32 protein-coding genes are annotated in these 55,644 nt (G+C 61.9%); 9 read left to right on the top strand and 23 right to left on the bottom strand.

Annotated features, from left to right (window positions below; translation table 11 throughout):
- Positions 1-506 precede the first annotated feature (506 nt).
- Positions 507-866 (top strand): DUF6124 family protein, encoded by a 360-nt coding sequence (locus AC1RQB_RS20575; RefSeq protein ID WP_063341008.1) that lies wholly within the window; start codon positions 507-509, stop codon positions 864-866.
- Positions 867-1,014: 148 nt separating this feature from the next.
- On the opposite strand, the gene AC1RQB_RS20570 is transcribed toward AC1RQB_RS20575, so the two are convergent.
- From AC1RQB_RS20570 to AC1RQB_RS20540, 7 genes are all read right to left on the bottom strand, one after another.
- A complete protein-coding gene (locus AC1RQB_RS20570) occupies positions 1,015-1,971 on the bottom strand; it encodes an alpha/beta hydrolase (protein WP_063341009.1) in 957 nt (318 codons plus the stop codon).
- Between the two features lie 73 nt (positions 1,972-2,044).
- Positions 2,045-15,703 (bottom strand): non-ribosomal peptide synthase/polyketide synthase, encoded by a 13,659-nt coding sequence (locus AC1RQB_RS20565; protein WP_063341010.1) that lies wholly within the window; start codon positions 15,701-15,703, stop codon positions 2,045-2,047.
- 12 nt (positions 15,704-15,715) lie between these two features.
- Complete coding sequence (locus AC1RQB_RS20560; RefSeq protein WP_207267289.1) at positions 15,716-23,545, bottom strand: non-ribosomal peptide synthetase; 7,830 nt, start codon at positions 23,543-23,545, stop codon at positions 15,716-15,718.
- On the bottom strand, positions 23,542-26,964 hold the full coding sequence (locus AC1RQB_RS20555; RefSeq protein ID WP_063341011.1) for a non-ribosomal peptide synthetase: 3,423 nt from the start codon (positions 26,962-26,964) through the stop codon (positions 23,542-23,544). Before AC1RQB_RS20555 ends, AC1RQB_RS20560 begins: the two co-directional genes overlap by 4 nt.
- Positions 26,965-27,268: 304 nt before the next feature.
- Positions 27,269-28,252, bottom strand: a complete 984-nt coding sequence (locus AC1RQB_RS20550; RefSeq protein ID WP_063341012.1) for a TauD/TfdA family dioxygenase — start codon at positions 28,250-28,252, stop codon at positions 27,269-27,271.
- Positions 28,253-28,294: 42 nt separating this feature from the next.
- Positions 28,295-29,035 (bottom strand): thioesterase II family protein, encoded by a 741-nt coding sequence (locus tag AC1RQB_RS20545; protein WP_063341013.1) that lies wholly within the window; start codon positions 29,033-29,035, stop codon positions 28,295-28,297.
- 274 nt (positions 29,036-29,309) lie between these two features.
- Entirely contained in the window at positions 29,310-30,482 is a 1,173-nt protein-coding gene (locus AC1RQB_RS20540) for an MFS transporter (RefSeq protein WP_063341014.1), read from the bottom strand.
- A gap of 162 nt (positions 30,483-30,644) precedes the next feature.
- Between AC1RQB_RS20540 and AC1RQB_RS20535 the strand changes: the two genes are divergently transcribed.
- Positions 30,645-32,468 (top strand): glycoside hydrolase family 15 protein, encoded by a 1,824-nt coding sequence (locus tag AC1RQB_RS20535; protein ID WP_063341015.1) that lies wholly within the window; start codon positions 30,645-30,647, stop codon positions 32,466-32,468.
- A gap of 139 nt (positions 32,469-32,607) precedes the next feature.
- Here AC1RQB_RS20535 and AC1RQB_RS20530 read toward each other — a convergent pair whose 3' ends face one another.
- The gene (locus AC1RQB_RS20530) at positions 32,608-32,982 is read right to left on the bottom strand and encodes a DUF6124 family protein (RefSeq protein WP_063341016.1); all 375 of its coding nucleotides are present in this window, start codon (positions 32,980-32,982) and stop codon (positions 32,608-32,610) included.
- A 674-nt stretch (positions 32,983-33,656) separates the two neighbouring features.
- On the opposite strand from AC1RQB_RS20530, the gene AC1RQB_RS20525 reads away from it, so the two are divergent.
- A complete protein-coding gene (locus AC1RQB_RS20525; RefSeq protein WP_063341017.1) occupies positions 33,657-34,046 on the top strand; it encodes a hypothetical protein in 390 nt (129 codons plus the stop codon).
- Positions 34,047-34,141: 95 nt separating this feature from the next.
- Here AC1RQB_RS20525 and AC1RQB_RS20520 read toward each other — a convergent pair whose 3' ends face one another.
- Positions 34,142-35,134 (bottom strand): GlxA family transcriptional regulator, encoded by a 993-nt coding sequence (locus tag AC1RQB_RS20520; protein ID WP_063341018.1) that lies wholly within the window; start codon positions 35,132-35,134, stop codon positions 34,142-34,144.
- A gap of 91 nt (positions 35,135-35,225) precedes the next feature.
- Between AC1RQB_RS20520 and inhA the strand changes: the two genes are divergently transcribed.
- On the top strand, positions 35,226-35,912 hold the full coding sequence (inhA, locus tag AC1RQB_RS20515; protein WP_008067359.1) for an isonitrile hydratase: 687 nt from the start codon (positions 35,226-35,228) through the stop codon (positions 35,910-35,912).
- Between the two features lie 37 nt (positions 35,913-35,949).
- Here inhA and AC1RQB_RS20510 read toward each other — a convergent pair whose 3' ends face one another.
- Together AC1RQB_RS20510 and AC1RQB_RS20505 are read right to left on the bottom strand one after the other, a co-directional pair.
- On the bottom strand, positions 35,950-36,279 hold the full coding sequence (locus AC1RQB_RS20510; protein WP_008013488.1) for an antibiotic biosynthesis monooxygenase family protein: 330 nt from the start codon (positions 36,277-36,279) through the stop codon (positions 35,950-35,952).
- A gap of 26 nt (positions 36,280-36,305) precedes the next feature.
- Entirely contained in the window at positions 36,306-36,935 is a 630-nt protein-coding gene (locus tag AC1RQB_RS20505) for a LysE family translocator (RefSeq protein ID WP_063341019.1), read from the bottom strand.
- An 89-nt stretch (positions 36,936-37,024) separates the two neighbouring features.
- Between AC1RQB_RS20505 and AC1RQB_RS20500 the strand changes: the two genes are divergently transcribed.
- Positions 37,025-38,350 carry an aminotransferase-like domain-containing protein gene (locus tag AC1RQB_RS20500; RefSeq protein WP_008067354.1) on the top strand — a complete coding sequence of 442 codons (1,326 nt, stop codon included), beginning with the start codon at positions 37,025-37,027 and terminating at the stop codon, positions 38,348-38,350.
- Positions 38,351-38,395: 45 nt separating this feature from the next.
- On the opposite strand, the gene AC1RQB_RS20495 is transcribed toward AC1RQB_RS20500, so the two are convergent.
- Both AC1RQB_RS20495 and AC1RQB_RS20490 read right to left on the bottom strand, forming a co-directional pair.
- Positions 38,396-38,665 (bottom strand): hypothetical protein, encoded by a 270-nt coding sequence (locus AC1RQB_RS20495; protein ID WP_063341020.1) that lies wholly within the window; start codon positions 38,663-38,665, stop codon positions 38,396-38,398.
- Positions 38,666-38,848: 183 nt separating this feature from the next.
- Positions 38,849-39,337, bottom strand: coding sequence for an SRPBCC family protein (locus AC1RQB_RS20490; RefSeq protein ID WP_008067351.1), 489 nt, complete (start codon positions 39,335-39,337; stop codon positions 38,849-38,851).
- Positions 39,338-39,535: 198 nt separating this feature from the next.
- Here AC1RQB_RS20490 and AC1RQB_RS20485 point away from each other — a divergent pair, with 198 nt between their 5' ends.
- The 3 genes from AC1RQB_RS20485 (at position 39,536) to AC1RQB_RS20475 (ending at position 41,379) form a co-directional block, all read left to right on the top strand.
- Positions 39,536-40,480 carry an ADP-ribosylglycohydrolase family protein gene (locus AC1RQB_RS20485; RefSeq protein ID WP_063341021.1) on the top strand — a complete coding sequence of 315 codons (945 nt, stop codon included), beginning with the start codon at positions 39,536-39,538 and terminating at the stop codon, positions 40,478-40,480.
- Positions 40,477-40,875 carry a GFA family protein gene (locus tag AC1RQB_RS20480; RefSeq protein WP_063341022.1) on the top strand — a complete coding sequence of 133 codons (399 nt, stop codon included), beginning with the start codon at positions 40,477-40,479 and terminating at the stop codon, positions 40,873-40,875. The genes AC1RQB_RS20485 and AC1RQB_RS20480 overlap by 4 nt, the downstream gene beginning before the upstream one ends.
- A gap of 102 nt (positions 40,876-40,977) precedes the next feature.
- On the top strand, positions 40,978-41,379 hold the full coding sequence (locus AC1RQB_RS20475; protein ID WP_207267290.1) for a lysozyme inhibitor LprI family protein: 402 nt from the start codon (positions 40,978-40,980) through the stop codon (positions 41,377-41,379).
- A 139-nt stretch (positions 41,380-41,518) separates the two neighbouring features.
- Here the strand turns inward: AC1RQB_RS20475 and peaD are convergent, their stop codons facing one another.
- The 5 genes from peaD to AC1RQB_RS20450 all read right to left on the bottom strand — a co-directional run bounded on the left by peaD (position 41,519) and on the right by AC1RQB_RS20450 (position 46,759).
- Complete coding sequence (peaD, locus tag AC1RQB_RS20470) at positions 41,519-42,637, bottom strand: quinohemoprotein amine dehydrogenase subunit beta (protein ID WP_063341024.1); 1,119 nt, start codon at positions 42,635-42,637, stop codon at positions 41,519-41,521.
- A 24-nt stretch (positions 42,638-42,661) separates the two neighbouring features.
- Positions 42,662-42,985 carry a quinohemoprotein amine dehydrogenase subunit gamma gene (gene qhpC, locus AC1RQB_RS20465; protein WP_046032633.1) on the bottom strand — a complete coding sequence of 108 codons (324 nt, stop codon included), beginning with the start codon at positions 42,983-42,985 and terminating at the stop codon, positions 42,662-42,664.
- A gap of 1 nt (position 42,986) precedes the next feature.
- Entirely contained in the window at positions 42,987-44,417 is a 1,431-nt protein-coding gene (gene peaB, locus AC1RQB_RS20460) for a quinohemoprotein amine dehydrogenase maturation protein (protein ID WP_063341025.1), read from the bottom strand.
- 80 nt (positions 44,418-44,497) lie between these two features.
- Entirely contained in the window at positions 44,498-46,078 is a 1,581-nt protein-coding gene (peaA, locus tag AC1RQB_RS20455; protein WP_063341026.1) for a quinohemoprotein amine dehydrogenase subunit alpha, read from the bottom strand.
- A gap of 426 nt (positions 46,079-46,504) precedes the next feature.
- The gene (locus AC1RQB_RS20450; protein ID WP_063341027.1) at positions 46,505-46,759 is read right to left on the bottom strand and encodes a DUF1652 domain-containing protein; all 255 of its coding nucleotides are present in this window, start codon (positions 46,757-46,759) and stop codon (positions 46,505-46,507) included.
- A 275-nt stretch (positions 46,760-47,034) separates the two neighbouring features.
- On the opposite strand from AC1RQB_RS20450, the gene AC1RQB_RS20445 reads away from it, so the two are divergent.
- A complete protein-coding gene (locus AC1RQB_RS20445; RefSeq protein ID WP_063341028.1) occupies positions 47,035-48,525 on the top strand; it encodes an aldehyde dehydrogenase family protein in 1,491 nt (496 codons plus the stop codon).
- A 139-nt stretch (positions 48,526-48,664) separates the two neighbouring features.
- Here the strand turns inward: AC1RQB_RS20445 and qhpG are convergent, their stop codons facing one another.
- From qhpG to AC1RQB_RS20420, 5 genes are all read right to left on the bottom strand, one after another.
- A complete protein-coding gene (gene qhpG / locus AC1RQB_RS20440) occupies positions 48,665-49,960 on the bottom strand; it encodes a flavin-dependent monooxygenase QhpG (protein WP_063341029.1) in 1,296 nt (431 codons plus the stop codon).
- Entirely contained in the window at positions 49,957-50,634 is a 678-nt protein-coding gene (qhpE, locus tag AC1RQB_RS20435; RefSeq protein WP_063341030.1) for a subtilisin-like serine protease QhpE, read from the bottom strand. The genes qhpG and qhpE overlap by 4 nt, the downstream gene beginning before the upstream one ends.
- Positions 50,624-52,342, bottom strand: coding sequence for an ABC transporter ATP-binding protein (locus AC1RQB_RS20430; RefSeq protein WP_063341031.1), 1,719 nt, complete (start codon positions 52,340-52,342; stop codon positions 50,624-50,626). Before AC1RQB_RS20430 ends, qhpE begins: the two co-directional genes overlap by 11 nt.
- Positions 52,342-54,246, bottom strand: a complete 1,905-nt coding sequence (locus AC1RQB_RS20425) for a sigma-54-dependent Fis family transcriptional regulator (RefSeq protein WP_063341032.1) — start codon at positions 54,244-54,246, stop codon at positions 52,342-52,344. Before AC1RQB_RS20425 ends, AC1RQB_RS20430 begins: the two co-directional genes overlap by 1 nt.
- Positions 54,247-54,493: 247 nt before the next feature.
- Positions 54,494-55,519 carry a histone deacetylase family protein gene (locus AC1RQB_RS20420; protein WP_063341033.1) on the bottom strand — a complete coding sequence of 342 codons (1,026 nt, stop codon included), beginning with the start codon at positions 55,517-55,519 and terminating at the stop codon, positions 54,494-54,496.
- Positions 55,520-55,644: the final 125 nt, after the last annotated feature.

Genomic DNA, 55,644 nt, shown 5'->3' with positions numbered 1-55,644 from the left:
GCGGGCCTCTTCGCGAGCAAGCCCGCTCCCACATTTGATCTCAGGCGTACACAAATAGTGTGTTCACCGAAGATCCCCTGTGGGAGCGGGCTTGCTCGCGAAGGGGCCGGTACAGCCACCACAAGGCTCAGTGTCAGATCGCTAAACAAGCACTGTTTAAACGACACTTCCAGATACTCACTCAGGCTACACATTCTTGCGCCGCTGCCTACGACTACGCCAGAATCCGCCGGCTTGTGCGCCTTGAGGCCGGGCTCTATCGTTTCCGGGTCGCTGACGAATCAGCGATCGGGTTTGGTAGCCCGGGTTAATCAAGGCGCACAACGCCGACGTTTCAAGCAGTTGACGCTTTTTTTCGTCTGCTGTTTTGTTATGGCGGTTGTGCGCAGGGCGCCCTCGGACGCGCTGGGTTCCCTTGATGCCCGGTCTACCAACCTGCGTACTGCCGCCACCCTAATGTTTGGTAGCAATAGGTCTGCGGCTCCATTTATCAAGGAGTTCCATCTATGTTCAAACCGACGCCTAATCCACCGGAAACCGATCCGGCATCCCCGTACGAATCCCTCGATTCGAAAAAACTCAACGAAGCCGCCGATCGCGCCCTCGATTACTACCTCAAACCGGACATTCCCAAAGACACCAAGCGAAAGCCCAGCACCATTTACCATGTCGGCACCGAAGTCGATAACGAAACCCTGCTGGTCAACGCCTGCGAAACCCTGGCGTCAGCGAGCATGATGCTCAGTGAGTTCGCCGGGTTGATGGACATGCCACATCGCAACATGATGTTGGGGATTCAATCGGTGGTCATGCTCGGGGAGCTGGCGGTGAATCGGGTGCTGGATAACTTCGATCCGCGAGGCTAGCGAGGATGATCGTTCCCACGCTCTGCGTGGGAATGCCTCAACGGACGCTCTGCGTTCGGCTCTGGAAGGGACGCGGAGCGTCCCGGGCTGCATTCCCACGCGGAGCGTGGGAACGATCACAGATCGCACTATCCCGCAGTTTCCATGCTCAACCCAAATGCCGACTCAGCGCCCGACTCAAGCTTTCATGTACACCCAACACATCCGGCATGACCGAAGCCAATCTGAGCAAGTCATGGGTCAGCCCCGGGCAATGTTCGAGTTCGACACTCACCCCCTGCGCACGCAGTTTATCGACGTAGGCCTGACCTTCATCGAGCAACGGATCGAACTCGGCCAGCAACACAATCGCCGGCGCCACCCCGCGCAATTCCTCAGCCAGCAACGGTGAGAAGCGCCAGTCCAGCAGGTCTTCGGGGCTGCGGGCGTAGTGCTGGTAAAACCAGTCCAGCGTGTCGTTCTCCAGCAAATACCCCTCACTGAACAACAAACGCGAATCGTGGGTGCGCGACGCATCAGTGACCGGATAACACAGCAACTGCACCTTGGGGGCGATGGCCACAGTGTGTGGCTGAACCACTGCTTGCAAGGCCAGCACCGTCGCCAGCGTGGCACCGGCACTGTCACCGCCGAACGCGACGCGACCGGCATCCAGCCCCAGGGCCAGCGCCTGTTCCGCCAGCCAGGACAAGGCGTCTTCACCGTCCTCCAGCGCGGTCGGGAAACGATGCTCCGGCGCCAGCCGATAGCCAACCGACAACACCGCGCACGGCGTACGCCGGCAGAATTCGCGGCAGACACCGTCATGGGAGTCCAGGCTGCCCACTACAAAACCACCGCCATGGAAATACACCAGCACCGGCATCGGCGCCGTCGCCGCTCTCGGGCGATATAAACGCAACGCCAACGGCGCACCGTCCCGGGCCGTGGTGTTGACCTCAAGCACGTCAAGATCCTGAGGGGCATCCCAACGCAATTGCCCGGTGGTTTGTTCGAAGATCGCCCGCGCCTCGACCGGCGTCAGTTGATGCAGCGCTGGCTGGCCTGCGTCCTGGCCGTCTTGCGCCAGGTCGAGGAAGGCTTCCAGATCAGGGTGTAACGACATCGAAAGAATCCTTATGTCCGTAAAAAAGGGGCGCGCCTGAGCAACGCCCCCCAGCAATGATTAAACCCCCGGCTCAGCCCACCCGCGCCATGCAATGCTCGATCAACGCTTCTAGCTCGCGCTGATAATCCTGCATCAACAACTCCATGGTGCTGGCCCGATAACGCTGGCTGCTGTAGATGCAACGCAGCGCCAACTGGCCGTCGTACACCTGGCCGACAATCTCCAGCCAGTTGCCCAGATTGGCCTGCAGGCTGTAGTTGTCGCCGGTTTCTTCCAGCGCCGGCACCAGCAAGGCCTGCTCGTCGAAGCTCTGGTCGAACTGGCCCAGATAGTTGAACGTCACCCGTGCCTGCGGCAGGTCAGCCAATTGGCGAGCCAGTTGCGGGCCGGCCAGGTGGCGCAACACGCCATAGCCGATGCCCTTCTGCGGGATGGCCGCCAACTGCGTTTGCACGTTGACGATCGACGCGCCGATGTCCGCGCTGTCGGGGGTGAGCCGGACCGGGAACATGCTGGTGAACCAGCCCAGGCTGCGACTCAGGTCGATGTTCTCGAACAGGTCCTCGCGGCCGTGCCCTTCCAGCAGAATCAGCGCCGACGACTGTTCGCTCCAGCGGCACAACGCCCGGCTCAGGGCCGACAGCAGCAAATCGTTGATCTGCGTGCGATAGACCGCTGGCGCCTGCTTGAGCAACTGTTCGGTGTGCTCGCGGGACAACTTGAGCCGCGCCTGAGCCTGGTGACGCACCTGATTCTTGCCGCGACGGTTGTCGCACGGCAGGTCGATACCCGGCTGATCCAGTTGCTCCAGCCAGTAGCCCAATTCCTGTTCGGCAATCACCGGCGCCTGCGCCTGCAACGCTTCGGCAAATGCGCGATAGCTGCTGGTGCGGATCGGCAATTGCGGTTCGATGCCCATCACACAGGCTTCATAGGCCACCTTCAAGTCGTCGAGCAGAATCCGCCACGACACGGTGTCGACCACCAGATGGTGGATAACCATCAACAGCCGCGCCTGGCCGTCCGGCAAGGCGATGTGCACCACACGCCAGGCCGGTCCATCGTCGAGTTTGAGGCTGCGCTGAGTCAGGTTGGCCAAGGCTTCGACCTGCTCACTGTTCTCGACCTCGCGGCGCCACAACACCGGCTCGCGGCGCTCGGTCGGTGCGGCGTAGCGCTGCAACCAGCGCCCGCCTTCCTGACAGAAGCGCAGGCGCAAGGTGTCGTGGTGGTTTTCGATCCAGCCCAGTGCCTGTTCCAGGGCATCCAGATCCAGCGTCTGACGCGCACTCAGCAAAAACGACTGGTTGTAGTGATGAGACTCGGCCATGCCCTCGGCAAAGAACCACTCCTGAATCGGCAGCAGATTGAACAGCCCCTCGCTGGCCACATGGGTGAGGTCCACCGCCGGTTGCGCGGTGCTCGCCTTGACCACGTCCTGTTCGACGATGCCGGCGATGGTCTGGTAGCGCATCAGATCGCGCAGCTTGAGGTCCATCTGCAGGGTCGGGTGGTTCCTGACCCGGGAAATCACTTGCAGGCTCAGGATCGAGTCGCCGCCCAGTTCGAAGAAGTTGTCGCTGATACCGACCTGCTCCACCTGCAACACCTGCGCCCAGATGTCCACCAGCAGTTGTTCCTGCTGATTGCGCGGGGCAACGTATTCCTCGCTTTTGAACTCCGGCTCGGGCAATGCCTTGCGGTCGAGCTTGCCGTTGGGGGTGATCGGGAAGGCACTGAGGCAAATGATCTGCGCCGGCACCATGTATTCAGGCAAAGTGCTGCGCAGACCGGCCTTGAGTTCATCACCCAGCTGCTGGCCAGCATCAGTGACGACGTAACCGATCAGTTGCTTGCCGGAGGCATTGTCCCGGGCGATCACCAGGGCGTCGCTGACCCGCGCCAGTTGCCGCAGGCTGGCCTCGACTTCACCCAGCTCGATGCGGAACCCGCGCACTTTGACCTGATGGTCGATGCGGCCGACGTAATCGACCACGCCGTCCTGGCGCAAGCGCACCAGGTCGCCGGTGCGGTACAACCGCTCGCCGCTGGCAAACGGATTGGGCACGAAGCGCTCGCAGGTCAGGTCTGGCCGACCGTGATAACCACGGGCAACCCCGTAGCCACCGATGTACAACTCGCCAGCAAAACCGGGCGGCAGCGGATTCAGTTCTTCATCCAGCACATACAGGGAACGTGCCCCCACTGCCCGGCCGATCGGCGCATAGGCCGCTTCACACTGCTGGCTCACCGGCACTTTCCACAGCATCGGCGTGACCACGGTTTCCGTCGGGCCGTAGCCGTTGGTGAAGTACTCGGGACGCAGCGCCGCCTTGACCTGTTCGAAGGTCTGGTCCGGCACCGCATCGCCACCGAAGCAGTAGATACGCACCGGCGGCGGTGCGATACCGCTGGCCGCGGCGTACTCGGCCAGTTGCTTGAGGTAGGCCGGCGGGAAGCAGGCGATGGTCACGCCGTACTCGTGCAGCGCCTGATAAGTCTGCTCCGGCGTCCACAGGCAACCGTCCCGCACCACCAGCCGGCCGCCGCTGTACAGCGTACTCAACCAGCGCTCATGAGCACCGTCGAAGGCGAACGACATGAAATGCAGCTCGCAACTGCGGGTGTCCATTTCATACAGTGTGGCGATGGCCTGACAGTGCATGCTCAGCGGCCCTTGGGTGACCGCCACGCCTTTTGGCCGGCCGGTGGAACCCGAGGTGTAAACCAGATAAGCCAGCCCTTGCTCCAGCACGCGACACACCGGCGCCTCATCGGCATAACGGGACTCGTCGAGCTGATCCAGCTCAAGGCGCAACAGGCCCTCAGGCGCCGGTAACGTTGCCCGCAGGCTGCTCTGGGTCAGCAGCAACGCCATGCCGGAATCTTCGATCATGTACGCCAGACGCTCCGGCGGATAATCAATGTCCAGCGGCACATACGCCGCGCCGCTTTTAAGCACGGCGAGGAAGCTGACGACCATTTCCAGCGAACGCGGCAGCGCCACGCCGATCACCACCTCCGGCCCCGCGCCATGTTCGATCAGGCAATGGGCCAGACGATTGGCCCGTCGCTCCAGTTCGCCGTAGCTCAGGCTCAGCCCGGCGCATTGCACCGCAATGGCCTCGGGCTGACTCAGCGCGTGTCGGCTGATCAGCTCCGGCAATAGCTGTGGCTGATGATCCGCTGGCGGTTCGGCGCTCCAGGTTTGCATCGCCTGCCATTGCTCGAGCGACAGGCGCTGCAGGTTACCCAGGCGTTCATCAGGCGCGCGCATCATCGCCTCAAGGGTGTTTTCCAGCGTCAGACGAATACCCTCCACCGCCTCGGCACTGAAGTGGCTGCGCAGGTACAGGTATTCAATCGACAATTCGTCGCCGAGCGTCACCGCCAGGTCCATCGGCACGTTCGTCACGTCATGGCCGATGGATTTGCCGAAGCTCAAGCCGCTATCGTTGTCCTCTTGCAGGCGGTCGTCGATCGGGTAGTTCTCGAACACGATGATGCTGTCGAACAGCGCCTGCCCGCCCAGGCCGGACCAGCGTTGCACGTCCGCCAACGGAGCCTGGGAATGGTCGCGGATATCCAGGTTGTAAGCCTGGATCCGGTTCAGCCAGTCTGCCAGAGGCTGATCCGGTTCCAGCGTCTGAATGATCGGCAAGGTGTTGATGAACAGACCCAGCATGTTGCCGACATTGGGCAAACTCTCGGGACGCCCGGACACCGTGGCACCAAAGGTCACGGTGTTTTTCCCGGTGTAACGCTGCAACAGCAGCAACCATGCGCCCTGGATCAACGTGTTCGGGGTAATCCGCAGATCGCGGCAGAACTGCAGCAGACGACCAGTCTGTTGCGCGTCCCAATGGGAGTAAATGGCGTTGTGGCCGGGTTCATCGGACACATGCCGCGGATGGATGGCCTGGCTCAACGCCGTCGCCTCGTTGACCGGGGCCAGCCGGGCTTTCCAGAACAGCTCCCGGGCGTCCTGGTCCTGGGCTTGCAACCAGGCAATGAAGTCGCGGTAGCGGCCGTTTTCAGCGCTGATTTCACCCTTGGCGTAGTGCTGGATCACCTCACCAAACAGTCGCGAGCTGCTCCAGCCGTCCATCAGGATGTGGTGACTGGTCCAGACCATCTGGTACTGATCTTCAGTGCTGCGAATCAACAACACTCGCTGCAGTGGCGCATGGGTCAGCTCGAAGCCTCGCGCGCGATCCTCGGCGGCCCGCGCGGCGATGTCCGCCTCGCTGGCGTCGCGATCGCGCCAGTCGAGCACCTGCAAATCGAGCGTCGCCTGACGCTGGACAATTTGCAGCGGTTTGGCCAAGCCATCGTGCCAATGGAAACTGGTGCGCAGGATGGCCTGACGCTCGATGACCGCCTCCCAGGCCTTGCGGAAACGCTCAACATCCAGACCGCCCACCGGCAAACTGATCTGATTGACGTACAGGCTCGAACCATTGTCCGACAAGGTATGGAACAGCATGCCCTCTTGCATCGGCGACAGCGGATAAATGTCTTCGATCCGGGACGGGGCTATCGGCAAGGCGTCCAGTCGGGACTGATCCAGATGCGCCAACGGGAAGTCCGACGGCGTGACGCCGTGGCTGTCCGGCTGGCAGCAATGCTCGATCAGCAGTTCCAGCTCCCGGGTGTACTCCTCGGTCAGGCGTTCGATGGTCGAGGCGTTGAACATCTGCGTGCTGAACGACCAGCCGACACTCAACTCGCCACCGTACACTTGGCCATTGAGCGTCAGCCAGTTACCCAACAGCGCATCGTGACTGTGCTCTGCGCCCTTGACCTCATCGGACGGCACAAACAAGGCACCGCTCTGGCTATCGAAGCTACCGTCGAACTGGCCCAGGTAGTTGAAGGTGATACGCGGTGTCGGCAGGGTTCGCAGTGACGCCTGGCAAGCCTCGTCCCCCAGATAACGCAGCACACCGTAACCAATGCCACGATCCGGAATCGCGCGCAGTTGCTCCTTGATTTGCTTGATCGAGCCGGCCAGCTCCTGGGTCGGGGTCAATTTGACCGGGAACAGGCTGGTGAACCAGCCGACTGTGCGGGTCAGATCGAGGCCGTCGAACAAATCTTCACGACCATGGCCTTCGAGCTGAATCAGCACCGACGACTGTTCGCTCCAACGAGCGATCACCCGTGCCAGCGCCGTCAGCAACAGGTCGTTGACCTGTGTGCGGTAAGCCGCCGGGGTCTGTTGCAGCAGTCGTCGGGTCAAGGTCGGGTTCAGGCGACTGTAAAGCGTCAAGGCATGGAGGCTCTGCAGGCTGCCCTGGGGGTTATCTTGCGGCAGCGGCGCGCCGTCCGGGCGCTGCGCCTGCCAGTAAGGCAGTTGTCCCAGCAGCGATTCACTGCGGGCATGAGTTTGCAACTGCTCCGCCCAATGCTTGAAGGACGTGGTCTTGGCCGCCAATGCCAACGGTTCGCCGGCCAGTAACTGGCGGTAGCTGCCCTGCAAATCCTCCAACAGGATCCGCCACGACACCCCATCGACCACCAGGTGATGAACGATCAACAACAAGCGCTGTTCGCCCTCAGGCAACTCGAACAACACCGCGCGCAACAACGGGCCTTGTTGCAGATCCAGGCTGCGTTGGGCTTGTTCGGCGACGCGTTCCAGGTGGGCGGCATCACTGACCGATTCCAGCCACAACGGCGACAGGCGCTGGTGTTCCACAGCCCGATAGCTCGCCGACCAGCCGCCCGGGGTTTGGGTAAAGCCCAGGCGCAGGCCGTCGTGATGATCGATCAGCGCGTGCAGTGCCTGCTCAAGCGTCGCGGCCAGCAGAGGGTTCAACGGTTTGAGCAGCACCGACTGATTCCAGTGATGACGCTGCGGCAAGGCTTGTTCGAAGAACCATTGTTGAATCGGCAGCAACGGTGTCTCACCTGTCACCGGGCCTTGATCGGTTGGCGCCAGGGCTTTGCCGAGCTGCGCGACAGTGGCCAGCCCCTGGACCGTCTGCTGCTGGAACAGATCCTTGGGCGTGAAGCTGATGCCCTGCTGACGCGCCCGGCTCACCACCTGGATGGAGATGATCGAATCGCCGCCCAGGGTGAAGAAGTTGTCGGTCACGCCGACCCGCTCGAGTTTCAGAATGTCTTGCCAGATCCCGGCAATCTGCTGCTCCAGTGCAGTGCGCGGTGCCACGTAATCGCGTTGCAGCTGGTTGGCGTCCGGAGTCGGCAAGGCCTTGCGGTCGAGTTTGCCGTTGGGGGTCAGCGGCAATTGTTCAATGAACAGCCATTGCGCCGGCACCATGTAATCCGGCAGATGCGCCTTGAGTCCGGCCTTGAGCGCCTCGCTCAGATCGTCCTGCTCTCGCGGGCTCAGGTCCGACTGCGTCGGCACCACGTAGGCCACCAGTTGCTGGCCGCTATGGCCTTCCACCGCCAGCACCACGCCTTCGCGCACGCTGTCGTGAGCCAGCAGGCGCGCTTCGATTTCACCCAGTTCGATACGGAACCCACGCACCTTGACCTGATGGTCGATGCGGCCGACGTACTCGATCACACCGTCTTCACTCAAACGGGTGAGGTCGCCGGTGCGGTACATCCGTTCGCCATTGCTGGCCAGCGGGTTGGGCACAAAGCGCTCGGCGGTCAGGCCCGGGCGGAACAGATAGCCACGGGTAATGCCGTCACCGGCCAGGTACAACTCGGCGGCAACGCCAATCGGCGCGGCCTGCAATTGGGCATCGAGCAAGTGCGCGGTGGTGTTCACCAGCGGCCGGCCGATGTTCGCCTGACCGCCGGCTTCGCGGCGGGTGCAGGTCGAATAAGTGGTGTCTTCCGACGGCCCGTACAAATCGTAAACGTGCTCGACCGAGGTCTCGCGGTACAGCGTATCCACCAGCGCTTGCTTGAGCGGTTCCCCGGCGAGATTGATGATGCGCACACCTGAAGGGATCTGCCCGGCGCGCTGCAAGGCCGCGATGGCCGACGGCACGGTGTTGATCAGGCGCACCTGATCGCGCTCTGGCAGGTCCGGCAATTCCAGGGCGTTGCGCGCCATGATGATCGAGCCGCCGCGGGCCAGGGTGACGAAAATCTCCCACACCGACAGGTCGAAGCACACCGAAGTCGAGGCCAGCACGCCTTGCAGGTCCTCTTCGCTGTACACCTCATGCGACCAGTGGATCAACGCCTGCACGTTGCGATGAGCAATCGCCACGCCCTTCGGTTTACCGGTTGAACCGGAGGTGTAAATCACATAAGCCAGGTTGGCAGAATCAATCCCGCCCTCAAGGTTGTGCGATGCCAGGTCAGCGAAGGCCTGACCGCCCGCCTCGACCCACACCACCTGGGCCTGGGTCTCGGGCAACTGCGACAGCAAGTGCTGCTGGGTCAGCAGCACCCGCGCCTGGCTGTCGTCGAGCATGTAGGCCACGCGATCCGCCGGGTAGTCCGGGTCCAGCGGCACGTAGGTGCCACCGGCCTTGAGCACGGCCATCAGGGCAATCACCAGTTCGGCGGAACGAGGCATCGCCACGCCCACGCGGACTTCCGCACCGACCCCCAGGGTTTGCAGATGACGGGCCAGTTGATTGGCGCGGCGATTGAGTTCGGCGTAGGTCAAACCAGCACCGGCATGCCGCAAGGCAATCGCCTGTGGCCGCGTTTCGACCTGGGCTTCAAAGCCCTGATGGATCAACGCCTGGGCCGGGTACGCGGCGTGATGGTCATTCCATTCGGCCAGGGTGCGCAGCTCGGTCGCCGGCAACAGGCCGATCTCGCCCAGCAAGCGTTGGGGTGCGTCGAGGAACTGACGCAGCACTTCTTGCAGATGAGCGGCCAGGCCGACAATGCTGCGCTCGGCGAAGTGCTCGGTGATGTAGTTGAAGTCCAGGCTCAACACCTCGCCGGCACCGGCGATCAGTGTCAGACCGTAGTTGGTTTGCTCGCGGTGTTCGAGACCGCTGAAACGCAAGCCGCCCGGATTGGCCTCCAGGGTGTCGGACACCGGGTAGTTTTCAAACACCAGCAAGGTGTCGAACAATGCTTCGCCGTTGAGCGCGGCCAGGCGTTGAATGTCTTGCAATGGCGTCTGTTCGTAATCGCGCAGCAGCAGGTTCTTGTCCTGCACGCTGCGCACCCAGTCACTGACACTGCAGGTCGCTTGCGGGCTGGCGATCACCGGCAGGGTATTGATGAACAGGCCCAACTGTTGCTCGATACCCGGTAGGTCCACCGGGCGACCGGACACCGTCGCGCCGAACGCGACACTGCTTTGCCCGGTGTAGCGCTGCAACACCAGTAGCCACGCGGCTTGCACCAGGCTGTTGAGCGTCACTTGCTGCTGGCGCGAGAAACCGTTGAGGCGCTGGGTGAAAGCTGCATCAAAGATGAGCTTGTGCACGCCTTTGCCAGGGCCGGGCACGGTCTGTCCGTGGCAGGCCGAGGCCAGCCGCGTCGGTTCGTCCAGTTCGGTCAACTGCCCGCGCCAGAAGGCTTGCGCCGCGTCCTTGTCCTGGCGTTGCAGCCAGGCCAGGAAGTCGCGATAACGGCCCTGGGCACTCGGCACCGGATGCCCGGCGTAATCCTGCAGCACTTCGCCAAACATCCGCGAGTTGCTCCAGCCGTCCATGAGAATGTGGTGGCAGGTGAAGATCAGGCGATGACGATCATCGGCGGTGCGCAGCAGGCACAGGCGCAGCAACGGCGGATTCTGCAAGTCGAAACCGCGTTCGCGATCAGCCAAGGCACGGGCCTCAAGCACGGCTTGCAGGTCCGGTTCGCCACGCACATCCACTTCCGGCATTTCCAGGGTCAGCTGGCGATTGATCACTTGCAGCGGTGTATCGAGGCCATCGCGGCCCCAGATGAAACCGGCGCGCAGCACTTCATGACGATCCACCACTCGCTGCCAGGCTTGCTGGAAGCGCGGTACGTCCAGACCGTCGATATCCAGCAGCATCTGATAGACGTAAGCGCTGGCATCGGCGTCGTACAAGCTGTGGAACAGAATGCCCTGCTGCATTGGCGCCAGCGGGTAAATGTCCTCGATCCGCTGCGCGGCGATTGGCAGGCTGTCCAGATGCGCCTGGGACAACCCGGCAAGCGGCACATCGGACGGCGTCAGGCCGCCGCTCGGATGATTCAGGCAATGCTCGATCAACTCGCCCAGCGCAACTTCATAAGCGCGAGCCAGGGCGTTGATGGTCGCCTCTTCGAACACGTCGCCGCTGTAGGTCCAGGTCAGGCTCAATTGCCCTTGGTAAACGCGGCCGTCGATGGTCAGCCAGTTGCTCATCGGCGCCTGTTGATCCTGCCCGGCGCCCTTGTCTTCGGTGGCCGGCACCCACAGGGCGTCTTCGTCGAAGTTGTTATCGAACTGCCCCAGGTAGTTGAACGTCACCTTCGGTTGGGACAAACCGCTCAGCGCTGCCTGCGCAGCGTCGCTGCCTAGATACCGCAGCAAGCCAAAGCCGATGCCTTTGTTGGGGATCGAGCGCAGTTGTTCCTTGATGCCCTTGATGGACGCTTCGAGGCTGGCCTGCGGAGTCAGGCGCACCGGGAACATGCTGGTGAACCAGCCCACGGTACGGCTCAGGTCGAGGTCGTCGAACAGGTCTTCGCGGCCATGTCCCTCGAGCTGCACCAGCGCGCTGTCGGAGGCGGTCCATTCACACAAAACCCGGGCCAGTGCGGTCAACAGCAAATCGTTGACTTGGGTGCGATAGACCGCCGGTGCCTGTTGCAGCAATTGCCGGGTGCGTTCGGCATCCAGACGGGTATCGACGCTGCGCTCGAAACGGTTCTGCAGTTGTCCATCAGGGTTGTCCAGCGGCAAGTCCGCCGGCGCTTCGGCCAGTTGCTCGCGCCAGTAATCCAGCTCGGTTTCCAGCCCGGCGCTGCGCGCATAGCCTTGCAGGCGTTCGCCCCAATCCTTGAACGCCGTGGTCTTGGCCGGCAGGCGCAACGGCGTGCCAGCGCTCAGTTGCTGATAAGCGGTTTGCAGGTCTTCGAGCAGGATCCGCCACGACACACCATCGACCACCAGGTGATGAATCACCAGCAGCAGTCGCTGGCTGGCGTCGGGCAAGTCCACCAGGGCCGCGCGGATCAGCGGGCCATCGCTCAGATTGAGGCTGCGTTGCAGCTCCAGGCACAGCGCGGGCAAGGCCTCGCTGTCTGGCAACACCACTCTGCGCAAAAGTGCGTTGGGCTGATCGACGGCAGCGTGCTCTTGCACCCAATCACCGGCGGTTTGGCGATAGCGCAGGCGCAAGGCATCGTGATGCCGTTGCAGATGTTCCAGGGCCTGCTCCAGCGCAACCGCTTGCAGAGGCGCGGCCGGGGTCAGCAGGATCGACTGGTTCCAGTGCTGACGCTGGGGAATCTCGGTGGCGAAAAAATACTGTTGAATCGGCGTCAGCACGGCCGCGCCGAGCACATCACCTTGCATCGCCTGCACCGCATCGCTCTGCTGCGCGACGGTGGCCAGGCGTTGCACGGTCTGGTGCTGGAAGATGTCCTTGGGCGAAAAGCGAATGCCCGCCTGACGCGCCCTGCTGACCACCTGAATCGAGATGATCGAATCGCCGCCCAGTTCGAAGAAGTTGTCGTTGAGCCCGACCCGCTCGACTTTCAGCACGTCCTGCCATATCTCGGCCAAACGCTGTTCGAGTTCGCTGCGCGGTGCCGCATAAGCTTCTTGCACCAGGCTTACATCGGGGTTGGGCAGTTGCTTGCGATCGAGCTTGCCGTTGGCCGTCAGCGGCAGGCGATCGAGGAACACCCAGCTGACCGGCACCATGTAGTCCGGCAGGCTTTCACGCAATTGCGCCTTGATCGAATCGCGCAAGCTGGCATGGGCCTGCGCTTCCAGTGGCTCGCTCGGCACAATCCAGGTCGCCAGTTGCTGCCCACTGAGCCCTTCGACCGCCAGCACCACGGCTTCACGCACCGCGTCATGCTTGAGCAACTGGGTTTCGATTTCCCCCAGCTCGATGCGGAAACCGCGAATCTTCACTTGATGGTCGATACGGCCGATGTACTCGATCACCCCGTCACCGCGCAGCCGCGCCAGGTCGCCGGTGCGGTACAGGCGTTCGCCGGCCACAGGGTTGAACGGATCCGGAACGAACCGGGTGGCGCTCATGCCTGGCTGGTTCAGATACCCCCGTGCGAGCCCGGCCCCGGCGATGTACAACTCGCCGATGCACCCTTGGGGCACCAGGTTCAGCGCGTCATCGAGCAAGTACCACGACAGGTCGACAATCGGCTGGCCGATCGGGCTGCTGTGGGTCTGCTGCAAGTCCGCCATGGACAGCGGGCGATAGGTCACGTGCACGGTGGTTTCGGTGATGCCGTACATGTTGATCAGGGTCGGCGCGCGATCACCAAAACGCTCGAACCAGGGGCGCAGGCTCTGCACTTCCAGCGCTTCACCGCCAAACACCACGTAACGCAGCGCATGGTTGCGCGATGAGGCACTGGCCACTTGCATCAGCGGTTTGAACGCCGATGGCGTCTGGTTCAGAACGGTGACTTGTTCATCGCAGAGCAAGGTGTAGAACTCTTCCGGCGAACGGGTGACGTCGTGGGGCACCACCACCAGTTTGCCGCCGTAGAGCAGCGCGCCGAAGATTTCCCAGACCGAGAAGTCGAAGGCGTAGGAATGGAACAGCGTCCAGCTGTCCTCGGGGCCGAAACCGAACCAGTGATCGGTGGCGCTGAACAGGCGAATGACATTGCCATGGGGCAGCAGCGCGCCTTTGGGCTTGCCGGTGGAACCGGAGGTGTAAATCACATACGCGAGGTTGTCCGCCGTAGTCATGCACGGCGGATTGACTGTGCTGCTGTCCTGCGGTGGTTGATTCAAATCCAGGCAGGCCAGCCCCGGTGGAATCGGCAGTTGCGCCAGCAGATGTCCCAGGGTCAGCAACAGCTCGATCCCGCTGTCCTCGATCATGTAGCGCAAACGGTCGTCGGGGTAGCTCGGGTCCAGCGGCACATAAGCGCCACCGGCCTTCAGCACCGCGACAATGGCGACGATCATGTCCAGCGAACGCTCCACCGCCACGCCCACCCGCACATCGGGGCCGACGCCACGGGCGATCAGCTGATGCGCCCATTGGTTGGCCTGGCGATTGAGTTCGGCGTATGTCAGCCGTTGCCCGGCGAACACCACCGCTGGCGCCTGCGGATGACGCTCGGCCTGAGCCTCGATCAACTGATGAATGCACTGGCTGACCGGGTGCACCACCGGGCTCGGGTTCCAGTGCGCGAGCAGTTGCTGTTGCTGCGCGTCATCGAGCACCGGCAGCTGGGCAATGCGCTGGGTCGGGTCCTGAACGATCGCCCGCAGCAGATTTTGCCAATGCTGCGCCAGGCGCTCGATGGTCGCTGGCTCGAACAAATCGGTGGCGTATTTGAGCACCGCTTCAATGCCATGGGCCTGTTCGGTGGTGTTCAGCACCAGGTCGAACTGCGCGGTTGTGCTTTGCCATTCCAGCGGCTCGATGCTCAAGCCGTTCAAGCGGGTTTCGACACTGATCCGGCTTTCGGCCTGGTGATTGAACATCACCTGGAACAACGGGCTGTGGCTCAGGCTGCGTCCCGGCTCCAGGGCTTCCACCAGTTGTTCGAACGGCAGGTCCTGGTGTGCCTGGGCTTCCTGGGCGGTTTGCCGAACCTGGCGTAGCAGATCGACGAAGCTGGCTTGCCCGTCGACATCCGCCTTGAGTACTTGGGTGTTGACGAAGAAACCGATCAGACGCTCGATCTCCACGCGTCCGCGGTTGGCCACCGGCACACCGACGCGGATGTCGGCCTGGCCGCTGTAGCGGTGCAACAAGGCCTGGAACGAGGCCAGCAACAGCACGAACAGCGTGACGTTTTCCCGTCGGGCGAAGGCCTTGAGGCTGTCGCTCAGCGTCGGGTCCAGAATCAGGTTATGGCTGGCCCCGGCAAAGCTCTGCTCCACCGGACGCGCACGGTCGGTGGGCAGCTCCAGCACCGGCTGTTCGTCGCCGAGCTTTTGTTGCCAGTAGGTCAGTTGACGTTCCTGCTCGCCAGCCTCCATCCATTGCCGCTGCCACAGGGCGTAGTCGGCGTATTGAATCGGCAAGGCCGGCAGCCCGGCGTCATGCCCGAGGTTGAAACCGGCATACAACTGCACCAGCTCCTCGATCATCACCTGCAACGACCAACCATCCGACACGATGTGGTGCAGGGTCAGCACCAGCACGTGATCATGCGGGGTGACTTGCAGCAGCGCGGCGCGTAACAGCGGGCCGGTCTGCAAATCGAAAGCTTGCTGGCTCTGGGTCTGGACGAAGGCCTGGATCGACGCCTGCGGATTTGCCGCCAGCTCAGGGCTCAGTTCGTGAATATCCAGGGCAAACGATCCTGCGGGCAGGATCGTTTGCAAAGGTTGCCCGGCGTCTTGAGTGAACACCGTGCGCAAGGTTTCGTGACGTTCGATCAGCGCCTGGACGCTGCGCTGCAACGCGGCCACATCCAGCGGGCCCTGCAAGCGCAGGGCCGTCGGAATGTTGTAGGCCGCGCTGTGCGGCGCCCATTGCCAGAGAAACCACTGGCGCTGTTGAGCGTAGGACAGCAACAACGGTTCTTCAGCCGTGCGCTTGAAAACCGGGGCAATGTCAAAAAGGTTGACGCCCTTCTGCTTGAGCAGAACCGCCAGAGCCTTTCTTTGCTTAGCCGAAAGTTGTCCTACCGACTCGATTAACTCTTGCACGCGTTGTTCCCCTCAAGAAATCAGTTTTTCCAGATCATCGAGGGATAGACGTTTGAGGGCCTCCAGGGATTTAGCCAATTCGTCCTGAACCGGTGATAAATCGACGCGCAACGCTTCGATGCGGGTGCAGAACGCTTGCAGGGTGTCGGCTTCGAACAGCTCCTTGAGCGGCACCTTGTCACCCAGCCGTTCCTTGATCCGGGTCACCACCAACGTCGCCAGCAACGAATGCCCGCCCAATTGGAAGAAGTTGTCCGTCAGGCCGACGCGCTCGACTTCCAACACCTCTTGCCAGACGGTCGCCACTTCCCATTGCAAATCGGTGCGCGGCGCTTCGTAACGCTGCAGCGTCGGATTGCCGCCCAGCGCCATCAGGGCCTTGCGATCGAGCTTGCCATTGGGGGTCAGCGGCAGCGCGTCGATCACGTGCAGATGGCTCGGCACCATGTGCGCCGGCAAACGATTGGCCAGGGCCGCCCGCAGGCTTTCCACCAACGATAAACTGCCCGGTTGGCTCGCTACGACGTAGGCATGCAGGTGTTTACCCGCCGCGCCCTCCTGCGCCAGCACCACGGCTTCGCGCACCTCGGGCTGTTCCAGCAATCGGGCTTCGATCTCGCTCAGCTCGATGCGGAAGCCGCGAATCTTCACCTGATGGTCGGCACGGCCGATGTACTCAATCGTGTCACCTGGCCCCTGGCGCACCAGATCGCCGGTGCGATACAGCCGCTCACCATTAGTGGCGAACGGGTCCGGCACGAAGCGTTCCGCGGTCAGGCCGGGACGCAGCAGATAACCTCGGGTCACACCGGCACCGGCCAGGTACAACTCGGCCGCCAGCCCTGCCGGCAACAGCTGCAACTGGCTGTCGAGCAGGTAGGCCACGGTATTGTCCAGCGGCCGCCCGATGTTCGCTCGGCCATTGGCGGTGCGCAGGGTGAAAGTCGAATAGGTGGTGTCTTCTGACGGCCCGTACAGGTCATAAACCTGCTTGACCGAGGTGCTGGCGTACAGCGTATCGACCAGCGTCTGCTTGAGCGGCTCGCCGGCCAGATTGATGGTGGTGACCGACGCCGGAATCTGCCCGGCCCGTTGCAGCGCGGCAATCGCCGAAGGAACCGTGTTGATCAGCGTCACCCGCTCACGGGCCGGCAACTCGGGCAGCGCCAGGGCGTTGTCCGCCAGCACCATGCAACCGCCGCTGGCCAGGGTGACGAAAATCTCCCACACCGACAGGTCGAAGCAGATCGAGGTCGAAGCCAGCACGCCGCGCAGCTGCTCAGCGCAGTAAACACCCTGCGACCACTGGATCAGCGCCGCGAGGTTAGCGTGGGTGATCGCCACGCCTTTGGGTTTGCCGGTGGAGCCGGAGGTGTAAATCACGTAGGCCAGGTTCTGCGACACGATCTGGCTGACGGGCGCCGTGGACGGATACCCGGCAAGCCACTCGGCGCCCTCTTCGACCAACAGCACTTGCGACGGCAACGCCTCGGGCAGCATCGCCTGCAACGCGGCTTCGGTCAGCAACACAGTCGCGCAACTGTCCTCGAGCATGTGCAGCAAGCGCTCTTGCGGATATTCCGGGTCCAGCGGCACGTAGGCACCGCCGGCCTTGAGGATCGCCAGCAGCCCGACCAGCATGTCCGGGGTGCGGCGCATGCACACGCCCACCCGCACTTCCGGCCCGACACCCAGCGCTTGCAGCTTGTGCGCCAGACGATTGGCCCGGGCGTCGAGAGTGCGGTAATCGAGTGCCTGCTCGGCAAACAACACCGCTGCGGCCTGCGGTTGGCGTTGTACCTGCGCATCGATCCGCTCAACCACGTTGCGCGAATCCAGCGCCGTGATCGCAGCCTTGCCCCAGTCGACAGCCGCTTGACGCGGTGCACCGTCCAGCAGTTGCAACGCGCCCAGAGGCTGCGAAGCGTGCGCCATGAATTGCATCATCAGACCTTCGAGCTGGGTGCTCAGGTTGGCGATGGTGGCGTGATCGAAACAGGCCTGGTCGAAGCTCAAGCCCAGGGTCAACTCGCGACCGGTAACCGCCACCAGCGTCAGCGGATAGTGGGTCTGCTCCTGACGCACGATGGCGGAAAACTCCAGCCCGGTGGCAGAGCCTTGCGCCAGGGCTTCAGCCATCGGGTAGTTCTCGAACACCAGAATACTGTCAAACAGCGCGCCCGCGCCCTGCCCCGCCCAGCGCTGGATATCGTAGAGCGGCGTGTGCTCATGTTCGCGCAGGGCCAGGTTGAGGCTCTGCACCTGCTGAATCCATTGCCCGACCGGGATCTCGGCGGACGGCGCAGCCACCACCGGCAAGGTATTGATGAACAGGCCGATCTGCTGCTCGACGCCGGGCAAGTCCGTCGGCCGACCGGCCACAGTCGCGCCGAAGGACACGGTGTCCTGGCCGGTATAGCGCTGCAACAGCACCAGCCACGCGGCTTGCATCAAGGTATTGAGGGTGACTTTCTGTTCGCGGGCGAAGCGGTTCAGGTCGCCGGTTTGTTGTTCGCTGAACACATGTTGGTAATCGGCATAACCGCTGGCCAATGTCTGGCTGACCGGCATGGCGCTGGCCAGGCGGGTCGGCTCCTGAAGGTCAACCAACGCCGACCTCCAGAACTCGCGACTGGCCTGAGTATCGCGCTGGCCCAGCCACTCAATGTAATCACGATAACGACCCGGAGCCGCCGCCGGGGTCATGCCGGCATAGCGTTGCAACACCTCGCCGAACAACTGCGAGGTGCTCCAGCCGTCCATCAGGATGTGATGACTGGTGTAGATCAAGTGATGCTGCGCTTCAGCGGTTCGCACCAGCAGCACGCGCAACAGCGGCGCCTGGTCCAGCTCGAAACCGGCGGCCAGATCCTCTCGGGCCAACTGATCGAGCGCTGCGTGAAGGTCATCACGACCGCGCCAGTCCTGCACGGTCATGGGCATCTGCACCGTCTGCCTAACAATCTGCACCGGCGCGTCGGCGTCCTCGGGCCAGACGAATACCGTGCGCAGAATCTCATGGGCCTCCAGCGTCTGCTGCCAGGCCTGACTGAAACGCTCGGCGTCCAGTTGCCGTACATCGACCCGCAACTGGTTGGTGTAGGCCGGGCCATCCGGCTCGTTGAGGCTGTGGAACAGGATGCCTTGCTGCATCGGCGACAACGGATAGAGATCGCTGATATCCCGTGCCGGTACCGGCAGCGCCGACAGTTGCGCTTGCGTCAGGCTCAGCAGATTGAAGTCCGACGGCGTGACCCCGGCATGCTCACCGGCAGTGCAATGTTCGATCAGCCGTTCCAGCTCATGGCAATAAGCATCGGCCAGCGCCTGAATGGTTTGCGGGCGGTACATGCCTTGGCCGAACGTCCAGCTCAATTCCAGCTCACCGCCGTAGACCTGGCCATCGACGCTCAGCCAGTTGCCCAAGGGCGCATCGTCATCCTGATGCTCACCGGTGCTGTCGGCAGTCGGCACCAACAGCGCGCCGTCAGCCGCATCGAACGCACCGTCGAACTGGCCCAGGTAGTTGAAGGTGATGCGCGGTTGCGGCAGATCACGCAGCGGTTCGAAGCCTGCGAGGTAGCGCAGCACGCCGTAGCCGATGCCTTTGCCCGGCACCGCTCGCAGTTGTTCCTTGATCGCGCACAACGAAGTGCCCGGCTCTGCCTGTGGGGTCAGACGCACCGGAAACAAACTGCTGAACCAGCCCACGGTGCGACTCAAATCGAGGTCGTCGAACAGGTCTTCGCGGCCGTGACCTTCGAGCTGGATCAGCACCGAATCCTGTTCGCTCCAGTCGCACAACACCCGCGCCAGGGCCGTCAGCAGCAGATCGTTGATCTGGGTGCGATAGGCGGCCGGTGCCACTTTGAGCAGCGCGTGGGTCAGTGTCTTGTTCAGGCGTGAAGTGGCCCGAGCGGCCTGACGACGAGTCTGGACGGTCTCGGGAAAATCCCTCGGCAAGTCGCTGTTACCGCCCTCCAGCGTGCGCTGCCAGTAATCGCGCTCGGCCTTCAAGGTATCGCTTTGCCCGTAACGGTGCAGGTGTTGCGCCCAGGCCTGGAGCGAACTGCTTTTGCCTGGCAGGACCATCGCCTTGCCAGCCGCCAACGCGGTATAGGCTTGCTGCAAATCCTCCAGCAGCACTCGCCAGGACACGCCATCCACCACCAGGTGATGGATCACCAACAGCAAACGTTGTGTTGCGTCAGGCAGGTTCACCAGTACCCCGCGCACCAGCCGGCCTTGTTGCAGATCGAGACTGCGCTGGGCCTCGGTGGCCAGCGCGGGCAAATCGGCAAGGTCGTCCAGTGCCCGCACCCACAACAGGTCCGTGTGGCGCTGCGCCTGGAACGTCGCCTGCCAAGTCTCGCCCGACGCCTGGAAATTCAGGTTCAGCGCATCGTGCTGCTCGATCAGGGCCATCAATGCGTTGTGCAGATGGGTCGCGTCGAGGGGGATTTGCGGTTGCAGCATCACCGACTGGTTCCAGTGATGACGCTGGGGAATGTCAGTCTGGAAGAAGCGTGCCTGAATGGGCAACAACGGCAACTCGCCGCTGATTTTTTGCGCGACGCTGGCCGCCGGCTTGCTCTCGATCAACTTGGCCACCGCCGCCAACTGAGCGATGGTTTGCTTCTCGAACAGTTGCTTGGGGCTCAGCTTGATGCCCTGGCGTTTGGCCCGGGCGATGATTTGCAGGCTGAGGATCGAGTCGCCGCCCAGTTCGAAGAAGTTGTCGGTGCTGCCCACCTGTTCAAGCTTGAGGACATCGGCCCAGATGGCGGCAAGCTTCTGTTCGACCTCGCCCACCGGGGCGACAAATTGCTGCGTGACCAACCCTGGTGCCGGCAAGGCACGCTTGTCCAGTTTGCCGTTGGCGGTCAGCGGCAGACGCTCCAGAACCACGATCTGCGCCGGCACCATGTACTCCGGCAGGCAGGCCTGTAACTGCTGGCGCAAGTCGTCGACATTCAACGCCAGGTCAGGCGCGGCCACGCAGTACGCCACCAGTTGCAGGCGCGTTTCATCACCGTCCAGCGGCAAGGCCAACACCGCGGCCTCGCTCACGCCGTTCAGGCCCAGCAATACTCGGGCGACTTCCGCCGGCTCCACCCGGTAGCCGCGCACCTTGACCTGATCGTCGGCACGCCCGATGAACTCCAGCGCGCCCTGACGGTTGCGGCGCACCCGGTCACCGCTGCGGTACACCCGTGCGCCGACAGCGCCAAACGGATCCGGCAGGAAGCGTTCGGCGGTCAGCCCCGGCTGCCCCAGATAACCCAGCGCCACACTGTCGCCACCGATGTACAGCTCGCCCGCCACCTGATCGGCGACCGCGTTGAGCACATCGTCCAGCACGTAGACATGCGCGCCCGGCAACGGACGGCCGACCGGCACGCTGCGGGCACCCGAGTCGAGATCCTTGAGTTCATGGGTCAGCACGCCGACCGTGGTTTCACTCGGGCCATAGTGGTTGATGAACCGGCAGCCCGGCTTGAGTCGCCGCACCTGTTCCAGCAATGCCGGCGAGCAGGCCTCGCCACCGACGATCAGTGCGTGTTGCGGTAGTACATCGGCGGCCCGGGACGCCTGCATCAACGCCGCCAAATGCCCCGGCACGATTTTCAGCACGCCCACTTGATGCTCAGCCATGTAATCGGCAAACCGGTCCGGGTCGAAGCCCAGCTCATCGGGCAATACATGCAACAAGCGACCGGAACACAAGGCGCCGAACAGCACGGTAAATCCAAGATCCGCGGCAATGGTCGAGACCAGCGCCATGCTCGCCGCAGGCTCCAGCGCCAGACGCTCCAGCGCACCGCGCACGTAACTGGCCAGAGCGCCGTGGCTCACCAGCACGCCTTTGGGTTGGCCGGTGGAACCGGAGGTGTGAATCACATAGGCCGCTGCATCCGCTGACACGGTCAGCGAAGGTTTCGTCGCTGGCTGGTCCTGCCAGCGTTCGGGGGCGAAGGCCAGCCCCTGGCAACCGGCGACCGCCAGAGTGCTCTCCCGCGCGTCACCTGCGGCACACAGCAGGACCTTCGCCTGCGCGCCTACGAGCATCTGCTGCAAACGTGCGTCCGGCGCCTTGAGGTCCAGCGGCATGTACACCGCCCCGGCCTTGATCACCCCTAACACACAGGTCAGCCATTCCAGTGAGCGCTCCATCAGCACCGCCACGGGTTGCCCGCTCTGCACACCTTGCGCTCGCAGGTAGTGGGCCAGGCGATTGGCGTCCTGATCCAGGGTCTGGAAACTCAACGTCCGCTCAAGGCAGCGTGCAGCCAGCGCCTCAGGCTGTTCGGCCACCTGACGATCCCATTGCTGCAACACCGATTCCGCCGGCTGCCGTGGCGTCAGCGCCGGTGGTACTGGCGTGGTTGCAAGACTGTGCAGCGGTGCCTGCGGGGCGCTCAGCAATTCGCGGAACAAACCGAGCAGCGTCGGGATAAACCCCTCGATGGTCGAGTGCTGGTACAGGTCGCTGGCGTAGGTCATTTGCCCATGGATCAGCGTGCCGTCATCGGTGATGTCCAGTGCCAGATCGAAGTGCGTGCCTTCTTTGTCCAGCGGATACTCAGTAACGCTCAGGCCCGGCAGGTTCACCGAACGCTGGGTCTGCATGCCGACGTTCTGGTTGAACTTGGCCTGGAACAACGGGTTATGCCCCAGGGTTCGCTCGGGCACCAGTTCATCCACCAGTTGCTCGAAAGGCAGCTCCTGATGGGCCTGGGCACCGAACGATGCTTCCCGAACCCGAGCCAGCAAATCGACGAAACTGCCGCGCTCATCGACCTGGCAACGCAGTACCTGAGTGTTGACGAAGAAGCCGATCAGCCCTTCCACCTCGGAGCGCCCACGGTTGGCATTGGGCACGCCGACGCGAATATCGCGCTGGCCGCCAAGACGCGACAGGAACAACGAAAAACCGGCCAGCACCAGCATGAACAAGCTGATGCCCTGAGCCCGGGCAAAGCCGTTCAACTGCCGGGACAGGTCTGCACCAAAATCAAAGCTCAGGGTCTGGCCTTCGAAACTCTGGGTCAGTGGCCGGGGGAAATCCGCCGCCACGTCCAACAGCGGATGCTCTTCACCCAGCTGCTGGCGCCAGTAATCGAGTTGCCGCTCGCCCTCGCCGGCCTCCAGCCAGCGGCGCTGCCAGATCGCGTAGTCGGCGTACTGCAACGGCAACGCCGGCAATTGCGGTTCACGCTCCAGACTGAAGGCCTGATAGCACTGCACGAATTCCTTGACCATGACGTCCATCGACCAGCCATCGGAGACGATGTGGTGCATGCTCACGATCAGCACAAATTCATCGTCGGCCAGACGGAACAGGCTGGCCCGCAACAATGGCCCGTGGAGCAAATCGAACGGTTGCGCCGCCGCTTCCTGAACCCGCCGCGCCAGCTCGGCCTCACGTTCTTGCACGGCGACGTTCGACAGATCGACGCGTTGCAGTGGCACGCTCTGCTGGTCGAGGATGACCTGGCTCGGCTGGTCGTTGTCGGTCTGGAACACCGTGCGCAGCACTTCATGACGCGCCACCAAGTGATCGAAGGAACGCAACAGCGCGGTCTCGTTCAGTTGCCCGTGCAAGCGCAGGCCGGCGGCCATGTTGTACGCGGCGCTCTGCGGGTCGAGCTGCCAGAGAAACAGCAGACGTTGCTGGGCAAACGAGAGCGGGATCACCGCGCAGTCGTGACGACTGACCGGCAGCGGCAGCAGGCTGAAGTCCTTGCCCTCCTCGCGCAGTTTGGCGAGAAACAGTCGACGTTGCTCCAGCGGCAAACCGACGAACCTTTTAGCGATACGCTCCGCCATATTGCCGCTCATACTTCAACTCCCTCCAAAGAACTCATGAACTGATCCATGTCGGACCAGTCGTTATCGCTTGCACCGCCGGCCAGCGCGGCCAACTCCAGGGCCAGATCGCCCAGCAGCGGTGTCTCGAACAGGCTGCGCAACGGCAGCACCACGCCCAACTGGCTTTTGATCCGCGCGATCACTTGCGCGGCCAGCAACGAATGCCCGCCCAACTCGAAGAAATGGTCATCGACACCGACCCGTGGCACTTGCAGCACCTCGATCCAGATCTGCGCCAGCGCCTGTTCGGTGTCGGTTTGCGGGGCGCGATAAGCGCTCTGTAATTGGCTCGGATCGGGGATCGGCAGAGCCTTGCGATCAAGCTTTCCGCTGGGGGTCAGGGGCAGGCGCGGCAACAGCAGCAAGTGGCCGGGCACCATGTAGTCCGGCAGGTTCTTCTGCAGTGAAGCCCTGATTTGCTGACGCAAAATCACCTGCTCCGCCGCGCTACCGAGCACGCTTTGATCAACCACCAGATACGCCACCAGTTGCGTCCCGCCAATCAGGGGCAATGCCAGCACCACGGCCTCACGAATCCCCGGGCATTGCTGCAACCGCGACTCGATTTCCCCCAATTCAATGCGGAACCCGCGAATTTTCACTTGGTGATCGACGCGGCCGATGTATTCCACCGCGCCGTCGTCCCGCAGTCGGGCACGGTCGCCGGTGCGGTACAGGCGCTCGCCGACCGCGAATGGATCGGCGATAAACCGTTGGGCGCTGAGCGTCGGTTGCCGGTGATAACCACGGGCCAGGCCCGGCCCGCCGATGTACAACTCGCCCACCGCTCCTTGCGGCAGCAGATTCAAATCGTCGTCGAGCACGTACAACCGGCGTTGCTCCAGACCGTGACCGATCGGAATGCCACGCCACGACACCGCCTCGGCGGTCAACGTGCTGCAATCATGAATGGTCGAGACCACCGTCGCTTCGGTCGGGCCGTAGGTGTTGAGCAAACGCACATGGCCCAACCCGGCGCGTTGCCACAGACGCAGTCCGTCCACCGCCATCGCCTCGCCGCCCACGTGAATCTGGCGCAAGGCGCCGAAGTGGACAGGCGGATTGGCCGCGTAATCCTGCACCACCGAATACCAGTAAGCGGCCGGCAAATCCGCCAGGGTAATGCCCTGTTCGACGACCACCTGATGCAGGGTCGCACTGTCCCACAGACGTGCATCGCGCAGGACGACAGCAGCGCCTTGGCACAGCGGCGGGAAGAATTGCTCGACGAAACCGTCAAAACTGCTGGTGGCGAATTGCAGCACGCGATCGCCTTCGCGCAAGTCGCTGTAGTCGATCGCCCGCGCAATGAATTCACTCAACGCGCCGTGACTGACGGCCACACCCTTCGGCCGGCCGGTGGAGCCGGAGGTGTAAATCACGTACGCGAGGTTCTGCGGATCTACCGTCACTTGCAGGTTGTCTTGATTCGCAGCGTCGCTGTCCGGTAGCTGGTCCAGACACAAGCAGTCGATGCCATCGAGCGCCGGCAGGCTGCTCAGTAGCGGGCTCTCGGTCAGCACCAGTTTCAGCCCGCTGTCATCGAGCACATGGCGCAAGCGTTCGGCCGGGGTGTGCGGGTCCAGCGGCACATAGGCGCCGCCGGCCTTGAGCACGGCCAGCAACGCCACGGCCAGTTCCAGCGATCGCCCCAACGCCACACCGACCAGCACATCGGGGCCGACCCCTTTGGCGCGCAACTGATGGGCCAGACGATTGCTGCGAGCATTCAGTTCGGCATAGCTGAGTGAGGGCGACTGATCGCCCGCCAGGATCACGGCGGTGGTGTCGGGAGTGCGCGCCGCTTGGGCCTCAAACAACTGCGGCATGCCGGGCCGCAGCGCCGGGTTGGCGACGGGTTGAATCAAGCGCTCGCGCTCATCCGTGCCGAGCATTGACACCTCGCCCAGCGGTTGTTGCGGATCACGGCAGACCGACACCAGCACGTTGTGCCAATGCTCGGCCAGCGCGGCGATGGTCTGTTCATCGAAGAGGTCGGTGGCGTAGGTGAACGCGGCGAACAGTTGCTCGCCCTCCTCCCGGGTGTCGAGCATCAGGTCGCTGGTGGCCGCATGCTGACGTCCGCTGCCGGCCAGTTGCTGCTCACTCAGATAGCCGACCTGCAAACCGCAATCGAGTCGCACGTCCTGCAGATCGGTCACCAACGGCTGGTGGTTGAACATCACCTGAAACAACGGATTGTGACTCTGACTGCGGGCCGGCTGCAGGGCTTCGATCAACGCATCGAACGGCAACTCCTGATGGGCCTGGGCGCCAAGCGCCGCCTGACGCAGGCTCTGCAAAAGGTCGCTGAAACGGGTCTGCGGGGTGACCTCGCTACGCAGGATCTGGGTATTGACGAAGAAGCCGATCAAGCCTTCGGTTTCACTGCGGGTGCGGTTGGCGATCAAGCCGCCGACGCGAATGTCGGTCTGGCCGCTGTAGCGGTGCAGCAAGGTCTTGAAAGCCGCCAGCAGCACCACGAACAGCGTCACGCCCTGGCGCTGGGCGAGGGTTTTCAGGTCCTGGCGCAGGGCTCCGTCGATGACTTTTTCCAGGCGCGCGCCCTGGTGGCTGGACTGGGCCGGATAGGCACGGTCGGTGGGCAATTCGAGGATCGGAGGCTCTTCACCCAACTGCGTGTCGCCCAACTGCGTGCGCCAGTAATCGAGCTGGCGCTCGCGCTCCCCGGCTTCCAGCCAGCTGCGCTGCCACAGGGCGTAGTCGCGATAGTGCACGGTCAGTGCCGGCAAGGTCGGTTGCCGCCCCGCCACCAACCCATCGTAGGTGCGCATGAACTCGTCGATCAGAATGTTCATCGACCAGCCATCGGCAATGATGTGGTGCAACGTCAGCAGGAGCACGTGTTCCTGCTCGGCCAGGCGCAACAGGCGAAGGCTCAGCAGCGGCCCCTGCTGCAAATCGAAGGCCTGAGTGGCTTCGGCCATCATGTGCTGTTGCGCCTGCGGCCAGCGCCGTTCCTCAGGCAAGGCACTCAGGTCGTTGATCGCCAGTGTCAGGTCACGGGGTTCGGCCACCCGCTGGAACGCACGCTCGCCCTCCTGGCCGAAGGTGGTGCGCAGGCACTCATGGCGCTCGACAAGCAGGCTGAACGCGCGCTCCAGCGCCTCGGTTTGCAGCGCACCGCTCAGGCGCACCGCCATCGGCAGGTTGTAGGCCGCGCTCTGCGGATCCAGCTGCCAGAGGAACCACATCCGCTGCTGGGCATAGGACAGGCCATCACGCTCATCGACCCCGACACAGGAGGTCATGGGAAGCTGCGCAAAATCGATGCCTTCGCGGGCCATGCCGACCAGAAACAAGCGGCGCTTGTCCTGCGGCAGTTCGATAAAGCGGCGGGCGAGTTTCTGTGCGTCTGCGGCATTCATGCATTGGGTCCTTGCTGATCGGCGGCGTGACCAGGAGGCCCGGTCGTATCAACAAGAACGAATGGCTGACGCGATGATTTAGCGGTACAGACAACCCCAGCCCCCTGTAGCGAGCGAGCTTGCTCGCGCTGGGCTGCGCAGCGGCCCCAAAAATCTGGCGGTGATTGCCGATTTTTGTGAGTGCTATGCACTCAAGCGGGAGCAAGCTCCCTCGCCACAGGTTTGTCTGACTCAAGCGCTCTCAAGTGAACATAAAAACGCCGAAGCCGGTGCAAGACCGGCTTCGGCGACAGGACTGTTCAGATCAGCGCGCGTCCTGGGAATGCCCTTCGGCCATCGCGACAATCACCTTGCGCTTGCCTTCGAAGGGCGCGCGGGCATGGGCCGAGAGCATGTTGTCGAGCATCAGCACATCGCCCTCCTGCCAGGGAAAACTGATGGCGCAGTCATCGAGCACCGCACGAATTTCACTGAGCACTTCATCCTCGATGGGCGAGCCGTCGCCGTAGTAGACGTTACGCGGCAGGTCTTCCTCGTCGACGATGTCCAGCAAGGTTTCACGCACCTCCGGCTGCAGGTTGGAAATGTGGAACAAATGAGCCTGATTGAACCAGACCATGTCGCCGGTCACCGGATGACGCGCCACCGCCTGACAGGTCTGGCGGGTGCGCAATTCTCCGTCGTCCTTCCACTCGCAAATGATGCCGTGGGCCTTGCAGTAGGCCTCGGCCACGTCGCGGTCTTCGGTGTTGAACACCTGTTCCCACGCCACGTCCAGCCCGTTGCCGAAATTGCGCACGTACATCAGGCCTTTGTTGACGAAGCGCTCGCGGATCGCGACAGGCATGCGGCGATAGACTTCCCGGCTGTCGGCAATCGGCGTTTCGCCGCCCGAGGTGGCGGCGATCATGCTGTAGAACCAGATTTTCATCGGCCAGTCCCGGGAATAGGCCTGCTCGTTGTGCAGCGGAATGCTCTGATGCGCCGGGTATTCGGTGGAGGTGTAAACCCCTTGCGTGACGTTGGTGCGCGGCGTCGAACCGAATTCGTAATTGAGCAGCGGATGGCCGAAGCCGGCGGCGAATTGGCGGAACTGCTCGGCACCGTCCAGCTGGAACCCGCGAAACAGAATGCCGCCGTCACGCAGCAGATGCGCATCCACCAGTTCATTCAATTCATCGAACACCGCCAACAGGCTGGTATTCGGCTCGGTCGCCTCCACCAACAGCGGCAAGCGACCCCGCGCCGGCAACAACGGCCGAACGGCAAAACCCACAGCAACACCCATGACGGGCCTCCTGTTAACACTCAATAAAGTGAACCGCGCGCGCTAAAAAACCGGCGCGGCCAGCTGCGCATGACGTCGGTGATGGACTTCCAGATGATTCTTGATAATCCGCAGCACCTTGGCTTCATGCTCATGAATGAAGAAATGCCCGCCGGTCATCATGTCCACCGAGAAACTGCCCAGGGTTTCCTGGCTCCAGCCGATCAATTGCTCGGTGGTGGCCTTGTCTTCCTTGCCGCCGAGCACGTGTACCGGGCATTTGAGCAACGGGCGTTGCATCGGACGGAAGCGCCCGCAGAGCATGAAATCGGCGCGCAGGATCGGCAGCGTCAGGCTCATCAACTCCTGATTGGCCAACACTTCCTCGCTGGTGCCCTGGAAGGTGCGCAGCTGATCGATCAACTGTTCGTCGCTCTGCGGTTCGGCGAAGCCACGGTCATAGTCACTGCGCATCGTCGGGGCCGCCGTGCCGGAAGCAAACAGCGCCACCGGCTCCGCAGCACCGAGGGCACGAAAGGCGTGGGCCATCTCGCAGGCCAGCAACGCCCCCAGGCTGTGACCGAACAAGGCGTAAGGGCCGTGCAAGGATGGCTTGTGTTCCCTGGCCAATTGCAGGGCCAGGGCGCGCATGTCGGTCTGCAAGGGTTCGTCGTAACGGGCGCCTCGCCCCGGCAACTCCACGGGCTGCAAGTGCAGCCACGGCGGCAACTGGCGCCGCCAGCGGCTATAGACCATGGCGCTGGCGCCCGAATAGGGCAGGCACAGCAGTGTCAGCTTTGTCACCGCACTTACCTCGATTGGTTATCTGTAAAAGAGAACGGATGAGGCGTCGTGAGAATTAGTCAGTGGGAACGAGCCTGGCTCGCACACAGGTATCTGCTTCACCAAAGGATTGGTGAACGACACCAATCATTGTGGGAGCGGGCTTGCCCGCGATAGCGGTGTATCAGGCGCAGAAAATATTGAATGGGCTGACGCCATCGCGGGCAAGCCCGCTCCCACAGGTAGATGCTTTGGCCAGAGGATTAGTGAACGACACCGATCATTGTGGGAGCACTCATTTGAGATGGCGATAGCTCTGCACCGCCGAAACCAACACCACGGAGCCGGCGGTAATCGCCACCCAGAACCCGCTGCGCGCACCGAACGCATCCACCAGCCAGCCCGAACTGGCTGCGCCGATCGCCACGCCGATGCTCAAACCGGTGACCAGCCAGGTCAGGCCTTCGGTGAGCTTGGCCGGGGGCACGATGCGTTCCACCAGCGCCATGGCCACAATCAGGGTCGGTGCAAAAAACAGCCCGGCGACGAACACCGCCAGCGACAGCCCGAAAATATTGGCCGCCAGCAGCAATGGCAACGTCGTCACCGCCGTCGCCACCCCGCCGTAGAGGAACAATTGCGGCAGCGGCAACTTGGAACGAAACACCCCGAACGCCAACCCGGCCAGGCACGAGCCGATGGCATACACCGACAGCACAATACTCGCCGCCGCCGGTTGCCCCTGCTGCTCGGCGAACGCGACGCTGACCACATCCACCACACCGACGATGGTGCCCAAGGCGACCATCAACAGTATCAGCAACTGGATCTCGCTCGAGCGGATGATCGAACCCTGATGGTGTTCTTCATAAGGATGTACCGGCGGTTCGGTACCGCGCTGCAACACAAATGCCGTGACCCCGATCGCCAGCATCAGCAACGCCGCCAACGGCCCTGCCTCCGGGAACGCCACCACACACAACCCCACCGACAGCGGCGGCCCGACAATAAAGCAGACCTCGTCCAGCACCGACTCCAGCGCATAAGCGGTTTGTAACTCGGGGCGACCGCGATACAACTCGGTCCAGCGCGCCCGCACCATCGCCGACATGCTCGGCATGCAACCGGCCAGCGCGGCAAACGCAAACAACGTCCAGTGCGGCGCCTGCAAGCGAGTACACAGCAACAACATCAACAGCGCCCCACCACCGACCAATGCCGACACCGGCAAGATCCGGCTTTGGCCAAAACGGTCCACCAACCGCGAAACCTGCGGCGCACAAAACGCCGTGGCCAGGGCAAAAGTCGCCGCGATGGAACCGGCCAGGCCGTAACCGCCCTGCAGCTGCGAAAGCATGGTGATCAAGCCAATGCCAGTCATGGAAATCGGCATGCGCGCGAGCATGCCGGCCAGCACAAAGGCGCGTGCGCCTGGGGCGTGGAATAGCTCACGGTAGGGGTTTGCCATGGGGTCCGGCCTCAACAAGGGTCTGCAACTTGCCACAAACGTCTGCCCCGGGGAAAGCGTCGAATTGTTGGTTGGGTGTGAACAGCGGTTTGCCGCAAATGAACTCTCTGTGGCTCAAACCGGTCAGCTAGTTAGGCCCTCGGTTCCCGGAGTTCCGCGGTAATGGCTGATTATTCCGAACGACAAAGCGCCATCGACGCCCACGGCATCATTGGCGACATGCGTAGCGCAGCGCTGGTCAACGACAAGGGCAGCGTGGACTTTTTCTGCTGGCCGGAATTCGACAGTCCGTCAATTTTCTGCGCGCTGCTGGACAGCCCCGAAGCCGGCATCTTTCAACTGGCCCCGGACCTGCCCGACGCTCGCCGCGAGCAGATTTACCTGCCCGATACCAACGTCCTGCAAACCCGCTGGATGAGCGATCACGCGGTGGTCGAAGTCACCGACCTGCTGCCCATCGGCGACAGCGAAGATGATTTGCCGATGCTGATGCGTCGAGTGCGAGTGGTCAGCGGACAAGCGACGATCCGCATGCGCTGCGCCGTGCGACATGACTATGCCCGGGCTCCGACCAAGGCCCGCGCACGTGATCGGAGTGTGTATTTCGAGGCCACCGGCCAGCCAGCCATGCAGCTGTGTTCGAATCAATCCTTACGCATCGAGGGCCATGCGGCCGTCGCCGAATTCATCCTCGAACAGGACCAGAGCGCCGAGTTCCTGCTCGGCGGCGTTGACGATGCGCGCTTCAAGGAAGGTGCCGCCGCGCTGTGCCTGGAACGCACCCTGAAGTTCTGGCGCGACTGGATCGGCCAGTCCAATTATCGCGGTCGCTGGCGGGAAATGGTCAATCGCTCGGCCCTGGCCCTGAAGCTGCTGACCTCACGCAAACACGGCGCCATCCTCGCCGCCGCTACCTTCGGCCTGCCGGAAACGCCCGGCGGCGAACGCAACTGGGACTACCGCTACACCTGGATCCGTGACGCCTCGTTCACCGTCTATGCCTTCATGCGCCTGGGCTTCGTCGAGGAAGCCAACGCCTACACGCGCTGGTTGCGCGGTCGGGTCAGGGATTGTCACGGCAAGACCATGAAACTCAACATCCTCTACGCCATCGATGGCCGTCAGGAACTGCCGGAAGTTGAACTTCCACACTTGGCCGGTCACGGCGGCGCGACGCCGGTACGCATCGGCAATCAGGCTTACGATCAAATCCAGCTCGATATCTTTGGCGAGCTGATGGACGCGGTGTATCTGGTCAACAAGCACGGTGAAGCGATTTCTCATGAGGGCTGGAAACACACTGTGGAGGTGGTCGATCAGGTCTGCGAAACCTGGCAACAAAAAGACGTTGGCATCTGGGAAATGCGCGGCGAGCAGTATCATTTCCTGCACTCGCGATTGATGTGTTGGGTGGCCGTGGACCGGGCCATCCGGCTGGCCTCCAAACGCTCGCTGCCCGCCCCGTTCGCCCGCTGGGACCAGACCCGTCAAGCGATCTACGCTGACATCTGGAGCAACTTCTGGAACGAAGAACGCGGGCATTTCGTCCAGCACATCGGCGGCACCGGCCTCGATGGCTCGATGCTGCTGATGCCGTTGGTGCGCTTCGTCAGCGCCAAGGATCCGCGCTGGATCGCGACCCTTGAAGCCATCGAGAAAAGCCTGGTGCGCGCGGGTATGGTCTACCGCTACCGCAACGACGACAGCCAGATCGACGGCCTGCCCGGCACCGAAGGCGCCTTCGCCGCGTGCTCGTTCTGGTACGTCGAATGCCTGGCCCGTGCCGGCCAAGTGGAGAAGGCGCACCTGGAGTTCGAGCAATTGCTGAAGTACGCCAACCCGCTGGGGCTGTACGCCGAAGAGTTCGACAGCCATGCCCGGCACCTGGGCAACACACCACAAGCGCTGACGCACCTGGCACTGATCAGCGCGGCGAGTTTCCTGGATCGGAAATTGAGCGGGGAGAAAAACTTCTGGCAGCCTTGAGACCGAGTCGCCTGCTTCGCTACTACAGATGTACACCGTTCAACTGTGGGAGCGGGCTTGCTCGCGAAGGCGATTTCACATTCAACATTGATGTCGCCTGGCACACCGCTTTCGCGAGCAAGCCCGCTCCCACAGGGGATCAGCTGTGTGGCGCGGGTTTTGGCACGTCGACGTTATCGAGCACCCGATTCACCGCCAGCTCGGCCAGCATGATGACCTGCTGAATCGCCAGGAGCGTGTGCCGCTGCGGGGCATCGACATACGCGGCAATGTCGCTGGTCATGACGCTGGCTGAGGCCAGTGATTCGCAGACATGAGCGAGCAGACTTTCGTTGTCCATATCCGGCGCAACCATGAACATCTTGCTTGGCTTGCGGCCTTCATTTTTTTTCGGGGTGGGTTTGAGGTAGTGGTCAAGCGCGCGTTCAGCGGCGTCGTGGAGTTTTTTTGAATCGAGGGATTCGTAGGGGGAAACGTTGTCGGTTTCTGGGGGATTGGGACTGTCTTTTATCATGGTGTAACTCCTGACATTCATGAAGCTCACCGCCGTCGTGACCAAACGATGGGTGGTGGGCGGTACGCAGGTTGGTCAACCGGGAAGTCAGGCACCCGGCGCACTCGAAAGTGCCCCGCGCACAGCCCACCGCGAAGCATACCGACAAGCACAAGAAAAAGCGCCGACATGCTCACGTTGGCGCTTGCACGCCTGACATTGCACGGGTGACCAAACCCGGTCGCTGAATTGGCAGCGACCGGGAAAGCCTATCGGCTCCCTTTCCTAACCTACAACCGCCAAAACTCGTCGGAAATATCCCCTTTTACAGCGTTTTTTGTAGGACAGTGGCTACGCCCGATGAACTTAAACACGCACCGTCAGCCACTACTGTCCCTCCGTGGCGAGGGGGCTTGCCCTCGTAGCGGCCCCTTGAATGCACAACCCCATTCCTCCAGAAGCACCGCATTTGCTGGCTTTGCGGCCGCTGCGCAGCCGAACGGGGGCAATCCCCCTCGCCACAGAACCAGGTAGGCCGAACCTACAATCACTAAACAAAACCAGCCCAATCAACACGCGGTAACGCATTCCTACATCCGGAAATACCTTGTTGCCACCGCTTACATCCATCCCTACCATCCACGTCAACGGGCACAGCGGAGCTGTCCAACAAAACCCGAATTCAAGGAACCAGAATGACCCAGCGTATCCATCGCAGCATCGACACCCCACTCCGATCAGGCTTGAACCGGGATGAACTGTGGGAGGGCCACGACAAAGGCCTGATCAAATGCTGGGAAATCGGCCGCCAACGCGCCGCCCGCTTCCCCGACCTCGCCCGACAATGCCTCACTGGTGAACTTCCGGTGCTAGGCTGGAAAGGTGGCGTCAGCCGCAGTCTGAAAAAACTCGAAAAATACGGATCCCTCAAATACCTCGCCCAATGGCAAGGGTTGCGCGGGGAAGATCTGGATATCGATTTGAACGCAGAACGGGCGTTGACCTGTTCCAGAACCAAAATGGTCGTGACGTTTACGCCGGATCGGTCGAAGTACTTTAATCAGGTCGCGGACGTGGAAGTCTGAGGAGAAGGACTCAGGTCGAATTGAATCAGCCCTCTCAAAACAGCCACTCTGGAGTGTCAGGCATAACATTGCCGAAGAAGCGCCCGAAGCGACCCTCAAGGCATTACTGGATCTGCTGGAAGGCTGACGGAAAAGCGCTCGCGGTAGGCTTGTGGTGTTACGCCCATGGTTCGCAGAAAACTGCGGCGCAAGGTCTCTTCACTGCCAAACCCGCATTGCACCGCGACCCGTTTGATCGGCACACCGGTGTCACTGAGCAAGCGCCGGGCGGTCTCGACCCGAATCAGTTCTATGGCCCGCGCCGGGGTCTGGCCGGTGTCGGCGCGGTAGTGACGAACGAAGCTGCGCTCGCTCATGCCGGCCTGCAAGGCCAAGGTCGGGATGCCGAGGTCTTTGGTTAGATTTTCGCTGATCCAGGCGTGAAGGTCGTCGAAGCGGTTGCCTTCCTTTTGCAGGGACAGGGTCACGCTGAACTGCGACTGGCCCCCCGGACGCTTGAGAAACACCACCAGTTGGCGGGCGACGTCCAGAGCCATGGTTCGGCCGAGGTCTTCCTCGACCATCGCCAAGGCCAGGTCGATGCCCGCGGTGACACCGGCCGAGGTCCAGACCGGGCCGTCGTTGATGAAGATCGGGTTGGGTTCGACCTGTAGCTTGGGATGCTGCTGCGCCAATTGCTCGCAACGGGTCCAGTGCGTGACCACCCGCCTGCCATCGAGCCAACCGCTGGCCGCCAGCAAAAACGCCCCGGTACACACCGACGCCACCCGCCGACACCCCGTCGCGTGCTCACGTACCCAGGCCACCAGCGACTCATCTTTCGCCGCCGCGTAAACGCCCCAGCCACCAGCAATGATCAACGTGTCACTGCCCTGTTTCGCCAGCGGCTCTGCCAACAGCGCCAACCCCGCCGACGACATCACCGCCCCGCCACCGCTGGCAATCACCGACAGCGCATAGGGCGGCGGCACACCTTGCTGGCGGGCAATGTCGTTGGCCGAGGCAAACACCTGCAACGGCCCGGTGACGTCGAGCACTTGCACGTTGGCAAAGGCCAGCACATGAATGGTTTTCGGGTTGTTCGGCATATTTGGCGTAATTCGTGGGGTTATTGGCGTATGCGCCAGATCCTACGAGCCTACAGTGAAGCCGTCCACCCCAACCAGGAGAAAAAACGCCATGACGTTGCAGATCGGTTTTCTGTTGTTTCCACAGGTTCAACAACTGGACCTGACCGGCCCTTATGATGTGCTGGCCTCGCTGCCGGACGTGAAGGTGCACCTGATCTGGAAGGACCTGATGCCAGTCACCGCGAGTACCGGGCTGGTGTTGAAACCGACCGCCACCTTCGACGATTGCCCGCCACTGGATGTGATCTGCATTCCTGGTGGCGGCGGCGTCGGGCCGTTGATGGAGGATGACGAAACCCTGGCCTTCATCAAGGCCCAGGCCGCCAATGCGCGGTATGTCACCTCGGTGTGTACCGGTGCGCTGGTGCTTGGCGCGGCGGGGTTGCTCAAGGGCAAGCGCGCTACCACTCACTGGGCGTATCACGAATTGCTTGGGGTTTTGGGAGCGATTGCGGTGAACGATCGGGTGGTGCGCGACGGCAATCTGCTGACCGGTGGCGGGATCACCGCGGGGATCGATTTTGCCCTGACCCTGGCGGCTGAATTGTTCGATAAGGACACGGCGCAATTGGTGCAGTTGCAATTGGAATACGCGCCAGCGCCGCCGTTTGCTTCGGGCAGTCCCGAGACAGCGCCGGTCAGCGTGCTGGAGGAAGCCCGCAAACGCGCTGCCGCGTCGTTGAAATTGCGCTCGGAAATCACCGAACGTGCAGCGGCGAAACTCGCCCGCCAGTGAAAGAAACGGCTGCGGGAGCTATCGCCCCCGCAGCCCGTCACTCAGGTCGACCATTGGGCACAAACAGCTCGAACGAGTCATCACCATAAGCCCGCTCCACTTTAGCGATCACCACTTGATAACCCGCGTACCACTTGCGGTACTGACGCTTGGCCTCCAGGTGCCTGGGATGGCTGGCGAATTCTCGTATAGAGGTTTCGTCCTGCCAGTAATAACTGGCGTTGACCAACTCGCCATCGGCCGAGCACCAGGATTGGGTGCCGACAAACCCTTCGATGCTGATCGCGACTTCGTCGATCAACGCGCTCAACCGGTTGAACTCCTCGTCCCGTTGCCCGGGTTTGTAGATAAACGATGCGATGTACATGCAGAGGTTCCTTTTCAGCGAGTGAGTCAGGCCGGACGAGTCATCAGGACTAGCCGGACGGCGAGCAACAGCAGTACTGCGGCCAGCCCCAATGACTGCCATTTGGCGAATGTCGAAGTACTGGAAACAAGCCGGCTGACCGTACTGCCGAAAACCCCGAGCAGGGTGTGAAACACGCCACTGACCAAGGTCAACACCATGCCCAGCAGCACCAGTTGTACGGCAATCGACCCCCGCTGCGCGTTAACGAATTGCGGCAGGAACACCATGAAAAACAGTAAGGCCTTGGGGTTCAGCAGGCTGTTGAGCATCGCCCGGATCAGCAGGGTCTTGAGCGGCACCTGCGCAACATCCGACGTGCCGCTGGCCGATGGTTTTTGCAACGCCTTGAACGCCAGCCACAGCAGGTACAGGCCCCCGGAATAACGGATCAGGTCGAAGGCCGGCGGCCAGCTGGCAACCAGTGCCGTAACACCCATCGCAGTCAGCGCCGTCAGGATCAGATCGGCCAGGCCAATGCCCAATCCTGACGCCACACCACCGCGCCAGCCATAACTGGCGCCATGGCTGATCACGAAGGCCATGTTCGGTCCGGGTGACAGCAGCAACAACATCACCGCGCCGACGAAAATCAATAAGGTCGCAGGGTCAATCACAGCGAAGTCTCCGTCCTGGAAAGCCTGTAGATTAGAACGCCAATCTGATACAAACAAAAAATTGATCCAGATACAAAGAGCACTCACCCATGACCCGTATTCGCTACAAACGCCTGGTGGATCAGTTCGCCGGGAAGATTCGCAGCGGTGAACTGCCACCCGCCACACAGTTGCCGACCATTCGTGCGTTGATGCAGAGCGAGCGGATTGCCCTGGCCACTGCATTGCGGGTCTATCACGAACTGGAGGCGATCGGCCTGGTGGTCGGCGAAACCGGCCGTGGCACCTTTGTGCGCGACACATCCTTGCCACGCGGACTGGGGCTCGAACAGCAACCACTGGGCGTCGGCATGGTGGACCTGACCTTCAATTACCCGTCGGTACCCGGTCAGGACGAGTTATTGCGCGAGGGTTTGCGAGCGATTGCCGCCTCCGGCGATATCGATGCGCTGTTGCATTCCGCGCCTCAGGGCGGGCGCGCGCATGAACGGCAGACGGCGGCCCGGCATTTACGCAATCGGGACATTCGGGTGGGGGGCGATCAGGTGCTGATCGTCAACGGCGCCCAGCAAGGTCTTGCCGTGACGCTGATGGCACTGCTCAAACCGGGAGATATTCTGGCCCTCGACGCCCTCACCTACCCTGGCCTGAAAACCCTGGCCCAGGCCCATCGGCTGGACCTCGAAGCCCTGCCGCAAATCGCCGGGCACACCGATCTCGACGCCCTGGAAGCGCTGTGCAAACGGCGCCCCGTGCGGGCGCTCTACAGCATGCCGACGATGCACAATCCGTTGGGGACGGTGATGTCCATCGCCGACCGTGAACGCCTGGTGCAATTGGCCGAACGCTACGACTTTCTGATCATCGAAGACGGTGCCTATGCCTTCCTCGCAGAACCGGCGCCCAAACCGCTGTTTACCTTGGCCCCGCAGCGCACACTGTATATCAGCGGCCTGTCGAAAAGCGTTGCCTCGGGCCTGCGCATTGGTTTCATCGTTGCACCTAAAGCGATGATGCCGGTGCTGGAACAAGCCATCCGCGTGTCGACATGGAGCACCCCGTCGCTGACCGTCGCACTGGCCTGCCACTGGATCGATAGCGGCGAAGTCGACAACCTCGAAGAGCAAAAGCGCCTGGACGCCCGGCAGCGACAAGACCTGGCTCAGCAAATCCTGAAAAATTGCGAGCTGGTGGCGCATCCCGGTTCCTACTACCTTTGGCTCAGATTGCCCGAAGGATTACGGGCCGAAACGGTTGTTGCCGAGTTGGAACGTAAAGGCGTGCAGGTGACCAGCGCCGAACCCTTTGCCACGACCACTCATGTGCCTCCTGCGCTGCGGGTGGCCATGGGATCGATCAGCCTCGACGTGTTGAAGCGCGCCCTGGAGACACTGCGTGAAGTCGTGGACATCTGACAGACTTTTCTGACGCCCATAAAAAAACCCGCCTAAGCGGGTTTCTCAAGACCATTGCGACATCCTGTCGGCAGCCATCCTGGCGTATGGTCGATCATCCGTGATCCTGAGCACGTCCTGTGCTTCAGTTGATGGATCCAGATTAAACGCATCGGTGAAGCTTAAAAAGACGACATACCACTGGCTACGTGTAAGCCATTGACCATTCAATGCAGGTTGCAGTTTTCTGCAGACGAAAAAAAACCCGCCGAAGCGGGTTTTTCCCAAGACCATATCGACTCCCTGTCGGCAGCGATCCTTGCTATGGTCGATCATCCGTGACCCTGGAGCACTTCCTGTGCTTCAGTTGATGGAGCTAGATTACCCTTCGGATCCAATCCGCAATAGACGACATAGCTACTACCGCGTGTAAGACATTCGCCATAGCCACCCCTCCGAAAACCCTTAGACGTATCAGTCATCAAGTGCCGAGGTCGCAAGTTTAGCGGCCTGCAGCCATCAGCCGCCCTGACGTTCGTGGGCGTTGGCGTTGGTTTTCAGAAACTCTTCGATATTGTTCATCTGCTCCTCCCAACCACGACTGTCCATACGGAACGCCTTTTCACGGCGGGATTGGGGAATGTGATCGAAACCGGACTCCGACACCTTGAGCAACGTGCCCTCGTCGTGATCTTCAAGTTCAAACTTCACCAGCGTGGTGGGCTCTTGGGAATAGTCGAAATCCGCCTTTACGGCAAATGGGTGCCAGCGAAACGAAAACACCCGCTCCGGCTCGACCCGCTCCACCAGGACATTCCACAGTACGTGTTCGTAGCCGGGATACGTGACTTGCCCCTGGGTCCACTCGCCGGCGACAAAGCGCTTACCTTCGAGTGCCACGCCGAACCATTGCCCGAAGGCTTCGGCATTGGCCAGCACGCGCCACACCTGCGAGCGCGGCACCTTGAGCAGGATTTTCCTTTCGATGCGATCTGATGCTGGGTTCATAAGTCACCTCCTGTATTGAACAGTAGGCCCGTAAAGACCATAAGACCAACCTAAAAGTTGTATCAAACAGGTGCCGCAATCGATCTTGCCTGAAATATTCGGCCTCATTTTTGGCCATAAGTTCTGGTTTCAAGGGGGAGTCAGCGGGCTGAAACTGCTAACGTTTGCAACGACGTGGAACCCTTACAAGGAAGATTCATGCAGCCTTCACTCACGGAACGTTATCGCGCAACCCTGCTGGGGCTTGCTTGTGGGGATGCCGTTGGCACCCATGCCGAATTCCAGCCGCGCGGCTCATTCGCCCCTCTGACCGATATGGTTGGGGGCGGCCCGTTCAATCTGAAGCCAGGGCAATGGACCGATGACACCTCCATGGCACTTTGCCTGGCAGAAAGCCTGCTGAACAAAAAAGGTTTTGATGCGGCCGACCAAATGGGCCGTTACCTCAACTGGTGGCAATGGGGTTACCTGAGTTCGACCGGCGAATGCTTCGACATTGGTATGACCGTCCGTGAAGCGCTGGCTCGTTATCAGGAAACCGGTCAGCCATTCGCGGGATCCACCGATCCCTATACGGCCGGTAACGGTTCACTGATGCGGTTAGCGCCAATAGTGTTGTACTACTTTCCCGACCCCGAGCGGATCAGAACCTTTTCCGCAGACAGCTCGCGCACTACCCATGCGGCGCCGGAGGCACTTGAATGCTGTCAGTTGCTTGCCGATCTGATCCGCAAGGCATTGCAAGGCGCGTCCAAGCCGGATTTGCAGAGCCTGCCAGAGACGACGTTCGTGGAACCGAAGGTCGCGAGCATCGCCCGAGGCGATTACCTCGGAAAATCCAAAGAGGATATTCGCGGTAGCGGTTACTGCGTTGCATCACTGGAAGCGGCCTTGTGGTGCTTTCACCACACTGACAGTTTTGAAGCCGCCATCCTCGAAGCCGCGAACCTGGGCGATGACGCCGATACCACTGCCGCCATCGTCGGCCAGTTGGCCGGAGCTCACTATGGTGTGCAGGCCATCCCTGACGGGTGGCTGGCGAAATTGCATCAGCGCGAAGACATCGAGGCCACGGCTGACGCCCTGTTTCGGGCCGCCGCCGCTGCCGACATCTCAGCCACGCAACCAGGAAAAGCCCCATGAATAACTTGCATGGCAGCTGCTTGTGCAAAGCCATCAAATACGAACTTGATGGCCTCGACATGCCCATCAGTCATTGCCACTGCCACACCTGCCGCAAGGCACACGCAGCGGCATTCGCCTCGACGGCCGGGGTCATGCGTGAGCATTTTCGCTGGATAAAAGGACAGGACCGGCTAAGCACCTATGAGTCGTCGCCGGGCAAGCTTCGGCATTTCTGTTCGATCTGCGGATCGCATCTGATGGCGGAGCGCTTGGCCCAACCCCATGTAATCGTTCGCGTGGCGACTCTCGACGATGATCCGAAAATGACACCTCAGGCTCACATCTGGACGTCCCAGGACGTGCCCTGGCTTGAATATGAATCGAATGAGAAATGTCCTGAATGGCAGACATAGTTTCCGGACACGCCACAAGTGCCGCATCAGGCTGCTGATTTGTTGACTGGCGGCGCCCCGCTACACTGCCCCCCAACTTCCCATCACCACTGCGAGCCCACCATGCCCCCACGTTTTCTCCTTGCGTTGACGCCGCTGCTGCTCACCCCCCTTGCGCATGCCATCGACTGCGACAACGCCACTGACCAGTCGACGATGAATCAATGCGCGGCGCAGCAGAACAAGGCCGTCGACAAGGAGCTGAATGCGCTTTACCAGCAGATCACCACACGGCTGAAGGACGACCCCGACGCGAAAAAGCTGTTGGTCGGTGCGCAGCGCTCATGGATTGCGTTTCGCGATGCCGAGTGCAAATTCTCGGCGTCCGGGGTGGCGGGTGGCAGTGTCTATCCGCTGATTTACAGCAACTGCACCACTGAACTGACCAAGGCGCGGGTCGAGGCGTTCAAGACTTACTTGAAGTGTCAGGAAGGGGATTTGAGTTGTCCGGTGCCTGAGGCTTGATGTTGGGGTGTGCTTGAGGGCCTCTTCGCGAGCAAGCCCGCTCCCACAGTGGATCTCTGGTGAACACAACATTTGTGTACGACGTAGATCCAATGTGGGAGCGGGCTTGCTCGCGAAGGCGTCCGCTCAGGCACCACAATTACCGGACAAATACCTGCGCCGTCGTGATCGCCATGTCCCCACCCGGCAACTTGATGCTGCCGATCTGCTTCAGGCTATCGGCATCGAAGATCGCCACATCGTTGAACGTCCCGGCCAGGTAAATCTTGCTGCCGTCCTTGTTGAAGGAAATGCAGTAGTAAGAGTGATCAAGCGTCGCCGCCTGAAGCATTTTCTTCTGCTTGATGTCGTACTTGGCCAAGCGATTGAGCACGCCGAACATCAGGTTCGGGTCCTTGGGTGAGCGCATGCCGCTGAAGTAGATTTCCGTCAGCGGGCCGAAGTCGGTGGTTTCGGTCTTGCCGGTTTTCAGGTCGATGCTGAACAGCCCGTAGAGGTACTCGGCGGTGGCCGGGTCCTGCTTCTTGTCCTTGAATTTCGCGGCGGTGTAGAGCAGCGAAAAATCATGACGGTAGGTCTGCTGGTTCCACACATAAAGCACGTCCGGCGCGCTGTAGTTCGGGCGTTTCCAGTGACGGCTGGGAATCAGCACATCAAACTTGCCGGTGTTCACGTTGACCTTGTAAACGTCCGCCCCCGCCACATACAGCGTGCCGTCGTCACCGCTTTGCATGATGGTCAGCTGCCGCGGCGCCGGAAAACTGCGCACAGGTTTGGCGTCCATGCCGGCATCGGTTGCGTACACATCGAGTCGAGGTTGCTGCACTTCGTAGCGATCATTGAGCATCAACGTCGGGTTGGCGATGGTGAACAGTTCCTTACCGTCATGGCTGACAGTGAAGGCGAACATCGACTTCGCTTTCTCCCCCGGTTTCTGGGTGATGCTGGCGTGGAACACCTGCTTGCAGCTGTCCAGCTCAACGCCGTAGACATCCGCGTAGTGGTTGTTCAGCACATAAGCGGTCTTGCGATCCGGCGACAGCTGCACGGTGCCAGGACCGAAGGCGTCCGGCATTTTGCAGGTCTTGAACAGGCTGTCGGTGGCCAGGTCGATCACGTGCAGGTTGTTCGGGTAATTGGTGGTCACCATGTACTCGTGACCAGTTTGGAGCGCGGTGTTTTCATCGGCCAGAACATTGAGCGACATAGCGCTCAGGACGCCGAACGCGGCCAGGCCGCAGGCTTTGATGCATTGCATGCTGGAATCCTTATTCATGTCCGATCATTTGTCTTTTGGAAAGACAGTCCCAAGGTTGCGCCAGTTTTCGTTGGACGCCTGGGCATCCTTGTTCCAGTCCGGGTAGGTGCTCATCATGTCCGGCACCTGGGCCGGCCACCAGCACGGGTCGGAGCAGCCATACAGGTCGGCTTCCATCGGCTGGCACAGCGACGACACACCGCCAAACGCATCGATTTCCCAGCCCGGGTCGGTGGTCGAGGCGCAGCCGGCGACGGAACTCATCGCCACCACTTCTTCGATACGGTTTTCGGCCGCGGCCTGATCCATTTTCAGCGCTTTGTTATTGATTGCCTTGAGATGTTTCATGTCAGTGAGCCTTGCGCGGAGTGATGTAGCTGCTGATGAACGCAGGGTTGTGAGCCATGATCCGGGTGTAGACCTCGATGCCGAAGTCGACCCAGTCACGCATCAGTTCGCAATAGTGATAGGTCGGATGGGTCGGGTCGCCGTATCGGGCATAGCTCTCGTGGTAGCAGCCGCCGGAGCAGAGGTTGCGGATCTGGCAGTCCTCGCAACCGGTGTTGGTGCGGTCGAGGCGCTGGGACAGGAAGTCGTTCAACTCGACCTGTTTCACCCCGCTATGGACGTTGCCAAAAGTAGGCAATGATGAGCCGGTAAAGCGGTGGCACAGATTCAGTTCGCCCTTGTGATCCACCGCCAGCATCTTCAGGCCCGCACCACACGGCAGGGCTTTTTTGTGACCTTCGTGGATGTCGGTAATCAGCTGGTGCAGGTTGGAGAAGCCGATATTGCGGTGCTCCAACGCCGCCTCCAGATAACGCCGGCCGAGCTTCTTCATGTTGGCGAAGACTTCGATCAGCTCGTCGCTGGACAGGTTGAAGCTGCTGATATCGCCGGAAGTGACCGGGGCAAAACCGACCTCGGCAAAGCCCAATTCGTTGAACAGGTGGTCCCAGATGGTTTCGACGTCGGTGACGCCGGTGGTCAGGGTTACCCGCGCGCCCACCGGACGGCTGTTGTAGCGCGACAGCAGCATCTCGGCCTTGCGCCGCACCACGTCGTAAGTGCCCTGCCCGCCCACGGTGATGCGGTTGCGGTCGTGCACAGTCTTCGGCCCGTCGATACTCACCGAGAGCCCGAAGCGGTGGGCGTTGAGGTAGTCCACGGTGTCTTCGGTGAGCAGCGTGGCGTTGGTGGTCATGACGAATTCGACGAACTTGCCCGCCTCGGCAAAACGCTTTTCACAGTAGTCGACCATGTACTCGATCAGCTTGCGATTGCTCAGCGGCTCACCACCGAAGAACACCACGGTAAAACGCTCTTCGTCCGGGGATTCACGCAGCAGCATTTCCACCGACGCCACCGCCGTTTCGACGTCCATTTTCTTGCCGGCCGAGGGCTTGTCGAGGTCCTCTTTGTAGCAGTAAGTGCAGCTCAGATTGCAGCCAGTGTTGACGTTCAGCACCACGGTGTTGATCGCCGTGCGCTCGACCCGTTTGGTGCCGATGTCCGGGGTCAGTGGCGAGCCGTCGCTGACCAGTTCCAGGGCCATCAACTCGCGCAGGGTCTCGGTGATTTCTTCGCCGTTGAAGCGTGCCGCCAGGCGCTGGATCAGGTCGTCCGAGGAACAGCCGGGACCGCGCAAGGTATCAATGATGGTGCCCGTCAGCTCATCGCTGGCGAACAGCGAACTGCTGGGAATATGGAACAGCATGCGGTCGGCATCGACGTGCACTTCGTGCAGGTTGCGTTCGACCAGATTCAAAATAGCGCCCATTGCAAACCTCCTGTGCAAGCCCCGGTTCAGGGCTTGCGGTCATTCCGAAAAGTGTCTGAAACCGCTAGCGATCAGCCAACTCATGGAATGGGTGGATTGTTCCAGCGTTGCACGGTGACGATCATGTGGCCTTCGCCGGTCATGGATTTCCCTGCGTCGTCGACGGCGGCGATCACCTTGAGGTTGCCGGCATTGTTGGTGGACATTTTGCGCTGCGGGTTCGGCCCGGCATCGCCCGGGGTGAACACGCCGCTGTCGGCCTGCATGGTGCCGGCGAACTTGACGTCCTCGTCCTCTTTGGCGCGGTCGTCGAAGGCTTCGACTTTCCACTGCGCCGGGAACACGCCGATGCGATAGGGTTTGCCATCGGCGCCCTTGCCCCAGGCTTCAGCATCGAAACGGCCCTGGACTTTCGGCGTCGAGCCACCGCCCTCGCCGATCCGCGCCACCGAGAACTCGGGCACGACTTTGACTGCTGCGATTTTGCTGTAGACCGACAGGGTCGGGCCTTTCAGCGTGCCGACCGTGACGTTGCGCAGGCCCGGTTGGGCATTGGCGGCTGCCTTGAGTTTGACCCGCAGACGCGCAGGACTTTGCTCCAGCACCTCGACCACTTCCACGCCTTTGCCAAAGCTCGGCTTGCCGGTGAGACCGCTGCCGATCAGGGTGACTTCGGTTTCGCTGCCCGCCTTCAGATAACCCGGCTGCACCGCCAGCAAACGACTGGAACCCTGTTTGGCGGCAACGAAGTCCAGACCGCGTTCATCGTGCTCGGCCTCGAACATCCGGCCCTGCAGGGCATTGCCCTGGGCGGCGAACACTTGGCGCATGGTCACGCCGTCGATGGTCACGTTGCCGCGCCATTCGTAACCGGTGTAGAGAATCGCGCTGCCATCGCCGTTGAACGGACTGCCATCGGCGTATTGGCCTTTGACGCTGACCTTGAACGTGTCGTTGCCATCGGCCGTCACGCTCATCACCCCGGCCAGTTCACCTTTACCCGGCAGGTGGCCGCTGAAGCTCCAGTCGCCGACCAGCGCCTCGGCTTTCGGCGCGCTGCTCAACCATTTTTTCCAGGCCGGGTTGTCCAGCGGATAACGCTTGGCCAGCAGCGGCACCATCTCTTTACGGGCCAGATCGAACCAGTCGCGGTCACGAGACAGGGCCTGGTATTCCAGGGACGGCCATTGGCCGAGGTGGAAGTTCACCAGGCGCTCCCATTCCTGGGCCGGACGCCGTTGCAGGGCAACCCGCGCACCGGAGTGGCAACGGCCGCACATCTGGCTGGTCTGGTCATCGAATTTCTCGACGGTGTTGAGCCGGCGTTCCAATGCATAACGCACGCCATCGGTTTCGCTCGGCGCCAGGCCTTGAGTGTCGGCCAGATACTTGACCAGGGTCCGGCGGTCGTCATCGCTGATCTGCAAACCGTGCATGGTCTGCATCCGGGCAATGCTCATCAGCCAGCCTTCCGGGGTTTTGCGCTGGTGGCTGATGCGGCTCAGGGCGCTATCGGCTTCGGGGGTGTGACAGCCCTGACAGGTTTCCTTGAGGATGGTCTGGGCGTCGCGAGCTGCCAGGCTGTAAGGCGAATGCAGCGCCACACAGGCCGCCACGGTCAGCAGACTGACACTCAGGCCTGATCGGAGTTTTCTCTTCATCAACGTCGAACCTCGCACGGTGCTTTCTTATTTTTGTGGCTTATCGTTTTTATGGTTTCTGCCGTCGGCGGCGACCCGCTGACGGAGGCAAGAGAAACGTCTGCGATGAGCAATACACGGAGCGTGCCAGCTTGACGATCACCTTATTAATCAATTAGTTATGTGAAAACTTTGGCTTTTTAGCGCGTCAGAGCGAGATCGCTTGCGTCTAATATCGCGACACCTGTTGCAGTCTGAGACAAGCATAGATGCCCCCGGCCGGAACACTTCATCGCCCGGCGATTGATGGCGTTCCAGCGCAAGCGCGAAATGATTGTTCATCGATTGGAGAGTACAGCGACGGCGTTTTCACGCTCAGGACGTCGCTTCACCCGTGGCCCGCCATCACCCTGCCGCACCACCGACGTGGTGCGGCGTGACGTCGGTTCAGCTGTAAAACGTTGGGTGAATGCCTTTGTGAGCCTCGATTTCTTGCCGCATATCCGCCACCAGCGAGGCAATCGCGTGGGGGCTGTCCAGTGTCCATACCGGAACATGGGTGGCCACCAGCTCCACTTTGCCGGTCATGCAATCGCAAACCCGAATCGTCAGGGACTGGTCCGCCTCCATGCTGCAAGTGCACACGGCGGGCAGAAAACTGTGCTCGATGATGTTTTGAATTTCCAGGGTTGAAAGGAACATCGCTACCTCCCTCACGCCAGATGTGTGGCCGGGCAAATACTCCCCCCTTAGCCTGAAAATTCTAATCCTCAATTGCAGGTGTCTCAAGACCGTAACAGGTTGCTCGTCGTCTCATCCGCTGTCGCGATTTGCGACAAAAACCTGGGTGCCGCTCTTCCCCCTTCATCACTCAAAACCCCGCCGACAAAGGGCTACCCGCCCGTTCCTGGTACTTGGCACAGCCATTGCCAACCTTGGACAAAGCCCCGTTCTCATGCACAACAAGAGGTCTCGTCATGCCCCTCCCTTATCTGCTCCCCGCCACTTCGGCTTTTATCCAACGCGCACCGCGCATGCTCATCGGCGGTGACTGGGTCGAGGCCGGCGACGGCCAGACCATGCCCCTGCACAATCCGGCTACCGGCGAAGTCCTGTGCGTGGTGCCACGGGCCACGCCCGAGGATGTTGACCGCGCAGTGCTCGCCGCCCGTCAGGCCTTCGACGATTCGGCCTGGACCCGCACCCGCCCCCGGGAGCGGCAGAACCTGTTATGGAAACTCGCCGATCTGATGCAGCGCGACGCCGAACTGCTGGCGCAACTCGAATGCCTGAACAACGGTAAAAGCGCCGCCGTCGCCCAAGTGATGGACGTACAGCTGTCCATCGACTTCCTGCGCTACATGGCCGGTTGGGCGACCAAGATCGAAGGCTCCAGCGTTGAGGTCTCGATGCCGTTGATGCCCAACGATCAGTTCCACAGTTTCATCCGCCGCGAAGCGGTGGGTGTGGTCGGCGCCATCGTCGCCTGGAATTTCCCTTTGCTGCTGGCCTGCTGGAAACTCGGCCCGGCGCTGGCCACCGGTTGCACCGTGGTGCTTAAACCTGCCGACGAAACACCGCTGACCGCTCTGAAACTCGCCGAACTGGTGCTGGAAGCCGGTTACCCCGCGGGCGTGTTCAATGTGGTCACCGGCACCGGCATCACGGCGGGATCCGCCCTGACCCACAACCCGTTGGTGGACAAACTGACCTTCACCGGTTCCACCGCCGTGGGCAAGCAGATCGGCAAAATAGCCATGGAGTCCATGACCCGGGTCACCCTGGAACTGGGCGGTAAATCGCCGACCATCGTCATGGCCGATGCCGACCTGAAGACCGCCGCGGCCGGTGCCGCCAGTGCGATTTTCTTCAACCAGGGCCAGGTCTGCTGTGCCGGCTCCCGGCTGTATGTGCAGCGCAAACATTTCGACAATGTGGTGGCGGATATCGCCGACATCGCCAATGCGATGAAGCTCGGCAATGGCCTGGACCCAAGTGTCGAAATGGGCCCGCTGATCTCCGCGCGCCAACAGGAGCGGGTTTACGGTTACATCGAAAAGGGTCGGGAAAGCGGCGCGACCATCGCCTGTGGTGGCGAGCAATTCGGGCCGGGGTATTTCGTCAAACCGACGGTGATTGTCGATGTCGATCAGCAGCATTCATTGGTGCAGGAGGAAATCTTCGGCCCGGTGCTGGTGGCGATTCCGTTCGATGACGAAGCCGATGCGCTGCGCATGGCCAATGACAGCCCCTATGGCCTTGGGGCGAGCATCTGGTCGAATGATTTGGCGGCGGTGCACCGGATGATTCCGCGCATCAAGTCAGGCTCGGTGTGGGTCAACTGCCACAGCGCCCTGGACCCGGCGCTGCCGTTTGGCGGCTACAAGATGTCGGGGGTCGGGCGTGAGATGGGGTATGCGGCGATCGAGCATTACACCGAGTTGAAGTCGGTGTTGATCAAGTTGTAATAGCGGCGCCCTCTCGGTCGCCATCGCGGGCAAGCCCGCTCCCACAGGTTTTTTTTGTGAAGCTGCAATCTCCGGCATCACTCAAATCACTGTGGGAGCGGGCTTGCCCGCGATGACGCCAGACCGGCCACCTCAACTATCAGGGTTTATATCCCTGAGCCAACAACCAACTGCGAACCATCCTCCCCTGCTCTACCGTCAACCCGGCCAACACCCGCTCAGCCGGTTCGGTCCGCAACCGCCGCACCAACGGCGCCAGCTCAACCCCTTGCACATGCCAGATCCCCAGCGGCTGATCCGCCGTGATCACCACCTCGGCCTCATCCACAAATCCATCGCGCAATACCGGCGCTCGCTCAATCCTCAGAGTGGAGAAATCCGCCTCGGCGTGGGCGACCTCAGCATCCGGCCATTGCCGCCGTGCCCGCCAGAACGGCTGATCCGGCCAACGCTGTTCATCGGCATAAAAGTCCCGGCCAATACGCGCAAAACGCCAAAACAACTGCTCTACCCGCTGTTGATGAAAACGCTGTGCCAGCAACGCCCGCTCAGGCTTGCGCAATAGCGTGTTGATCACGGTCGGCGCCTGCAACGCCGAAGACAATGACTGAAAGATGCCATTACCTGACAACGGGTCCACCGCCATCGCCGCGTCGCCCACCCGAATCCAGTGATCGCCACAGACCTGCGGACACAGAATCGCCGTGCTGCTGCGGGCATGCAGCTGTAGATCGATCTCAGGTTCGGCACCGAAGAACGCCCGCGCCAACGCCGAACTTTGGCGCCGCTGACGGCAGTAATCGAGCAACATGGCCTTGCCCGGCAACTCGGCACTGGCCACGTCCACCGTCCATTGCCAATAGCACTGGCCGTCGGCCCGGCGCGCCATCCAGGCCCAACCGTCCTCAAGGCTTTCCACAGCGCTGGCGGTGGTGCCCGGCGCGCCTTGCCAGCGATTGAGCAAGCTGACCGTCTCCGGCCCACGCTGACCTTTACCGAGGGTCGGTGCCTGGCGACCGCGGGCCTCCACCAGAAAATCCGCGACCAGTGCTTCGCGCCCTTCCAGTTCGATTCGATGCCCCGAAGCCGACGACTGTACCGTCAGCACCCGGCCTTCGATCAGCTCGACACCGGCCAGCCGCAAATCCTCGCGCAAGCCTCGATCAAAACTCGGGCGATCCAGTAAAAATTCGATGTTCTGCGCATGCTGCTGACCGTTCCACGACACCTGCCGTTGGGAAGGCTGCGTCGCATCCGCCAACGCTTGATGCAGCCCCGCGCCACGCAAGGCCTCCAGCACCCGCACCGAAACCCCTTCCAACGCCGCAAACCGGCGCCACTCACTGACCAGCGTCACCGGGTACCCGAGCCGTCGCAGCCCCAGAGCGACCGCCGCCCCCGCAGGTCCGGCGCCAAGAATCACAATCGGCTTCATGCTCCGATGCGCCGTTCAGGGCCGCGATAACGAGCGTTCTCCCGCAGCCACTCGACAACTTGTTCGTTGCTCGCCTCGGGATTTGCCACGAGGAAACTCGCAATGTGCCCGCTCAGTGCCGCACAACCCAGGCTCGCGCCGGACTGCCCCGGATAGGTGCCGTGAACACACGCGGCAAAATCTGCCTGGGCGCTGTTGAGCCACGACCATTCCTGCTCGGCGCAACGCGCATCACCGGTGACCCGCAGCACCTGCGGATAATTCGCCGGAAACACGCCCTCGCCCTGCGCCGGGCTGGACGCACACAGCAGAATGCCCCGCGCCACCGCTGCTGCGCAGGCTTCACGCAACAGACTGCGATCCTGGCGCAAACCGAGGCTCAGATTGATCAATCGCACATCCTGCGCCACCAGCCAATCGATGGCCGTGGCGATCTGCAAGGCGCTGGTGACCCCGCGCTGGTCGAACACCTGGGCTACACAAAAAACCGCCGATGGCGCCCGTCGGCCGATGGCCTCGATCACCGCGCTGCCGTGCCCCAGCGGGTCGTCGCGCAAATCGCTTTCAGCCAATCCGTCTTCCAGCAACGAGAACCGTCGACCGGCAACCACCTGCACCCGTTGCGCCGCCGAGTGGCCGCTGTCCACCACGCCAATCCGCAGTTCAGGCTTCATGCGGCACCGTTTTTGAAGTGAGCACACCATCCAGCAATTCAAAGCGCAGATCGGCATCGGCGAGTGTCGAGGGACGATGGCTGATCAGAATCCGCGTACGTCCGGCGAACAGCCGGTCGATGGCCTCGATCACTTCGCGCTCGGTGGCTTCATCGACCGCCGAGGTCGCTTCGTCCAGCACCAGAATCAACGGATCCTGCAACAGCGCCCGGGCGATGGCGATGCGCTGTTTCTGCCCGCCGGACAACTGCTGGCCGCGCTCGCCCAAAGGACTGTCGAGGCCTTCGGGCAGGGATTCGATCAAGCTGTCGAGCTGCGCCAGCCGTGCCACTTCGGCGATCGCTTCGCGACTGGCGTCCGGCACGGCGTAGGCCAGGTTGTCGGCGAGGCTGCCGCGAAACAGCACGATGTCCTGGCTGACTACGGCAATCCGCCGACGCAGCTGAAACAGGTCCAGCTCGCGCAGATCGACCTCCCCCAGCAACACCCGACCGGACTGCGGATCGTGATGCCGTTGCAGCAGGTCAATCAGGGTCGATTTACCGACACCGGAGCCGCCGCTCAGGGCGACTTTCAAACCGTAAGGAATTCGCGCCTCGATGCCACGCAAGGTTGTCGGGCGACCGGGATGGCTGAAGTGCACGTTGTCGAAACGCAGCTCGCCAGAAGCCGGCATCGGCTGCGGCGTAACCGGCGTGAGGACAGTCGGTTCTTCACCGCGCAATTCCATGACTCGCCCGAGGCTGACCGTCATCCGCTGAATCGCGACGTAGAGCCCGAGCAGGCTCTGCACCGGCCCGACCGCCATCCCCAGATAGGTCGAAAACGCGATCAGCGCGCCCAGTTGCCAAGTCCCCTGCACCACCCAGTAACCGCCAATCAAAAACGCACAGGCCCGCGACAACGACGTCAGCGTGCCGGGCACCGCTTGAGTGAAAAACTCGGTGACTTGCAGGCGCAACAACTGGCCCATGTACCCTTGGCCCAACGTCTCCAGCCGCCGCGCTTCGCGCTGTTGCTGACCGGCGGACTGGATGAATTTCATCACCGGCAAGGTCTCGACCATGAACGAGGACATGTCCGCCGAACGCTCGCGCAACTGCCGCACATCGCGCTCGACCTTGCGCCGCATCCAGCGCAGCCAGAGCACGTCGAGCGGAATCAGCACCAAGGCCAGCAGCGAGAGTTGCCACGACAGGGTCACCAACATCGCCACGGCGACCACCAGACCGATCACGCTCGACACCGCAGAGAACAGCGAGTCCACGGCAAAGCGCTGGATCTCCGCGACATCGCCATCGAGGCGCGACATCAAATCGCCGATTCGCCGCTGGCCATAGAAGCTCGGCGAGAGCGTCTGCAAATGCCGATAGAGGTCATCGCGCAGGCTAAACAGAATCCGTCCGGACAGTCGCGTGTGCAGATACCGATTGATACCCGACAGCGCCGTGCCCAACAACCCGGCGACGATCATCAACCCGGCGATCAGCACCAGCATCGGAAAATTGCGTGCCAGCAGGCCGTCATCAATCAGCAGTTTGGTCAGCCAGGGCTGCACCAATACCAGCGACGAGGCGCAGACCGACAGCCCAAGCAACCCGGCAATCGCCAATCGATGCGGGCGCACGAAGCTGTACAGCCAGCGCAACGCCGCTCGCAGGGCCTCGGGGTTCTGGCTGTCGATCAGCCGAACGATCAAGCGCAGCATCACGAGCGCAACTGTTTAAGCTTGCGGTACAGGGTCGCGCGACTGATGCCCAGGGCGTCGGCGGCGGCCGAGACGTTGCCTTGGTGAGTGTCCAGAGACTGGCGAATCAGCTCCAGTTCATTTTCGCGAATACTGCCGCTCTGGGGGCGTTCGCCGGCGGTCAATTCGTCGAGCATGCTGTCGGGCAAATGGTCGAGGGTGAGCACGGTATCCCCCGGCTCGCGCATGGCCAGCGCGGTGCGCAAAACCATTTCCAATTGGCGGATGTTGCCCGGCCAGTGATAGCCGCCGAGCAAGCGGCTCAAATCGTCATGCAGGACCACCTTCGGCGCATCGAGTTTGGCCAGCAAACGATCGACCAGGCCGTTGAAGTCGTCGCGTTCGCGCAGGGCCGGGAGCATCACGTTGATGCCGTTGACCCGGTAGAACAGGTCCTCACGGAAGTGTTTGTCTTCCACCAGACGCTTGAGGTCGCGGTGAGTGGCGCAAATCAGTGCAATGTCGATGTCTTGCTCTTCCCCAGCGCCCAGTGGCGCGACTTTGCGGTCCTGCAACACCCTGAGTAAACGGGCCTGCAAGGCCAACGGCATGTCACCGATTTCATCGAGGAACAACGTGCCGCCATGGGCCTGTTGCAAGCGCCCGATCATCCCGCCACGGCGCGAGCCGGTGAAAGCACCTTCGCGATAGCCGAACAGCTCCGACTCGATCAGGCCTTCGGGAATTGCCGCGCAGTTCACCGCGACGAAAGGTTTGTCGCAGCGCGTTCCGGCCATGTGCAGCGCCCGGGCAATGACTTCCTTACCCGTGCCGGTTTCGCCCAGCAGCAACACCGGCAGATCATTGGCCAGACCTTGGCGCGCCATGCGCAACGCCCGGGCGTAACGGGCATTGCTACCGGCCAGGGACTCAAGATCCGGTTGAGGTTTGGCGGTTTTGGCCGGGGTGCGCGCTGGGGTGCTGACGTTGATCGACCGCTGCGGTGCGCGCAGGGCTTTGTAGAAAAATTCGCCTTTAGCGGTTTGCAAACTGCCGACCCCGCCCTGATGCAGACGCGATAACAGTTGCAGGCCATCGACGCCCAGAAACTCTTCGCAGCGTCGACCAACCAGCGCCGAGCGCTCGGCATGGAGCAACTGACAAGCCTGGGCGCTGACCGCGAGAATCTGCCCGCCGAGGCTCACTGCCAGCAAGCCCTGCCAAGGGGATTCGAGGTATTGCCGACGACTGTGGAAGGCCAGCACGATCTGCTCCGGATAGCTGGCGTTGAACACGCGACTTTCGATCTGGCTGACGGCCATGGCCAGCAATGCAGTGCTGTCATGAGCGCGGCCGAGCGGGCCTTCGCGGGTCAGGTCGAGGACGCCCAGGATGTCGCCCTGCGGGCAATAAATCGGCACCGAGGTGCAGGAGAAATCGGTCAGGCGGTCGAGGTAATGTTCGCCACAATCGATCATCGTTGGCCGGGCTTCCACCAATGCAGTGCCCAGCGCATTGGTGCCGCGCGCCGCTTCGCTCCAGCAGGCGCCGAGGGTGATGTCTTGCAGGCCGCTGCCCTTGAAGCGGTCGGCGCAACCTTCGGCAGCGAGGATAGTGGCGTCGGAGTTGGCCAGGATGATCAGCCCTTCCTTGCCCTGACGCTCGGCCAGATAGTCGATGGCCGGCATCGCCGCGTCGATCAGCAGTCGATTGCTCGCCAGCAGCACCTCCAGGCTCGCACTCGATTCCAGCGCCAGCTCGTGCTTGGCATTGAAATGCACGCCATGGTTGAGACTGCGCCGCCACGACGCATCGATTTCCGCGCGCAATACGCCATCGGGGACGGCGCCTTCGAGATGAAGTTTTTCCCGCGCCAATCGAGCTTCGCGGTGTAGCTTGGGGGAAGTTGTTTTTATTAGCGTCATCAAGCGCTCCGGATCGGTCCGCCCTGCGCTTTTTCAAGTTCAGCGCCCTGTCGCAATCTTTACGTTAACGTCAGGGCTATGGCAAGTGCCTTACAGCGCTTGTGTTTGATCTGGTGGACCGAGTTATCGTTCATCGCGGGCAAGCCCGCTCCCACAGGTGCAGCGTCGTCCACAAATCTGCGGTTCAACTCAATCAACTGTGGGAGCGGGCTTGCCCGCGATAGCCATCTATCAGTCACCATCAAACTCAGAGCTGCCACACCTGCGGCCCAACAAAAAACGCCCGGGCATTATCCTCAAGGCTCTCCAGATGATACCCGCCCTCCTGCACAATCAGACACGGCAACCCAAGGCTGCGAATCCGCTCGCCCAGCCGCGCAAAGCCTTCCCGCGTCACCGCCACTTTGCTCTGCGGGTCCAGCTCGAAAATATCGAACCCCAGGGACAGCACCAGCACCTGCGCGCCGAACTCCTTCACCGCTGCCAAGGCCACTTCCAGCTGCGCAAGAAAGTCCGCCTCACTGGCGCCATGGGCCATCGGCAAGTTGAGGTTGAACCCCTCCCCCACCCCGACGCCGCGCTCATCGCTGAACCCGGCAACCCCCGGATAGAAGTTGGTCGGATCACCGTGCACCGAGACGTACAGCATGTCATCGCGGTCGTAGAAAATCTCCTGAATCCCCTGACCGTGGTGCATGTCGGTGTCGAGCAGCGCAACTCGCTCAAACCCTGCACGCAACACCTGAGCCGCCACCGCCGCGTTGTTCACATAGCAGAAACCACCGGCCGCTTCGGCCCGGGCATGGTGACCGGGTGGACGGCACAAGGCGTACGCGGCGGGCTCGCCATCGAGCAACGCCTGGGCACCGGCAATCGCGCTTTGCGCCGACCAATAGGCCGAGCGCCAGGTTTGCTCACCCACCGGGCAACTGCCGTCCGCCAGATAACACGCGGCTTGGGCAAGAATTCCGCGCAAGGCATTGGGCTCGCGGACGAAGATGTTCGACATCACTTCATCGCCCCAATCCTCGGGGATTTCCTTCCAGCGTTGATGAGCTTCCTGCAAGAACGTGAGGTATGGCGCACCGTGGACCGCCAGCAGTGGATCGAGTCCGGCATCGGCCGGTTGCTCAACCGTGAAGCCCAGCGCCTTCGACGCCTGCACCAGCCGTTGGGCGCGCTCGGGCACTTCCTGGGGCGTACGCATCTGCCCGCGGGAGTAGTAGCTGCGTGGATGGTGGAGCAATTGTTCGGGATGGAAAAAACTGCGCATGGGCTGAGTACCTGTCAGTTAACGTAGATCCTGGAACCGGGCATGTCCTCCTGTGGGAGCGGGGGGGGGGGGGGGGGGGGGGGGGGGGGGGGGGGGGGGGGGGGGGGGGGGGGGGGGGGGGGGGG

This window comes from Pseudomonas sp. GW822-FHT02E03, assembly GCF_058802325.1.
The sequence above is the reverse complement of the archived record's forward strand: the minus strand, read 5'-3'. Positions and strand labels throughout refer to the sequence as shown.

What these genes read in the sequence shown, in the direction of transcription:
- AC1RQB_RS20575 (WP_063341008.1), top strand. Translation starts at nt 507, where the DNA reads ATGTTCAAACCGACGCCTAATCCACCGGAAACCGATCCGGCATCCCCG.
- AC1RQB_RS20570 (WP_063341009.1), bottom strand. Translation starts at nt 1,971, where the DNA reads ATGTCGTTACACCCTGATCTGGAAGCCTTCCTCGACCTGGCGCAAGAC.
- AC1RQB_RS20560 (WP_207267289.1), bottom strand. Translation starts at nt 23,545, where the DNA reads ATGAGCGGCAATATGGCGGAGCGTATCGCTAAAAGGTTCGTCGGTTTG.
- AC1RQB_RS20555 (WP_063341011.1), bottom strand. Translation starts at nt 26,964, where the DNA reads ATGAATGCCGCAGACGCACAGAAACTCGCCCGCCGCTTTATCGAACTG.
- AC1RQB_RS20550 (WP_063341012.1), bottom strand. Translation starts at nt 28,252, where the DNA reads ATGGGTGTTGCTGTGGGTTTTGCCGTTCGGCCGTTGTTGCCGGCGCGG.
- AC1RQB_RS20540 (WP_063341014.1), bottom strand. Translation starts at nt 30,482, where the DNA reads ATGGCAAACCCCTACCGTGAGCTATTCCACGCCCCAGGCGCACGCGCC.
- AC1RQB_RS20535 (WP_063341015.1), top strand. Translation starts at nt 30,645, where the DNA reads ATGGCTGATTATTCCGAACGACAAAGCGCCATCGACGCCCACGGCATC.
- AC1RQB_RS20530 (WP_063341016.1), bottom strand. Translation starts at nt 32,982, where the DNA reads ATGATAAAAGACAGTCCCAATCCCCCAGAAACCGACAACGTTTCCCCC.
- AC1RQB_RS20525 (WP_063341017.1), top strand. Translation starts at nt 33,657, where the DNA reads ATGACCCAGCGTATCCATCGCAGCATCGACACCCCACTCCGATCAGGC.
- AC1RQB_RS20520 (WP_063341018.1), bottom strand. Translation starts at nt 35,134, where the DNA reads ATGCCGAACAACCCGAAAACCATTCATGTGCTGGCCTTTGCCAACGTG.
- inhA (WP_008067359.1), top strand. Translation starts at nt 35,226, where the DNA reads ATGACGTTGCAGATCGGTTTTCTGTTGTTTCCACAGGTTCAACAACTG.
- AC1RQB_RS20510 (WP_008013488.1), bottom strand. Translation starts at nt 36,279, where the DNA reads ATGTACATCGCATCGTTTATCTACAAACCCGGGCAACGGGACGAGGAG.
- AC1RQB_RS20500 (WP_008067354.1), top strand. Translation starts at nt 37,025, where the DNA reads ATGACCCGTATTCGCTACAAACGCCTGGTGGATCAGTTCGCCGGGAAG.
- AC1RQB_RS20495 (WP_063341020.1), bottom strand. Translation starts at nt 38,665, where the DNA reads ATGATCGACCATAGCAAGGATCGCTGCCGACAGGGAGTCGATATGGTC.
- AC1RQB_RS20490 (WP_008067351.1), bottom strand. Translation starts at nt 39,337, where the DNA reads ATGAACCCAGCATCAGATCGCATCGAAAGGAAAATCCTGCTCAAGGTG.
- AC1RQB_RS20485 (WP_063341021.1), top strand. Translation starts at nt 39,536, where the DNA reads ATGCAGCCTTCACTCACGGAACGTTATCGCGCAACCCTGCTGGGGCTT.
- AC1RQB_RS20480 (WP_063341022.1), top strand. Translation starts at nt 40,477, where the DNA reads ATGAATAACTTGCATGGCAGCTGCTTGTGCAAAGCCATCAAATACGAA.
- AC1RQB_RS20475 (WP_207267290.1), top strand. Translation starts at nt 40,978, where the DNA reads ATGCCCCCACGTTTTCTCCTTGCGTTGACGCCGCTGCTGCTCACCCCC.
- peaD (WP_063341024.1), bottom strand. Translation starts at nt 42,637, where the DNA reads ATGCAATGCATCAAAGCCTGCGGCCTGGCCGCGTTCGGCGTCCTGAGC.
- qhpC (WP_046032633.1), bottom strand. Translation starts at nt 42,985, where the DNA reads ATGAAACATCTCAAGGCAATCAATAACAAAGCGCTGAAAATGGATCAG.
- peaB (WP_063341025.1), bottom strand. Translation starts at nt 44,417, where the DNA reads ATGGGCGCTATTTTGAATCTGGTCGAACGCAACCTGCACGAAGTGCAC.
- peaA (WP_063341026.1), bottom strand. Translation starts at nt 46,078, where the DNA reads ATGAAGAGAAAACTCCGATCAGGCCTGAGTGTCAGTCTGCTGACCGTG.
- AC1RQB_RS20450 (WP_063341027.1), bottom strand. Translation starts at nt 46,759, where the DNA reads ATGTTCCTTTCAACCCTGGAAATTCAAAACATCATCGAGCACAGTTTT.
- AC1RQB_RS20445 (WP_063341028.1), top strand. Translation starts at nt 47,035, where the DNA reads ATGCCCCTCCCTTATCTGCTCCCCGCCACTTCGGCTTTTATCCAACGC.
- qhpG (WP_063341029.1), bottom strand. Translation starts at nt 49,960, where the DNA reads ATGAAGCCGATTGTGATTCTTGGCGCCGGACCTGCGGGGGCGGCGGTC.
- qhpE (WP_063341030.1), bottom strand. Translation starts at nt 50,634, where the DNA reads ATGAAGCCTGAACTGCGGATTGGCGTGGTGGACAGCGGCCACTCGGCG.
- AC1RQB_RS20430 (WP_063341031.1), bottom strand. Translation starts at nt 52,342, where the DNA reads ATGCTGCGCTTGATCGTTCGGCTGATCGACAGCCAGAACCCCGAGGCC.
- AC1RQB_RS20425 (WP_063341032.1), bottom strand. Translation starts at nt 54,246, where the DNA reads ATGACGCTAATAAAAACAACTTCCCCCAAGCTACACCGCGAAGCTCGA.
- AC1RQB_RS20420 (WP_063341033.1), bottom strand. Translation starts at nt 55,519, where the DNA reads ATGCGCAGTTTTTTCCATCCCGAACAATTGCTCCACCATCCACGCAGC.